General features: G+C 66.8%; 38 protein-coding genes (1 of these 38 cut by a window edge). 20 read left to right on the top strand and 18 right to left on the bottom strand.

The genetic code is table 11. The features are described from left to right. Window positions 1-194 precede the first annotated feature (194 nt). The 6 genes from cbiE (at window position 195) to P7D22_RS05725 (ending at window position 5,860) form a co-directional block, all read left to right on the top strand. On the top strand, window positions 195-1,418 hold the full coding sequence (gene cbiE, locus P7D22_RS05750; protein ID WP_319933258.1) for a precorrin-6y C5,15-methyltransferase (decarboxylating) subunit CbiE: 1,224 nt from the start codon (window positions 195-197) through the stop codon (window positions 1,416-1,418). 157 nt (window positions 1,419-1,575) lie between these two features. After that, complete coding sequence (locus tag P7D22_RS05745) at window positions 1,576-1,992, top strand: cobalamin biosynthesis protein (RefSeq protein ID WP_319933257.1); 417 nt, start codon at window positions 1,576-1,578, stop codon at window positions 1,990-1,992. Further along, entirely contained in the window at window positions 1,989-2,765 is a 777-nt protein-coding gene (gene cobM / locus P7D22_RS05740) for a precorrin-4 C(11)-methyltransferase (protein WP_319933256.1), read from the top strand. Before P7D22_RS05745 ends, cobM begins: the two co-directional genes overlap by 4 nt. A gap of 76 nt (window positions 2,766-2,841) precedes the next feature. Beyond that, window positions 2,842-3,660, top strand: coding sequence for a uroporphyrinogen-III C-methyltransferase (gene cobA / locus P7D22_RS05735; protein WP_319933255.1), 819 nt, complete (start codon window positions 2,842-2,844; stop codon window positions 3,658-3,660). Continuing rightward, complete coding sequence (locus tag P7D22_RS05730; protein ID WP_319933254.1) at window positions 3,657-4,991, top strand: cobyrinate a,c-diamide synthase; 1,335 nt, start codon at window positions 3,657-3,659, stop codon at window positions 4,989-4,991. The genes cobA and P7D22_RS05730 overlap by 4 nt, the downstream gene beginning before the upstream one ends. An 80-nt stretch (window positions 4,992-5,071) precedes the next feature. After that, a complete protein-coding gene (locus tag P7D22_RS05725; RefSeq protein ID WP_319933253.1) occupies window positions 5,072-5,860 on the top strand; it encodes a class II glutamine amidotransferase in 789 nt (262 codons plus the stop codon). A gap of 8 nt (window positions 5,861-5,868) precedes the next feature. On the opposite strand, the gene P7D22_RS05720 is transcribed toward P7D22_RS05725, so the two are convergent. After that, window positions 5,869-7,209, bottom strand: a complete 1,341-nt coding sequence (locus P7D22_RS05720) for an FAD-dependent oxidoreductase (RefSeq protein WP_319933252.1) — start codon at window positions 7,207-7,209, stop codon at window positions 5,869-5,871. 266 nt (window positions 7,210-7,475) lie between these two features. On the opposite strand from P7D22_RS05720, the gene rpmH reads away from it, so the two are divergent. The 6 genes from rpmH (at window position 7,476) to P7D22_RS05690 (ending at window position 12,273) form a co-directional block, all read left to right on the top strand. Continuing rightward, window positions 7,476-7,610 carry a 50S ribosomal protein L34 gene (gene rpmH, locus P7D22_RS05715; protein ID WP_319933251.1) on the top strand — a complete coding sequence of 45 codons (135 nt, stop codon included), beginning with the start codon at window positions 7,476-7,478 and terminating at the stop codon, window positions 7,608-7,610. 32 nt (window positions 7,611-7,642) lie between these two features. Continuing rightward, entirely contained in the window at window positions 7,643-8,053 is a 411-nt protein-coding gene (gene rnpA / locus P7D22_RS05710) for a ribonuclease P protein component (protein WP_319933250.1), read from the top strand. A 62-nt stretch (window positions 8,054-8,115) separates the two neighbouring features. Continuing rightward, complete coding sequence (gene yidC, locus P7D22_RS05705; protein WP_319933249.1) at window positions 8,116-9,918, top strand: membrane protein insertase YidC; 1,803 nt, start codon at window positions 8,116-8,118, stop codon at window positions 9,916-9,918. After that, window positions 9,915-10,568 carry a ribosome biogenesis GTP-binding protein YihA/YsxC gene (gene yihA / locus P7D22_RS05700; RefSeq protein ID WP_319933248.1) on the top strand — a complete coding sequence of 218 codons (654 nt, stop codon included), beginning with the start codon at window positions 9,915-9,917 and terminating at the stop codon, window positions 10,566-10,568. Before yidC ends, yihA begins: the two co-directional genes overlap by 4 nt. Window positions 10,569-10,591: 23 nt before the next feature. After that, window positions 10,592-11,482 (top strand): acetylglutamate kinase, encoded by an 891-nt coding sequence (gene argB / locus P7D22_RS05695; RefSeq protein ID WP_319933247.1) that lies wholly within the window; start codon window positions 10,592-10,594, stop codon window positions 11,480-11,482. Window positions 11,483-11,499: 17 nt separating this feature from the next. Beyond that, window positions 11,500-12,273: a pyrimidine 5'-nucleotidase gene (locus P7D22_RS05690; RefSeq protein WP_442916032.1), complete on the top strand. Its 774-nt coding sequence runs from the start codon at window positions 11,500-11,502 to the stop codon at window positions 12,271-12,273. A 22-nt stretch (window positions 12,274-12,295) separates the two neighbouring features. On the opposite strand, the gene dnaA is transcribed toward P7D22_RS05690, so the two are convergent. The 4 genes from dnaA to otsB form a co-directional block, all read right to left on the bottom strand. Continuing rightward, on the bottom strand, window positions 12,296-13,735 hold the full coding sequence (dnaA, locus tag P7D22_RS05685; protein ID WP_319933266.1) for a chromosomal replication initiator protein DnaA: 1,440 nt from the start codon (window positions 13,733-13,735) through the stop codon (window positions 12,296-12,298). A 128-nt stretch (window positions 13,736-13,863) separates the two neighbouring features. After that, complete coding sequence (locus tag P7D22_RS05680) at window positions 13,864-14,298, bottom strand: rhodanese-like domain-containing protein (protein ID WP_319933245.1); 435 nt, start codon at window positions 14,296-14,298, stop codon at window positions 13,864-13,866. A 578-nt stretch (window positions 14,299-14,876) separates the two neighbouring features. After that, complete coding sequence (locus P7D22_RS05675) at window positions 14,877-16,292, bottom strand: alpha,alpha-trehalose-phosphate synthase (UDP-forming) (RefSeq protein ID WP_319933244.1); 1,416 nt, start codon at window positions 16,290-16,292, stop codon at window positions 14,877-14,879. 298 nt (window positions 16,293-16,590) lie between these two features. Beyond that, window positions 16,591-17,343 (bottom strand): trehalose-phosphatase, encoded by a 753-nt coding sequence (gene otsB / locus P7D22_RS05670; protein WP_319933243.1) that lies wholly within the window; start codon window positions 17,341-17,343, stop codon window positions 16,591-16,593. A gap of 166 nt (window positions 17,344-17,509) precedes the next feature. Here otsB and P7D22_RS05665 point away from each other — a divergent pair, with 166 nt between their 5' ends. Together P7D22_RS05665 and P7D22_RS05660 are read left to right on the top strand one after the other, a co-directional pair. Beyond that, window positions 17,510-18,673: a glycosyltransferase family 4 protein gene (locus tag P7D22_RS05665; protein ID WP_319933242.1), complete on the top strand. Its 1,164-nt coding sequence runs from the start codon at window positions 17,510-17,512 to the stop codon at window positions 18,671-18,673. Window positions 18,674-18,676: 3 nt separating this feature from the next. Continuing rightward, on the top strand, window positions 18,677-20,848 hold the full coding sequence (locus P7D22_RS05660) for an amylo-alpha-1,6-glucosidase (protein WP_319933241.1): 2,172 nt from the start codon (window positions 18,677-18,679) through the stop codon (window positions 20,846-20,848). A gap of 34 nt (window positions 20,849-20,882) precedes the next feature. On the opposite strand, the gene hldE is transcribed toward P7D22_RS05660, so the two are convergent. The 3 genes from hldE to P7D22_RS05645 all read right to left on the bottom strand — a co-directional run bounded on the left by hldE (window position 20,883) and on the right by P7D22_RS05645 (window position 26,784). After that, the gene (hldE, locus tag P7D22_RS05655) at window positions 20,883-22,319 is read right to left on the bottom strand and encodes a bifunctional D-glycero-beta-D-manno-heptose-7-phosphate kinase/D-glycero-beta-D-manno-heptose 1-phosphate adenylyltransferase HldE (RefSeq protein ID WP_319933240.1); all 1,437 of its coding nucleotides are present in this window, start codon (window positions 22,317-22,319) and stop codon (window positions 20,883-20,885) included. 40 nt (window positions 22,320-22,359) lie between these two features. Beyond that, the gene (locus tag P7D22_RS05650; RefSeq protein WP_319933239.1) at window positions 22,360-25,545 is read right to left on the bottom strand and encodes an efflux RND transporter permease subunit; all 3,186 of its coding nucleotides are present in this window, start codon (window positions 25,543-25,545) and stop codon (window positions 22,360-22,362) included. A 102-nt stretch (window positions 25,546-25,647) separates the two neighbouring features. Then, window positions 25,648-26,784 (bottom strand): efflux RND transporter periplasmic adaptor subunit, encoded by a 1,137-nt coding sequence (locus P7D22_RS05645; protein WP_319933238.1) that lies wholly within the window; start codon window positions 26,782-26,784, stop codon window positions 25,648-25,650. Between the two features lie 379 nt (window positions 26,785-27,163). Between P7D22_RS05645 and P7D22_RS05640 the strand changes: the two genes are divergently transcribed. Together P7D22_RS05640 and P7D22_RS05635 are read left to right on the top strand one after the other, a co-directional pair. Then, the gene (locus P7D22_RS05640; protein ID WP_319933237.1) at window positions 27,164-28,897 is read left to right on the top strand and encodes an ABC transporter permease; all 1,734 of its coding nucleotides are present in this window, start codon (window positions 27,164-27,166) and stop codon (window positions 28,895-28,897) included. Window positions 28,898-28,907: 10 nt separating this feature from the next. Further along, window positions 28,908-30,224 (top strand): ABC transporter ATP-binding protein, encoded by a 1,317-nt coding sequence (locus tag P7D22_RS05635; RefSeq protein ID WP_319933236.1) that lies wholly within the window; start codon window positions 28,908-28,910, stop codon window positions 30,222-30,224. A 49-nt stretch (window positions 30,225-30,273) separates the two neighbouring features. On the opposite strand, the gene P7D22_RS05630 is transcribed toward P7D22_RS05635, so the two are convergent. Next, window positions 30,274-30,894 carry a hypothetical protein gene (locus P7D22_RS05630; RefSeq protein WP_319933235.1) on the bottom strand — a complete coding sequence of 207 codons (621 nt, stop codon included), beginning with the start codon at window positions 30,892-30,894 and terminating at the stop codon, window positions 30,274-30,276. Window positions 30,895-31,053: 159 nt separating this feature from the next. Continuing rightward, window positions 31,054-32,547 (bottom strand): CoA-acylating methylmalonate-semialdehyde dehydrogenase, encoded by a 1,494-nt coding sequence (locus P7D22_RS05625; RefSeq protein WP_319933234.1) that lies wholly within the window; start codon window positions 32,545-32,547, stop codon window positions 31,054-31,056. A gap of 101 nt (window positions 32,548-32,648) precedes the next feature. Between P7D22_RS05625 and P7D22_RS05620 the strand changes: the two genes are divergently transcribed. Next, complete coding sequence (locus tag P7D22_RS05620) at window positions 32,649-33,536, top strand: LysR family transcriptional regulator (RefSeq protein ID WP_319933233.1); 888 nt, start codon at window positions 32,649-32,651, stop codon at window positions 33,534-33,536. Window positions 33,537-33,539: 3 nt separating this feature from the next. Here P7D22_RS05620 and P7D22_RS05615 read toward each other — a convergent pair whose 3' ends face one another. The 4 genes from P7D22_RS05615 to P7D22_RS05600 form a co-directional block, all read right to left on the bottom strand. Then, window positions 33,540-34,304 (bottom strand): DUF2076 domain-containing protein, encoded by a 765-nt coding sequence (locus P7D22_RS05615; protein ID WP_319933232.1) that lies wholly within the window; start codon window positions 34,302-34,304, stop codon window positions 33,540-33,542. A gap of 115 nt (window positions 34,305-34,419) precedes the next feature. Further along, window positions 34,420-36,804, bottom strand: coding sequence for a tetratricopeptide repeat protein (locus tag P7D22_RS05610; RefSeq protein WP_319933231.1), 2,385 nt, complete (start codon window positions 36,802-36,804; stop codon window positions 34,420-34,422). Between the two features lie 108 nt (window positions 36,805-36,912). Further along, complete coding sequence (locus P7D22_RS05605; RefSeq protein WP_319933265.1) at window positions 36,913-38,118, bottom strand: multidrug effflux MFS transporter; 1,206 nt, start codon at window positions 38,116-38,118, stop codon at window positions 36,913-36,915. 163 nt (window positions 38,119-38,281) lie between these two features. Further along, complete coding sequence (locus tag P7D22_RS05600; protein ID WP_319933230.1) at window positions 38,282-38,839, bottom strand: dihydrofolate reductase; 558 nt, start codon at window positions 38,837-38,839, stop codon at window positions 38,282-38,284. Between the two features lie 100 nt (window positions 38,840-38,939). Between P7D22_RS05600 and thyX the strand changes: the two genes are divergently transcribed. After that, entirely contained in the window at window positions 38,940-39,875 is a 936-nt protein-coding gene (gene thyX, locus P7D22_RS05595; protein ID WP_319933229.1) for an FAD-dependent thymidylate synthase, read from the top strand. 4 nt (window positions 39,876-39,879) lie between these two features. Here thyX and P7D22_RS05590 read toward each other — a convergent pair whose 3' ends face one another. Together P7D22_RS05590 and P7D22_RS05585 are read right to left on the bottom strand one after the other, a co-directional pair. Continuing rightward, window positions 39,880-40,926, bottom strand: a complete 1,047-nt coding sequence (locus P7D22_RS05590; RefSeq protein ID WP_319933228.1) for a DMT family transporter — start codon at window positions 40,924-40,926, stop codon at window positions 39,880-39,882. Window positions 40,927-41,173: 247 nt separating this feature from the next. Continuing rightward, window positions 41,174-41,563 carry a flagellar export protein FliJ gene (locus P7D22_RS05585; protein WP_319933227.1) on the bottom strand — a complete coding sequence of 130 codons (390 nt, stop codon included), beginning with the start codon at window positions 41,561-41,563 and terminating at the stop codon, window positions 41,174-41,176. A gap of 622 nt (window positions 41,564-42,185) precedes the next feature. Here P7D22_RS05585 and ctrA point away from each other — a divergent pair. Next, window positions 42,186-42,887 (top strand): response regulator transcription factor CtrA, encoded by a 702-nt coding sequence (gene ctrA / locus P7D22_RS05580; protein ID WP_319933226.1) that lies wholly within the window; start codon window positions 42,186-42,188, stop codon window positions 42,885-42,887. 83 nt (window positions 42,888-42,970) lie between these two features. Here the strand turns inward: ctrA and P7D22_RS05575 are convergent, their stop codons facing one another. Together P7D22_RS05575 and P7D22_RS05570 are read right to left on the bottom strand one after the other, a co-directional pair. Continuing rightward, on the bottom strand, window positions 42,971-43,336 hold the full coding sequence (locus tag P7D22_RS05575) for a response regulator (RefSeq protein ID WP_319933225.1): 366 nt from the start codon (window positions 43,334-43,336) through the stop codon (window positions 42,971-42,973). A 95-nt stretch (window positions 43,337-43,431) separates the two neighbouring features. Beyond that, window positions 43,432-43,956 carry a TetR/AcrR family transcriptional regulator gene (locus P7D22_RS05570; RefSeq protein WP_319933224.1) on the bottom strand — a complete coding sequence of 175 codons (525 nt, stop codon included), beginning with the start codon at window positions 43,954-43,956 and terminating at the stop codon, window positions 43,432-43,434. A 271-nt stretch (window positions 43,957-44,227) separates the two neighbouring features. Between P7D22_RS05570 and P7D22_RS05565 the strand changes: the two genes are divergently transcribed. Next, window positions 44,228-44,533: the start of a PPK2 family polyphosphate kinase gene (locus P7D22_RS05565; protein WP_319933223.1), read on the top strand. 585 nt of this gene lie beyond the right edge of the window; 306 of the gene's 891 nt are visible here — the first part of the coding sequence; the start codon lies at window positions 44,228-44,230; the stop codon falls past the right edge of the window.

Raw genomic sequence — 44,533 nt, 5'->3', positions numbered from 1 at the left:
GACCACCAGCGCGGCCGCCTCGATGGCGGTGCGGCCGGCGAGCGACAGGGTCGGGCGCAGCTCCGTCCTATCGGCCAGCGCGGCCGCGAGCCGGCTCGCCTCGGTGGTGCCGCCGAGGATGAGAAGACGCATGCTCGATCCTATCCGAGCGGCGGGCCGGCTGTGAAGCCGGTGGTCCACGGGGGGGCTTGCGCATGAGCGACGGGGTGCATCCTTGGCTGAGCCTCGTCGGCCTCGGCGAGGACGGGCCGGATGGCCTGTCGCCCGCCGCACGCACCGCCATCGAGGCGGCCGCGCTGGTGGTCGGCGGCGCCCGGCACCTCGCCCTTGCCGGATCGCTGATCCGGGGTGAGGCGCTGTGCTGGCGTTCGCCCCTCGAATCGACGCTCCCCGACATCCTGGCCCGCCAGGGTCAGCCGATCTGTGTGCTGGCAACCGGCGACCCGTTTCACTACGGCGTCGGGGCGTTGCTGGCGCGGCACATCCCCGTTGCCGAGATGCGGTGTTGGCCGCAGCCCTCCGCCTTCAGTCTCATGGCGGCACGGCTCGGCTGGAGCCTCGAGGCATGCCGCTGCCTGTCGGTGCACGGGCGGGCGCTCGGCCGGGTGGTGCCGGCGTTGCGACAGGACGGCCGGCTGATCGCCCTGTCGTGGGACGGCGACACGCCCGCCAGGCTGGCGGCGCTGCTGGTCGAGCGGGGCTTTGGGGCGTCCCTGATCGTCGTCGGCGAGGCGCTCGGTGGCCCGGCCGAGCGACTGCGCCACACGACGGCGGCCGGCTTCGACCTCGATGGCGTGCAGGCCCTCAACACCGTGGCCTGCGCCCTTGTGGCGGAGCCGGGCGCCCGGCAAAGGCCCGCGACCCCTGGCCTGCCGGACGATTGGTTCGCCCACGACGGGCAGATCACCAAGGCGCCGATCCGGGCCATGACGCTTGCGGCCCTGGCGCCGCGCCCCGGCGAGCAACTGTGGGACGTCGGCGCCGGTTCGGGCTCGGTCGGCATCGAGTGGCTGCTGTCCGATGATGCGACGCAGGCCGTCGCGGTCGAGCGCGACGCCGGTCGCGCCGACCGCGTGGCCGCCAATGCGGCCCATTGGGGCGTCGCCGACCGTCTCACTCTGGTGCGGGGCGCGGCACCGACGGCGCTGGCCGAGCTGCCGCCGCCGGATGCGGCCTTCATCGGCGGTGGCCTCACGGAACCCGGCCTGATGGATGCCGTGCAGATGGCGCTGCCGGCCGGCGGGCGCCTCGTGGCCAATGCCGTGACGCTGGAAAGCCAGGCCCTGCTCATGGCGCTGTTCGGCCACCATGGCGGCGATCTCGTCAGCCTGGGCGTGGCGCGCGCCGAACCGGTGGGGGCCTTTCATGGCTTCCGCCCCGCCATGCCGGTGGTCCAATGGCGCTGGGTGAAGCCGTGAGACACTGTGTTCCGGGTCCGAAGCCCTCATTCCGGGGCGCCGCGGGCGAACTCGGAACCGGTGTGGTTCGGCTGGCCTCGCATGGGGCCCCCCGGTTTCGGCTTTCCGCTTGCGCTGCGGCCGGAGTGAGGATACCCGCCTCGTCACAGGCAAGCCCATGATGAGCGCCGAGGCAGAACCGTCAGGCCCACGCTTGTTCATCGGCGTGGGGTGTCGACGCGATTGCGACGCCGAGGCGATCCGAGCCGTCATCAACGCGGCCTGCGCGAACCTCGAGCTTGCTGACGCGGCCGGTCTTTTCACCGTCGAAGGCAAGCACCGGGAAGCCGGCTTGCACGAGGCCGCCCGGACGCTCGGGCTGTCGCTCGGCTTTTTGCCGGCCGATACCCTGGCCGCGATGGCCGGCCGCACCACCCATCGCTCCGCCCGGGTCCTGGCCGCGACCGGCACGCCTAGCGTCGCCGAGGCGGCGGCGCTTGCGGCGGCGGGGCCGGGCGGACGATTGCTGGTGCCGCGCTTGGCCCATGCGACGGCCACCTGCGCTGTGGCGATCCGACCCGGGGAGGGGGCATGACCATTCATTTCATCGGGGCTGGCCCCGGTGCGGCGGACCTCATCACGGTGCGGGGCCGCGACCTCCTGGCCCGCTGTCCGGTGTGCCTTTACGCCGGCTCGCTGGTGCCGGCGGCGCTGCTCGATCATTGCCCGCCCGGCGCCAGGCGAGTCGACACGGCGCCGCTGTCGCTCGATGCGATCCTCGCCTTGATGGCCGAGGCCGATGCGGCCGGCCAGGATGTGGCGCGGCTCCATTCAGGCGATCTGTCGATCTGGAGCGCCATGGCGGAACAAATGCGCCGCCTCGAGGCGCTCGGCATCCCGGTCACGATCACGCCCGGCGTACCGGCCTTTGCGGCTGCGGCCGCGACGCTCGGGCGCGAATTGACCCTGCCGGGCGTCGCCCAGTCCTTGGTGCTGACCCGCACCGGCGGCCGCGCTTCGCCGATGCCCGAGCGCGAAACCTTGGCCGGCTTCGCAGCCACGGGCGCCACCCTGGCGATCCATCTGTCGATCCACGCCCTCGAGCGCGTGGCGGCGGAGCTTGCGCCGCATTACGGCGCCGATTGTGCGGTGGCGCTGGTCTACCGCGCCTCCTGGCCGGACGAACGCGTGCTGCGCGGCACCCTGACCACCATCGTGGCGCGGCATGCCGCCGACCCGATGGAACGCACCGCCATGATCCTGGTGGGGCCCGCCCTGGCGGAGGCGTCGTTCCGCGACAGCGCCCTTTACGACCCCGACTACCGGCGGCGCTATCGCGGCGGCGCCGGGCCGTCGGAGGACGCCTGAGGCGTCGCGCAGGCTTCTCAGGCGGGCCGCACGGCCCTATGGCTGGGCCCACAACGAGCGGAAGGATGGGATTCTGGTGTCGGATGCGTTGGCGGTCATCGCCGAGCGGGTAGGGCTGACGCTGCCGACCTTTGCGCCCGGCACCGTGTGGCTGGTCGGCGCCGGGCCGGGCGATCCGGGCCTGCTGACCCTGCACGCCTTGAACGCCATCGCGGAAGCCGATGTTGTCGTCTACGACGCGCTGGTGGCCGACGAGATCCTGGCTCTTGCACGCGACGGCGCCCTGCTGGAATTCGCCGGCAAGCGCGGCGGCAAGCCTTCGCCGTCGCAACGGGACATCTCCGAACGCTTGATCGAGCTGGCCCGCGACGGCCATCGCGTGCTGCGCCTGAAGGGCGGCGACCCTTTCGTGTTCGGGCGGGGCGGCGAAGAAGCACTGGCCCTGGTGGCGGCCGCGATCCCGTTCCGGGTGGTGCCTGGCGTCACGGCCGGCATCGGCGGCCTCGCTTATGCGGCGATCCCGGCCACGACGCGCGACACCAACCACGCCGTGATCCTGGCCACCGGCCACAAGGCCTCCGACCGCGCGCGCGACCACGATTGGCGGGCGCTGGCCCGCACCGGGCTTCCGATCGTCATCTATATGGGCATGACCTTTCTGGACCGCATCGCTGCCGAGCTGATGGCGGGCGGCCTTGCGCCCGACACGCCCGTGGCCCTGGTGGCAGACGCCACCACCCGCCGGCAGCGCGTGGTGCTGACCACGCTCAGCGAAGCGCGCGCCGCCGCCGACCGGGAGCGCGTCAAGGCGCCGGCCCTTGTAGCGGTGGGCTCGATCGTGGCCCTGCAGCCGGTGCTGGCCCCCTTCGCAATTACGCTTGGGGCGGCGCCATGACGTCCGGCGTCCCCGGAATCGTCGTGGCGGGGCCCCGCTCGGGCTCCGGCAAGACCACCGTGACGCTTGGCCTGCTGCGGGCGTTCACCCGGGCCGGCGTGCGGGTCGCCGGCCTCAAATGCGGGCCGGATTACATCGATCCCGCTTTTCACGCCCGCGCCTGTGGTCGGCCAAGCCTCAACCTCGACGCCTGGGCGATGCCGCCCGGGGCGCTGGCGGGCCTCGCGGCCGAGGCCGCACAAGGCTGCGATCTGGTGATCTGCGAAGGCCTGATGGGCCTTTTCGACGGGGTGCCCGGGCTGCCCGGCCGGGCGGGCTCGACCGCCGACGTCGCGGCCGCGCTCGGCTGGCCGGTGCTGTTGGTGCATGACGTCAGCGGGCAGGCCCAAAGCGCCGCCGCCCAGATCGCCGGCTGCGCGGTTTTCGATCCGCGCATCAGCCTCGGGGGCATCATCCTGAACCGCGTCGGCAGCGCCCGGCACCATGCCCTGGTGGCGGCCGGCCTCGCCCGCACCGGCCTGGACGTGCTGGCGGCCCTGCCGAAGGCGCCCGAGCTGAGCCTGCCGGAACGCCACCTCGGCCTCGTCCAGGCTGAGGAAACCGCCGACCTCGACCGGCGCCTCGATGCCATGGCGGATTTCGTCTCCGCGCACCTGTCGCTCGACGTGGTGCGGGCGCTGGCAAAGCCCTCGGCTGCGATCGGGGCGGACCCGCTCGGAAGCCCGATCCCGCCCCCCGGCCAACGCATCGCGCTGGCCCGCGACGCGGCTTTCTCGTTCGTCTACCCGCATGTGCTCGACGGTTGGCGTCGCGCGGGTGCCGCCATCCTGCCGTTCTCACCGCTGGCCGACGAGCCGCCCCCGGAGGAGGCCGATTGCTGCTGGCTGCCGGGTGGCTATCCCGAACTGCACGGGGGCCGGATCGCCGCGGCGTCGCAATTTCTCGGTGGCCTGCGCGCCTTTGCGACGAGGCGGCCCGTGCATGGCGAGTGCGGCGGTTACATGGTGCTGGGCGAAAGCCTCGTCGATGCGGCCGGCACCGCGCATCCGATGGCCGGGCTGTTGTCGGTGCGGACGAGCTTTGCCAAGCGAAAGCTGCACCTCGGTTATCGCGATGCCGAGACGCTGCAGCCCTCGAGCCTCGGTCCTTCCGGCACGCGCCTGAAGGGGCACGAGTTCCATTATGCCAGCATCGTCGATCTCGGTGGCGACCTGCCCCTGGCCCGGGTGCAGACGGCCTATGACGAGTCGCCGACGCTGGCCGGCAGTCGGCGCGGGCCCGTCTCTGGGACGTTCTTCCATGCCCTTGTTGCGACGCAACAACTTGCCTGAGCGGCCCGGCTTTCCTTAAGGTGCCGTTAAGGTTAAGCGCCGTTAATGGACGCTTCGCTGCCGCCCGGAGCCGACCCGCCATGTGCCGCTGGATTGCCTATCAGGGTGAGCCGATCTTCCTCGACACGCTTGTGGCGGAGCCGGCCCATTCGTTGATCGCGCAGTCGCTGCACGCGGCTGAATGCAAGGCCGCCACCAACGGCGACGGGTTCGGGGTCGGCTGGTACGGTGAGCGCGACGTGCCCGGCCTTTACCGCGAAACGCGGCCGGCCTGGTCGGACGAGAACCTCCGCAATCTGTGTGCCCAGGTGAAGTCGCGCTTGTTCTTCGCCCATGTCCGGTCCTCGACCGGGCCGGCCACCGCGCGGGCCAACTGCCATCCCTTCGCGGTCGGCAACACCATGTTCATGCACAACGGCCAGATCGGCGGCTATCCGGCCGTGAAGCGCCGGCTCGAGGCGCTGATCGCCGACGATCTTTACGCCCACCGGGCCGGTTCCACCGATTCGGAGGCGCTGTTCCTCACGGCGCTGACGAACGGGCTCACGGACGATCCCATCGGCGCCGTGGCGCGGACGCTGCTCGACGTGCAGACGCTGATGCGCGCCGCCTCGGTGAGCGAGCCGTTGCGTTTCGCGGCCGCCACCACGGATGGCACCTGCATTCATGCGTTCCGTTGGGCCTCGGACGGGCGGGCGCCGTCGCTCTATTGGCGGCAGACGCCTCGCAACCTGTTGATCGTGTCCGAGCCGCTCGACGGCGAGCGGGCCCGCTGGCGAGAGGTGCCGCAGGGCTGCGCCCTTATCGCCATGCCGGGCGAACCGGTGCGGCTGGCCCCGATCGAGATGCAGCAGCGCCGCGCCGCCTGAGCCGAGGCTCAGCCGAGCCGGCGCATCACGTTCAGCGCTCGGCGCACCCAGGGCGAGGCAAGGCGCCGGCCGATCTCCTGCACCACGATGGCCCGATGCGCCTCCGACCGGGAGGGCAGGGGTGCCAGAACATCGCCGAGATCCGCCAGCGTCAGGTTGCGGGCGATCGCCAGGCTCCAGAAGCTTATCAGCTCGCGCACCTCCGAGCCCACAAGCCCGACCCACAGGATGCGGCCATGCCGATCCGTCACGACCTTCAGGCTGCCGTCGCGATCCACAGCCAGCAGGGCCCCGCCAGTCTGGCTCAGCGGCCAGCGCCAGATGCGCGCCGCCGCGGCGGCCGGCAGTCGCCCCACCGTCGCGATCTCGGGCAACGTGGCCGACACCACCGGCACGCATTCGGGGCGCAGGCGTCCCGGTACGGGCGTGAAGGCGGTCTTCAGGGCGTGGCCGGCCTGCATGATGCCTTCCGGGCTCGAGCCGGCGCCTGCGGCCCGGCCGATTGCCAGGATGGTGCGGCGGCTGGTGCGCAGCCCTGCGTCGAGCACGAGGCCCTGAGCATTTGTGGCGACGCCGGCCCGCGCGAGGTCGAGGGCCTCGAGCGCCGGGCGCCACGCCTCGGCCAGGATCAGGTGGGTCGCCTCGATCGATGTGCCGTCGGGCAGCCTCGCCTCGACGCCACCCGGGCTCGCTTCTACGCCCTGCAGTGGCCCCGGCACGATCGTGACGCCGTCCTGGCGCAGCTGCGCCAGCAGCGGCGCCGCCAGTTCGGGGTCGACATCCGGCAGCAGGGCGTCGCTCATCAGCGTTACGCGACTTCCCAACCGAGCGAGGCTCTGGGCGATCGAAAGCGCCTCCAGGCCACCGCCGACCACCAGAACCGCGCGCGGCCTTTCGCGCCACTGCCCGACATCCGCCACGGTCAGGCAAGCGCCTTGTGGGAGGCCGGCCGCAAGCCGATGCGATGGCTGGATGCCGCCAGTGGCGATGAACACACGACGCGCCCGGAGGGTCGCGTCGCCGACCTGCAGGGTGGCCGCATCGATGAAACGCGCCCTGCCGCGCAGCAGTCGGACGTTGAGGGCGCCGAATCGGGCATGGCTGCGGTCGGGGGCCGCCGCCGCGAGCGCCTGCGCCAAGCCGGTCCAGGCGGCGGCGTGACGGGCCGGATCGGCGGCGGCACGGGCCAGCATCGCCAGCGTCAGGTCGGGGTTGCGATACCCGCTCTGGTCGCCGTCGTCGACCAGGACGCAGGACAGGCCCAAGGCCACCGCACCCAGGCAGGCCGCGAGCCCGGCCTCGCTGGCCCCGATCACGCAAAGGTCAGGGCGGTCTTGAGTGCTCGACACGGGCCGCGCCCTCCGGCATGCCATGAAACAAGCCCGGCCCTTAGCCCAGCGCACCGCCGCTGGCAAAACGCTGTGTCCCGAGTGTGCCTCGACACGCTCGCCTCGTTGACTTCCCGACACCTTTCGCCCATAAGCCGCCCATCGTGCTCCCCGGGTGCCGAAGGGCCTTGCTGGGAGACTTTCGTCGTGGCCGGCTCGTCCGTTGCCACAAGGCATGAAGATCGAGTGGCCGCATCGGATGCGGCCGGCGGAACCGGAGCAGACACGTGAAGCGCACCTTCCAACCCAGCAAGATCGTGCGCAAGCGCCGCCATGGTTTCCGCGCCCGTATGGCCACCGTGGGTGGCCGCCGCGTCGTGGCGGCACGGCGCGCCCGCGGCCGCAAGCGCCTGTCGGCCTAAGTCGAGCCGCGCGCGGCGGGGGACGGCCGGCTATGGATCATGCCGGCTCGTCCGATGGTCCGTCCCGCGAGCCGCCGCTGCGCTTGAAGAAGCGGAGCGAGTTCTTGCATGTGGCCGGGGGGCGCAAAAGCCACTCGGCCTTGTTCACGATCCAGGCACGTCTTCAGGCGGAACCGGCGGCGTCGCGCGTCGGCCTGACGGTGACCAAGAAGGTCGGCAATGCCGTCGAGCGCAATCGGATCAAGCGCCGGTTGCGTGACGTGCTGCGGCGCGACGGCGGGATCAGCTTCCAGCCCGGCCATGATTATGTCGTGGTGGCGCGGCGTCCGCTGCTCGATGCAGCCTTTTCCGACATCGGCACGGGATTTCGCCTGACGGCCGCCAAGGCCCATGCAAAACCGGGCGGCGGTCGGACCAACGACCGCAACCGGACCCGGCCGTGATTGCGCCATCTGCCTGCCCTAACGGTCGCTTCGCGGCCGTGACCCCATCTCGCAGTGTATGAATGACCGACGATAACAAGAACCTGTATCTGGCCATCGCCCTGTCGATCTTGTTCATCGTCGGCTGGAATTTCTTTTACGGCCTGCCGAAGCTGCATCAGCCGCGTGAAGCGGCTCAGCAGGCCCAGGTGGCGGCCAATGGGGCGCAACCGCCCGGCACCACCGTCAACCCGATCGCCCCCTCGGGCGCCGCCACCACGCCGGCGGGTGTCGCCACCACGGCCGCCGTCGACCGCAGCCGCCAGGATGTGCTGAAGGACAGCCCGCGCGTGGCGCTCGAGACGCCGAGCCTCGCGGGCTCGATCAACCTCAAAGGCGGCCGCATCGACGACGTGTCGCTGAAGGATTACCGCGAGACCGTCGCACCCGACAGCCCGATCATCGACCTGTTGTCGCCGTCCGGCTCGCCGCACCCTTTCTATGTCGAAACGGGATTCGTGGGTCAGCCGGGCGCTACGACACCGATGCCGAATGCCAACACGGTCTGGACGGCCGACAAGGCGAAGCTGACGCCGGCAGAGCCCGTGACCCTAACCTACGACAACGGCCAGGGTCTGGTGTTCCGCCGCACGTTGGCGGTCGATGACAAATACATGTTCACGGTGGCCGACAGCGTCGAGAACAAGACCGCTGCGCCCGTGACGCTGTTCCCCTACGGGCTCGTGTCGCGGCACGGCAAGCCGGTCACCTCCGGCTATGCGGTGCTGCACGAGGGACTGATCGGCGTCGTGGGCGACAGCGGCGTGCAGGAGATCAAGTACGACGCCATCGCCAAGGAGGCGAACGGCACCAAGCTGATGGACGGCACCGGCGGCTGGATCGGGTTCACGGACAAATATTGGGCGGCCGCCGTCGTGCCCGACCAGTCCCAGCCCTACAAGGGCCGGTTCTCGGTGACGGGCCAGGATGAGCCCAAGAACTACCAGACCGACATCCTGGACGATGCCAAGACCGTGGCTCCCGGCGCCATCGGCACCGTGACGTCCCGCGTCTTCGCCGGCGCCAAGGAGGTCAACACCATCAACGCATACCAGTCCAATCTCGGTATTAAGAAGTTCGACCTGCTGATCGACTGGGGCTGGTTCTATTTCATCACCAAGCCTCTGTTCAGCGTCATCGACTATTTCTTCAAGCTGACGGGCAACTTCGGCATCGCCATCCTGATCACGACGATCCTGCTGAAGGGCATCTTCTTCCCGCTCGCCAACAAATCCTACATGTCGATGGCGAAGATGAAGAAGGTGCAGCCGCAGATGGCGGCCATCAAGGAGCGCTTTCCCGACGATCGGGCCAAGCAGCAGCAGGCCACGATGGAGCTCTATAAGTCCGAGAAGATCAATCCGGTCTCGGGCTGCTTGCCGATGCTGATCCAGATCCCGATCTTCTTCTCGCTCTACAAGGTGATCTTCATCACCATCGAGATGCGTCAGGCCCCGTTCTTCGGCTGGATCAGGGATCTGTCGGCGCCCGACCCCACGAGCATCTTCAATCTGTTCGGCCTGATCCCGTTCACGCCGCCCCATATCCTGGCGATCGGGGCTTGGCCGATCATCATGGGCTTCACGATGTTCTTGCAGATGAAGATGCAGCCGGAGCCGCCGGACCCCGTGCAGAAGACCATGTTCAACTGGATGCCGGTGATCTTCACCTACACCCTGTCTGCCTTCCCGTCGGGTCTCGTGATCTATTACAGCTGGAACAACCTGCTGACCGTGTTGCAGCAGTTGCTGATCGCGAAGCGGGCCGGCGCCAAGATCGAGCTGTGGGACAACCTTGGCGGCCTGTTCCGCAAGAAGCCCGCGTGACCGAGGCTGTTACGGCGGACGACATCGAGGTCGGGCGAAAACTGTTCGCCCAACCCTGCGATTTTTTGTGGGGCGCCGATAATGCGGCCGCCCTGCCGCCCATGAGCTTGCCCGAGATCGCCTTTGCGGGGCGTTCCAACGTCGGCAAATCGTCCCTCGTCAACGCGTTGACGGGCCGCAAGGCGCTGGCCCGAACCTCGATCACGCCGGGCCGCACCCAGCAGCTGAACTTCTTCTCCCTCGGCGGCAAGCTGCAACTCGTCGACATGCCGGGCTATGGCTATGCGGCGGTCGGCAAGGAGAAGGTCATCCACTGGACCAAGCTTCAGCAAGATTTTCTGCGCGGCCGGGCGACCTTGTTGCGCGTGTTTCTGCTGATCGATGCCCGGCATGGCCTGAAGCCGATCGACCATGAAACGATGGACGTGTTCGACCGTTCCGCCATCTCGTTCGCGGTGGTGCTGACCAAGGGCGACGCCGTCAAGGCGGCGGGACGCGACGCCGTGGTGACGCAGGTCGGGGCCGATCTGAAGCGGCATCCAGCCGCCTTCCCGACCGTGACGCTGACCTCGGCCGCGGAGTCCATGGGCATTGCTGAGATGCGTGGCGGTATCGTGCAGTTGATGCGCGAGCGCGGTACGACGGCGTAACGGACACCACGGGAGCGCAGGCCATGAGCGGATCGACGATCGCCACTGCCCAGCAACAGGCCGAAACCCTGATGCAGGCGCTGCCCCACATGCTGCGCTACGACGAGGCGACGGTCGTGGTGAAATATGGCGGCCATGCCATGGGGGACGAGACCGTCGCCCGAGAGTTCGCGCGCGACATGGTTTTGTTGGAGCAATCGGGCGTGAACCCGGTGGTGGTGCATGGCGGCGGCCCGCAGATCGGCGCCATGCTGAAGAAGCTCGGCATCGCGTCGCAGTTTTCCGGCGGCCTTCGGGTGACCGACAAGGCGACGGTCGAGATCGTCGAGATGGTGCTATGCGGCTCCATCAACAAGCAGATTGTCGGCTTCATCAATGCCGAGGGTGGGCACGCGATCGGGCTCTGCGGCAAGGACGGCAATATGGTGACGGCCGCCAAGCTGGAGCGCCGCGCCGAATCGATCGACGGCGAGCCCGAGGTCGACCTCGGCTTCGTGGGCGAGCCCGCCAAGGTGGACACCACCGTGCTCGACCAGGTGCTCGGCCGCGACCTCATCCCGGTTCTGGCGCCCGTCGCCCAGGGAGCCGACGGTGAAACCTACAACGTCAACGCCGACACCTTTGCGGGTGCCATCGCGGGGGCGCTCGGGGCCAAGCGGTTGTTGTTTCTCACCGACGTGCCGGGCGTGCTCGACAAAAACAAGCAGCTCATCAAGGAGCTCAGGGTGGATCAGATCCGCGGCCTCATCGCGGACGGCACCATCACGGGCGGGATGATCCCCAAGGTCGAGACCTGCATCTATGCGCTGGAGCAGGGTGTCGAGGGCGTCGTCATCCTGGACGGTAAGATGCCGCATGCGGTGCTGGTGGAACTGCTGACCGACCATGGTGCCGGCACGCTGATCACGCGGTGAGTCCGTCGCCGACCACCATGGGGGCGCTACTCGGATCCGTCGCCGCCGTGCCGACCGAGACCGAGCTGACGCGACTTGGCGCCAGCTTCGCCGGGGTGGACACATGGGTGTTCGACCTCGACAACACGCTGTACCCGGCCGGCAGCACCATCTGGCCGGCCGTAGACATCCGCATCACTCTTTATCTGGCCAACCTGTTCGGCCTCGACGGCCTGTCGGCTCGAGCTCTACAGAAATATTACTACCAGCGCTACGGCACGACGCTGCGCGGTTTGATGGAGGAGCAGGCGGGATCGGCCGATGTGTTCCTCGATTTCGTGCACGACATCGACCGGACAGGCTTGGCCCCGAACCCGGAGCTCGGTCGCGCCCTGACGGCGCTGCCCGGGCGCAAGCTGATCTTCACCAACGGTTCGCGCGATCATGCGATGCGCACCACGGAGCAGCTTGGCTTCCCGGACGTCTTCGAGGACATCTTCGATATCGTGGCGGCCGAGCTGGTGCCGAAACCCGAAGCGGCCGTCTACGACCGGTTCCTGGCTCGCCATGCGGTCGATCCGGTCCGGGCCGTGATGGTCGAGGATCTCGCCCGCAACCTCGTAGTGCCGCACGCGCTGGGTATGCGGACCGTGCTGGTGTCGCCACGCGGCCGTGACCATCGGGAACGCTGGGAGGCCGAAGGGATCGGCGCGCCCCATGTGGACTTCGTCACCGACGATCTCGCCGGCTTCCTGAGGGCGGTCACCCTTGCGCGCTTTAGCGACGTGGCCGAGAACGACCGGACGGCCTGAACGGCCGTCCGTCATTGACGCCTCAATCCTGCAACAGGCGCTTGAACAGCTCGAGCTCCTCGGCCAGCGTCGTTTCGGCCGCGCACAGGTTCTCGATCTTGCGCACCGCATGCAGCACGGTTGTGTGGTCGCGCCCCCCGAAGCGACGGCCGATCTCGGGAAGCGAGCGCGGCGTCAGGGCTTTGGAGAGATACATGGCGATCTGGCGCGGCCGCACCACGGTCGCGGTGCGACGGGACGACAGAATGTCGGCGCGGCTGACGTTGTAGTGGCTGGCCACCAGCTTCTGGATGTCCTCGATCTTGACGCGCTTCGGTTCGCGCGTGCGGATCAGATCCCGGATGGCGGTTTCTGCCGTTTCGACCGTATGGGGCCGGGCCGACAGGGTCGCATGGGCCATCAACCGATTGACGGCCCCGTCGAGGTCGCGACCGTTGGTGGTGATGACGCTCGCCACATAGGCCATCACGGTGGGGCTGAGCTCGAAGCCCGGCTGGATCACCTGGGCCACCGCGACGCGTGCTTCGACGATGCGCTGGCGCAAGGCCTCGTCGAGCGACTCGATCTCGACGCAGAGCCCGCCCGCTAGGCGTGAACGCACCCGCTCTTCGAGCGCCTCGAGTTCGCCCGGCGGCCTGTCGGCCGCGATCACCACCTGCCGGCCGTCGTCGATCAGCGCATTCAGGGTGTGGCAGAACTCCGTCTGAATCGACTTGCCCTGCAGGAACTGCACGTCGTCGATGATCAGCACGTCGATGGCCCGCAGGCGCTCCTTGAACGCGATGGCGGTCTGGGCCTTCAGCGATGCCACGAAGCCATACATGAACTTCTCGGCCGTGAGATAGATCACCCGCCGGCCCGAATCCGTCACGGCCTGGGCGGTTGCCTGCAGCAGGTGGGTCTTGCCCAGGCCTACGGCCGCATGGATGTAGAGCGGCGAATACAGCAGCGGCTCACCGGCCTTGGCTTCGGCGACCCGCTGGGCCGCCACCTGGGCCAATTGGTTCGATCGGCCCACCAGGAAGGTCGAGAAGCTCAAGCGGCGGTCGAGCGGCGAACCGCCGAGCCCATCGGCCGGCGTGGCGGCGTCCTTGTCGGCAGGGCGGGGCGCCTTGCGGTTGTCCTGCACGGCGACGTCGGTCGCTCGCAGGACGTCTTCGCGCTCGCTGCCCGAGGTACGGGCTTCATCGGCTACAGCGCGAGGCGCCGCCGCGGCACGGCTCGCCGACCGCAGCGCAATGGCGAGATGCGTCACCTCGGGGAACTCGGCCGTCAGGACGCCGAGCAGTCGGTCGAGATAATGCGACTGGATCCAGGTCTTCAGAAACGTGGTGGGGACCGACAGGTTGGCCCGCCCATCGACGATGCTGATGAGTTCCAGGCGAGCGAACCAAGCATTGTAGACGGCATCGCCGACGCTGGCGCGAAGACGGCGGCAGGCATCGGCCCAGCCTTCCGCCATGGAGGGAGCGGCGGGAGCCTGCAGGGTTCCGGCGTCGGCCGGTCCGCGAAAGGAAGCGTCCGGGCGCGTGATCTGGCGAGCGGTCATGGGCCTATCGATGGGTCGGAGAAGAGCGGACAGCGGGTCGGTCAATTCTGCGCCCACGGCAGCCGCAACGCCTTCCACCCCGCCACCGAGCCTCGGTGGTGATCGCTGTCCGGCGGACCCTCGAATCCACCCGAAACATTGTAGCAGCGCGAATGTCCGGCGGCCGCCATCGTGGCGGCTGCCGCTTGGCTTCTGGCGCCCGACCGGCAAAGAAACAGCAAGGGCGCATCGGCGGGCAGGTTGTCCTGCTTCAAGGCGTCTTCGAGCATGCGAACGAAACCGGTGTTCACCTGCATGGTCGGATAGGATTGCCATTCGAGGAGCACAGGGTCCCGGCCGAAGGCGGACAGGTCGGGGATGCCGACGAACTGCCACTCGGGCTGCGTCCTGACGTCGATCAGCACCGCGTTCGGCTCAGACTGCAGCAGCTTGAAGGCCTCTTCGGGCGACACGTCGCCTGCATAATTCGTTGTCATAGCGCCTGCCTCGTCATTCCGCTCGATCACCGATAGTCGAAGAGCGTTAAAGAAACCGCCGGAACAGGTCTGGCCGTCAATAAGTCCGGGTATTCAGACACAATTACTAATATAAGCCGATACAGAAAACGTTATTGCTCCAGAACTACTTGGAGGCCAACGCTAACAACAAAAATATATCTGTGAAATCGACACGCTTGCGACTGACTGTCGACCCTTAGACGTTACACAGGGCTCCAAGACTCTGCAACCGACTCAGCGCAAGATTCGGATCGGCGCGGATGGAGGCGTTATGCCCAGGTTTCGGTGGCGAACCCGTCAGAATGGCTAAGTGCGTGAAATGCGGCGCTGATTCGGCCGAGTCATGGCGTCGCAGATCGGCCTGCGACTCGGTGTCTGAACCGGAGCGCCAAAGGCCGGTTTGCGAGAGTCAAGGTGCTGACAAACTTCCGGTTTTGGCCTTTTGCCGATAAACGCATGAATCCGCAGCGCATTTCCTGCGCGGGCCCGAACCGGGCGGATATAAAATCCATGTTGCGGCAAAATGACGGTCCAGTGACGCCGGGCCGCCACGCCGTTCAGCTGAACAGCGACCGGATCTGCGCCATGAAGGGCGGCTTCTTCGACTCGGCCAAGCGCCCGAGGAAGCTTTCGACCCAGTGGGCGATGTCGTGCTTCTCGATGCGGGCGAACATGGCCGTATGACGGCTTTTGCGTTCGTCGCGCGGCATCATCAGGGCGGTCTTCATGGCAGCCGCCATGCCTTCCGTTTCGTGCGGATTGACCATGACGGCGCCGTCGAGTTCTGCTGCGGCTCCGGCGAACTGCGACAGGATGAGCACCCCTGGGTCTTCCTTATCCTGTGCCGCGACATATTCCTTGGCCACAAGGTTCATGCCGTCGCGGAGCGGCGTCACGAGTGCGGCGGCGGCCTCCCGGAACACACCCGCCAGATCCGATCGCCCGTAGGATCGGTTGATGTAGCGGATCGGCGTCCAGGCGGCTTCGCCGAAGCGGCCGTTGACGTCGCCAACCAGCTCGTTCACGGCGCGGCTCATATCCCCATATTCCGGGATCTCGGCCCGGCTTTTCGGGGTCACCTGCAAAAACACCACGCGGTTGCGCCACGTCGGCTCGGTTTCCAAGAAATGATCGAAGCCCTCGATCCGGTGGACGATGCCCTTCGAATAATCCAGGCGATCCACGCCGATGAACATCTGCCGCCCGGACAACGAGTCCCGCAGCTCGCGCAGGAACTCCGATTTGGTCGCCGTCTCGGCTTCGGCGGCATAGTCGGCCGTTTCTATGCCGACCGGAAAGGTGCCGATGCGGGTGACGCGCCCGTCGTGCTGGTAGGAGCTTCCGTCGCGTGCCATGTGGGCGCCCGAGATCTGCAGGTAGCGCGCATAATTGTCGCGATCGTTGTCGGTCTGAAACCCGATCAGGTCGTAATGGCTCATCACGCCGAGGCTCTGCTCCTGGCGCGGGATGGTGAAGAGCAGGTCCGGCGGCGGGCAGGGGATGTGCAGGAAGAAGCCGAGCGGGTTCTGGTGGCCGCGCGAGCGAAGCTCCCGCGCCAGGGGGATCAGGTGGTAATCGTGCACCCAGACGAGGTCGTCGGGCTGCAGGATCTTCGACAGCTTATCGGCGAAGAGCCCGTTGACCCTGAGGTATCCCGACAAGTCCGAGCGGCTGAACTCCGCCAGATCGACGCGGTAATGCAGGATCGGCCACAGCACCCGGTTGGCGAAGCCGTTGTAATATTCCTGGTGGTCGGCCGAGGCGAGGTCGGTCACCACATAGGTGATCCCGTCCCGCTCGACGACGGCCGGTTCGGTGTTCGGGTTGTCATCGATCTTGCCGCTCCAGCCGAACCACACGCCTGGGCGGTCCTTGAAGGCGGCCTTGACGGCGACCGCCAGGCCACCGGGTGGCGGCGGCTTGCCGGGCTCCGGTACGGTTACGCGGTTCGAAACGATCACAAGTCGAGACAAGGGGCGTCCTTTCGCTCTCGTGACCGCCGCGTTGCGGCCGGCATCAGGTTATAGACCAGACGCCCGGAAGACGCCGCGCCTTTCTTCGACGGGATCGTATCGCCTCGAGCCGACGGACCTGGGGGCTCGTTCCCGATGGAGCACCCGTGAACCGGACCGGGAACGCCGACGCGAGCCTTTGGCCCACCGGCGGTCATCCGATCCCCAAGGACGGCAAATGCGCGTTCCTGCTTCAGCTCGCTGTCTGTCATCCTGGTGGCTTAGGCCCTGATTCGCCCCCTGGCTGTCAACACGGCCCTTAGGATGGCAGGGGTTTGGCCAAGCTTTGCGACAGGCTGGAAAGCCATGTTCGGACCGCCTCAGGGTCGGCGAAATGGCCGGACGTGCCATCCCGCGCCGTGGTCACCGAATAGGCAAGGCCGCCATGGGCGATCGCCCGGTCGAAGCCCGGCAGATCGGTCACGTCGTCGCCGACGAAGATCGGGCGCCGCCCCTCGAACGGGGCACGGCTCATGAAGCGATCGACCGCGGTGCCCTTGTCGAAACCGGCGTGCTTGACCTCGAACACCATGTGGCCCGGGAGGATGCGGCACCCCTCCGCGTCCGGCTCGTGCAGCAGCGCCTCGATCTCGTGTCGCAACACCGCTCCGAGCGCCGGCGCCGCCCTGTAGTGGATCGCGACCGAGAAGCCCTTATCCTCCACGAGGGTGCCCGGGTGGCGCCCAGCGGTGGCCTGCAACGCTGCGATGAGCGTCGGTGCGAGGCGAAACGTCGATGCGGCTTCGACCGGCTCGGTCGGATAAAATCGCATCTCGGCGCCGTGCACCCCGCTTGTGGCAAGGCGCAGCGGGGCGAAGATCGCATCGAGGTCCGCAATCGACCGCCCACTGACCAGAGCGATCGCGCCATCGAGCTTCTTGTCGAGGCTCGACAGGGCGAGGTTGAGCTCTGGTGGCACCCGGACGCCATCCGGTACGGCCGCAATATCCAGCAGGGTGCCGTCGACATCCAGAAACAAGGCGACGGGTTCGACGGGGATTTTCGGAAGCAAGAACAAACCTGTCTGGATGAGACGCATCATGTGGCGCCGGAAACCTAGGCCTGAACGCGGTGTCGGCAAGGCTCAGCTCAAGCGATTGTCATCCAAAGCTGGAACAAGTCAGAACACCGCACGTTTTTTTCCTGCTAGCCTTGTGCCGCATCGTTCGGAGTTCAGTATGAAGATCGCGCAGATCGCCCCTTTGATGGAAAGCGTCCCGCCTAGGTTGTACGGCGGCACGGAACGCATCGTTTCCTGGCTGACCGAGGAACTGGTGGCCCAGGGCCATGATGTGACGCTTTTCGCCAGCGGCGACAGCGTGACCGGCGCAACCCTTGTGCCCTGCACCACGGAGGCGATCCGCCTCTCGGAAACGATGAAGGAGTATATGCCCTATTACACCATGATGGTGGATCGGGTATCCCGCCTGTCGCGCGCCTTCGATATCGTGCATTTCCACATCGACATGTTCCAGTTTCCGCTGTTCCGCGGCATGGAGCACAAGACGATGACCACCCTGCATGGTCGGCAGGACATGCCCGATCTCTATCCCTTCTATCGCGCCTTTCCGAAGATGCCCCTCGTATCAATTTCGGACTCGCAGCGGTTGCCGGTTCCGGACGCCAACTTCGCCGGCACGGTTCTGCACGGGCTTCCCGCCAATCTGCATCAGGCGAACTTGAACCCGGCTGATGGCGGCTATCTGGCGTTTCTCGGCCGCATCTCTCCCGAGAAGCGTCCCGACCGTGCCATCAAGCTGGCTCGTTCCGTCGGCATGCCGCTGAAGATCGCGGCCAAGGTCGACAAGGTCGATACGGAATATTTCGACCAGATCATCAAGCCGCTTCTCAATGAAGGCAGCGACGTCGAATTCGTCGGCGAGGTGGATGAGCGCGGCAAGACCAAGTTCCTCGGCAACGCCAGGGCCCTGTTGTTCCCGATCGATTGGCCGGAGCCCTTTGGCTTGGTAATGATCGAGGCCATGGCCTGCGGCACCCCGGTGCTGGCCTTCAACCACGGCTCGGTGCCCGAAGTCATCGACGACGGTATCACCGGTCGCATCGTCGGATCGATGGAGGAGGCGGTCGCAGCCTTGCCGTCCGTGCTGGCGCTCGATCGTCGGGCGGTCCGGGCGCGCTTCGACGAGCGGTTCACGGCAGCCCGCATGGCCCGCGATTACGTGAAGCTGTACCAGAAGCAGATCGATATGGGCGAAGGCGCCCATGCGGGCGAGCGGGGGCGGATCGAGGCGGAACGGTCGATCTCCTCGATCATGCCGTTGTCGGATTTGTCGACCGGACGGACGCTCCTCACCGGCGAGACAAAGCCGCGGGTTAGCTGAACCATGCTTGATCAGGCCAATGGGGCATCCGAGCAGGGTGCCTTCTACATTCAGGCGACGGGGCCGTCTTCGCGGCCACGTCACACCTTGAAGCAGGGGAACACCTTTGCGGTTTGCGACAGCCACGGCGACGTCGGCGCTTCGCCGGGCGGCCCCGATGGCCTGTTCAACAACGACACGCGTTTTCTGTCGCGCCTTGAGCTACTGATCAACGGCACGCAGCCGTTGCTGCTCGGGTCGCGCATCCGCGACGACAATATCTCGTTGTCGGTCGATCTGACGAATGCCGACATTTATCAGGCCGGTCAGATCGCCTTGTCGCGCGACACGATCCACATCGTGCGGACCCTATATCTATGGGGTGACGTGGCGCACCAGCGCATTCATGTCAGCAACTACGGCGGCGCCCCTGTGGCGTTCAGCATTTCGCTGACGTTCGACTGCGACTTCCTCGACCTGTTCGAGGCGCGTGGCATGAAGCGCGAACGGCGTGGCACCGTGGCGCCGCCGACCGTCGAGGGGCCGCGCGTGCGCGTCGCCTATGCGGGGCTCGATACGACGCCACGCAGCACGATTCTGGCTTTTGAGCCGACGCCCGATCGCCTCGCCGCGCATGAGGCGACCTATCAGTTGCAGCTCGAGGGTGGCGGATCGACTACCTTGTTTCTGTCCACCGAGTGCCATGGCCTCGACCAGCCGCAGCCGGAGACCTTCTTCAAGGGCTTCATGAAGGCCAATCGGGCCGAAAAAGCCGCGACCCGCGATATCGTCACGGTCGAAACCTCGAACGACATCTTCAACGAGGTGATGGATCGCTCGTCGGCCGATCTCGCGATGCTGATCACCCAGACGGCCCAGGGGCCTTACCCCTATGCGGGAACGCCCTGGTATTCGACGACCTTTGGCCGGGACGGTATCATCACGGCCATGCAGATGCTGTGGATCGACCCGCGGGTCGCCAAGGGCGTGCTGCAGCGGTTGGCGCATTACCAGGCCGATGCTTTCGATGGCCCTTCGGATGCGGAACCCGGCAAGGTGCTGCATGAAATGCGCGGCGGCGAAATGGCGGCGCTCCGCGAGGTGCCGTTCGGGCTTTATTACGGCACCATTGACGCCACCCCGTTGTTCATCGTGCTGGCCGGACAATATCTGCAGCGCACCGGGGACGAAGACGCCATCCGCCAACTCTGGCCTGCCATCACGCGCGCCTTGCTCTGGATGGACGAGTCGGGTGATCGCGACGGCGACGGATTTCTGGAATATTTTCGGGCCACCGACGCCGGCCTGCAGAACCAGGGCTGGAAAGATTCCTTCGATTCCGTGTTCCATGCCGACGGCACGCTGGCCGAGGGGCCGATCGCACTGGTCGAGGTGCAGGGCTATGCCTATGCGGCCAAGCGGATGGCGGCGCTTTGTGCGTCCCGGCTCGGCATGCACGAGCAGGCGATCGAGCTCGATCGGCAGGCTGCCGCCCTGGCCGACGCCTTCGAACAGCAATTCTGGTGCGAGGAGATCGGCACCTATGCGGTGGCGCTCGATGGCCGGAAGCAGCCGTGCCGGGTGCGCACCTCCAATGCCGGCCAGGTATTGTGGAGCGGCATCGCACGGCCCGGCCGGGCCCGCATCGTGGCCGACGGCCTTGTGGCGCCGAACTTCTTTTCCGGATTCGGTATCCGGACCGTGCCGATCGGCGAGCCGCGCTACAATCCGATGTCGTATCACAACGGCTCCATCTGGCCGCACGACAACAGCTTGATTGCGCTTGGCATGGCCCGGTATGGCCTGCTCGACCATGTCGAGCGGGTGTTCGAGGGCTTGTTTGCCACGGCGACCTATATGGACCTGCGTCGCCTGCCGGAACTGTTCTGCGGCTTCCGCCGTCGGCGCGGTGCGGCGCCGACCCTTTATCCCGTTGCCTGCTCGCCGCAGGCCTGGGCGGCCGGCACCCCGTTCATGCTGCTGCAGGCGATGCTGGGGCTCGAATTCGATCCGGTGACGCGGTCCATTCATTTCAACAATCCGAAGCTGCCAAGCTCCTTGGATGAATTGACCATTTGCAACCTTGGGTTTGCCGAAGCCCAGGTGGATGTCACCCTGAGGCGCGTCGGCGAGCATGTGGCGCTGCGGGTCATCCGCAGCGTCGGCAGCATCCAGGTGTCGATGAACCTGTCCTGATCCGATGGGACGCGTTTCGCGACAGCGAGGCGCGTCAGCCGTTCGGGCGCGAGCGGGCCACGATGGCACTCGTCGACTGGTCGTCGACGAGGTCGATCAATGCGACGCTGCCACCGCGCTGCTTGACGAAATCGGCGCCGACCACCTGATCCTCGCGGTAGTCCGCACCCTTCACCAGCAGGTCGGGCTCGAGCGCACGGATCAGCTCGTAGGGCGTATCCTCATCGAACAGCACCACCGCGTCGACGCAACCGAGCGCCGCCATCACGGTGGTCCGGGCATCCTGGCCCTGAACCGGACGGGTCGGGCCCTTCAGCCGACGCACCGACGCATCCGTGTTGAGCCCGACCACCAGCCGGTCACAGCGCGACGCGGCCTCGCGGAGCAACCTGACGTGGCCCGGATGGAGAATGTCGAAGCAGCCGTTGGTGAACCCGACCCGATGGCCTTGCTGGCGCCAGACCGCACGCAACCGGACGGCTTCGGCGCGGCTGATCGCTTCGCTGGCCGCAGTCGGCTCGGCCCGCAGCGCCTGCGTGAGTTCGCCGATGCTCAGGGTCGCGGTGCCGTGCTTCGTCACCACCAGCCCTGCGGCCACATTGGCGAGGCTGACGGCCTCCCCGAGGTCGAGCCCGGCCGCGAGACTGGCGGCCAGCACCGCCACCACGGTATCGCCCGCACCCGACACGTCGAAGACTTCACGCGCCTGCGCCGGAACGTGCAAGACGGGCCGATCCGGTGCCACCAGGCTCATGCCGCGTTCCGAACGCGTCACCAGGATGGCGGCGCCTGTGGCCGCCATGGCGTAGCGCGCCGCCGCTTCCACCTCGGTGTCGCTGTTGCAGGGAAGGCCGGTGGCCTGTTCGAGTTCGGAGCGGTTCGGCGTGATCAGCGTGGCGCCGCGATAGGGTGTCCAGTCCGGCCGCTTCGGATCGACGATCACCGGGCAGCCTTGAGCGATGCTTCGTGCCACGACCGCACCGATGATGTCGGGCGTGAGCGTGCCCTTGCGATAATCGGACAACACCACGACGCCTGACCCTGGCTGCAGCGCCTCGAAGCGATCGAGCAGCATGGTCTGCGCGGTCGCGTCGAGGTCGCGCGCATCTTCCCGGTCGAGGCGGAGCAGTTGCTGCCCGTGGCTGACGAAGCGCGTCTTCAGCGTGGTCGGCCGTGCCGGGTCGGCCACCAGGGCGGACATCAGTGTTTCGCTCCAGCCTGCCAGCACGGCGGCGAGATCGGCGGCCGTCGCATCGGCGCCGGTGACGCCGAGCAAGCGCACGCTGCCGCCGAGCGCCGCAATGTTAGCCGCCACATTGGCGGCACCTCCCGGCACGTCCTGCTGCCGATCCCAGGCCAGCACGGGGACCGGCGCCTCGGGCGACAAACGGCCGGCATGGCCGTGGATGTAGCGGTCGAGCATCACGTCGCCGACCACCAGCACCGTGCCGCGGCCCGCGAAGGTCAGCATGGGGGCGTCACGACCAAGATGGTTTGTTCGGCGGAGGATGTCATGCGGTCGCGGCCGGCGGCGGGGCGGCGCGCCGGAACAGCCGGCCCGTCGCGATCTGGATGCGGCGGATCACAACATAGAACACCGGCGTGAGGAACAGGCCGAAGGCGGTCGCCCCGATCATGCCGAACATCACCGCGGTGCCGAGCGCCTGGCGCATCTCGGCACCCGGTCCCGTCGCCAAAGCGAGCGGCACCACGCCGAGGATGAAGGCGAAGGCCGTCATCAGGATCGGCCGGAGCCGCAGGCGGCAGGCTTCGACGGCGGCATCCACGGGCCCCCGCCCATCCTGGCCTTCGAGCTGATGCGCGAATTCGACGATCAGGATGGCGTTCTTGGCCGCAAGGCCGATCAACACGATCAGGCCGATCTGGGTCAGGATGTTGTTGTCGAAGCCGCGCAGCTGTACGCCGGCGAGCGCGGCCGCGACGCCGGTCGGCACCACGAGCAGGATCGACAGTGGCAGCGCCCAGGATTCGTATTGCGCGGCCAGCACCAGGAACACCAGCACGATGCCGAGCCCGAACACGTAGATGGCCGTATTGCCGGCGGCCCGCTCCTGATAGGCGATGTCGGTCCAGGCATAGGCCATGCCGTCCGGCAACGCCTTGGTGGTGATGTCCTGCATGGCATCGAGCGCCTGTCCGGTCGACACGCCGGCGGCGGCGTCACCCTGGATCGGCACGGAATAATACAGGTTGTAGCGCTGCACGATCTGGGGCCCCGCGATGGTGCGGATGTTGGCCAGCGATCCCATCGGCACCAGCGCCCCGGTCGAGGAGCGGACCTTCAGCCGGGCGATGTCGTCGGGCTCCTGCCGCCACGGCGCATCGGATTGCACGCGCACCTGATAGATGCGGCCGAACAGGTTGAAGTCGTTGACGTATGAGCCGCCGAGATTGACCTGAAGGGTCGAGAACACGTTGGACAGCGGCACGTTCAGCATCTGCGCCTTGGTGCGATCGATGTCGAGGAACAGCTGCGGCGTGTCGCTACCGAAGGTCGTGAACACCCGGCTGAGACTCGGGCTCCGATTGGCCTGGCCGATGATGGTGCCGGCCGTTTCCAGCAACGCGTTGATGTCCGAGCTCTGCTGATTCTGCAGCTGCAACTTGAAGCCGCCACCGTTGCCGAGGCCGCGGACGGGCGGCGGCGGAATGGCGATGATGCGGGCTTCCTGGATCGGAGCCGTCTTCTTCAGCACGTCGGCCAGGATGGCATTGGCCGGGCGGTGCGCCTTGGTGCGGTCCGCGAAGGGCTTCAGCGTCAGGAACATCACGGCGCCGTTCGTGGTGTTGGTGAAGGTGGCGCCGTCGAAGCCCGAGATGATGACCGCATTGGCGACGCCGTCGACCTCGCCGGCCCGCCGTGCCGCTTCGCGCACCACCGCGGTGGTCCGCTCGAGCCCCGCGCCGGATGGCAGCTGCACCACCACGATGAGGTAGCCCTGATCCTGCAGCGGAATGAAGCCGGTCGGCGTCGTCTTGCCGAGGTAGAGCACAGCCGCGATGACGCCTGCATAAACGATCAGCATGGCGCCGAGGCCGATCACACCGCCCGTCAGGCCTCGCACGACGCGCGAATACCCATGCGCGGTCCGATCGAAGCCGTTGTTGAACTTTTCTGCGAGCCACGAGCCGAAGCGCGCCAGAAAGAAACGCTTGTGGCCGTGATCTTCCCGGTGCGGCTTCAGCAGAAGCTTGCAGAGGGCCGGTGACAACGTCAGCGAATTGATCATCGAAATGATGGTGGAGGCCGCGATCGTCAGCGCGAACTGCCGATAGAACTGCCCCGATATGCCGGGGATGAAGGCCGTCGGCACGAACACCGCGGTGAGCACCAAGGCGATCGCCACCACGGCGCCGCCGACCTCGTCCATGGTCTTATGGGCGGCCTCGCCGGGCGTCATGCCTTCGGCGATGTTGCGCTCGACGTTCTCCACAACCACGATGGCGTCGTCCACCACGATGCCGATGGCCAGCACGAGGCCGAACAGCGTCAGATTGTTGAGCGAGAAGCCGAGCACCTTCATCACCGCGAAGGTGCCGATCAGCGACACCGGGATCGCCACAACCGGGATCACGGCGGTGCGCCAGCTCTGCAGGAACACGATCACCACGATGATGACGAGGATCAGGGCCTCGTAGAGCGTCTTATAGACCTCGTGCACCGACTCGCCGATGAACTCGGTCGGATTATAGGCGATTTTGAATTCGACCCCCTTGGGAAAGTTCTTGGCCAGCCGCTTCATCACGGCCTGCACCTGGTCGGCAGCGTCGAGGGCATTGGTGCCTGGGCGCTGGAACACGCCGATGCCGACGGCCGGCTGTGCATTGAGGAACGACTGGGTGACGTAGTCCTTTTGTCCGAGCTCCACCCGGGCGATATCCTCGATCCGCACCAGGCGGCCGTTCGACGTCTTCACGACGACGCGCTTGAATTCGTTGATGTCCTTGAAGCGCCCTTGCGTCTGCACCACCAGCTGGAATGCCGTATCCTTGGGCGAGGGCGGCGACCCGAGCGCACCCGAGGCCACCTGCACGTTCTGTTCCTCGAGCGCGCCCGTCACATCCGTGGTCGAAAGGCCGTAGGCGGCGAGCTTGTCCGGGTCCATCCACACACGCAGCGCATATTCGTTGCCGCCGAAGATGGTGATGTCGCCGACGCCGTCGAGGCGCAGCAGCTCGTCGCGGATGTTCAGGTAAATGTAGTTCGACAGGTAGTTCTGGTCGTAGCTGTTGTCGGGCGACAGCATGTGCACGACCATCATCAGGTCGGGCGAGGACTTGCGCACTGTGACGCCGAGGTTGCGCACGTCGGCCGGGAGGCGCGGCTGGGCCACCGACAGGCGATTCTGCACCAGCACGTTGGCGATATCGAGGTTGGTGCCGAGCTTGAACGTGACGGTCAGCTGCATGTTGCCGTCGTTGGTCGACAACGACGACATGTAGAGCATGTTGTCGACGCCGTTGATCTCCTGCTCGATCGGCGTCGCGAGCGTGGCCGCTACGGTCTCGGCATTGGCGCCCGGGTAGGAGGCCCGCACCACGACGGTCGGCGGGACGATGTCGGGATATTGGGCGACCGGCAGCGTGATGTAGGCGACGTAGCCGAGGATCAGCAGCACGATGGACGTGACGGACGCGAAGATCGGCCGGTCGACAAAGAAATGGGCGAAACGCATCAGGATCTCCGATGCCGGCCAAGAGGGTCCGGCAGGGCGGGAGGACGCCGGAGGGTCCGGCGTCGTGCGATCTGAGCCGCCCGCGAGGCGGGCGGCGCGCCGTCAGCTGCGGCTTTGCGGCAAAACCTTCAGGTCCGGCGCGACCTTGACGCCCGGGCGCACCCGGGTCAGGCCGTTGATCACCAGCGTCTCGCTGCCGTCGAGGCCGGTCCGCACGATGCGGTAGCCGTCGATCTTGCCGCCGATCCGCACGTCGCGCGGTTGCACGACGTTGTCGGCGCCCACCACATAGACGATGCGCTTGTCCTGGTTGGCCGCGACCGCCTCGTCAGGGATCAGGATGCCCTGGTAGGGCTTCGAGGCCGGCATGCTGATGACGCCGAACAGCCCTGGCTTGATGAGCAGGTCGTGATTTTCCATCGTGGCGCGCAGCAGCACGGTTCCGGTGGCGTTGTCGACGCTGTTGTCGACGAAGTCGAGGACGCCCTTGTGGGTCGGCTTGTCTTCGCCCGTCAGGGCCACCAGCACCTCCGGTGGCGCATCCGCCAGCGTTCGGCCGAGGCCAATCCCGAGGTCCTTCTCGTATTCGAGGAACGACCGCTCATCCACCGTGAAGGAAAAGTAGATCGGGTCGAGCGACACGATGGTGGTCAGCTCCGTCTGGTCGGCCACCACGATGTTGCCTTCGGTGACGAGCCGCTGGCTGATCTTTCCTGCCACCGGTGCTCTCACCTCGGTGAAGTCGAGGTTGAGCTCCGCCTGCGTGACGGCGGCCTTGGCGCTATCGAGATCCGCCTGGGCGGTCTGGGCCGTCTGCCGGCGCTGATCGGTGGCTTGCTCGGTGATGTTGCCCGACCGGGTCAGATCCTGGGCGCGTTGCAGGTCGGTCTGCGAGAACGAAACGCGCGCCTGGGCCGACGTCTCCGCGGCACGCGACTGGTCGAGGGTCGCCTTATAGGGGCGCTGGTCGATGACGAAGAGCACGTCCCCCTTCTTCACGAAGGCACCGTCCTGGAAATTGATCTTGGTCAGATAACCCGTCACCCGGGCCCGCACCTCGACAAAGTCGACGGCGTTGAAGCGCCCCGTGTAGTCATCGTGTTCGATCACCTGCTTGACCACCGGCTTCGCCACCGTGACGGCGGGCGGGGCCTGCTGGGCTTGGGCCAGGGCTGGCGACAGTCCGAGCGCCGGTTGCGCCAAAGCGACCCCAAGCGCGATCAATCGACGAAAAACCATCACTCTTGTCCTTGAGGCCGGCAAGAAGCCTCGTCGTACCGTGTCGCGTCGCACGGGCAGAAGCAGCCTGGCACCGTGCCCGGTCGATGGCTCGAGGCCACCACCAGACTGTCGGCATCATCCAGACGACGTCATGGCGCACCGGTCGTGGACCGACGCCGCCGATGTTTTGACCGAGACGGGAGTTCGGGTCAACATGGCTCACCGCATGGCTGCGTGCCTCCGGCCTGCGCTGCTGTCTGCGCTGCGGCGCCCCAGGCCCGTCCGGCATCGCCGTCTTGCGAATGTCATGGAAATGGAACATTCGTAGCCGCGGCCCAGCTCGAACGTCGCCGCTCCCCGCCGTTTGTCCCCTCGTCCCATCGCGCGCCGGAGTTCCATGGCGACCAAATTCGTGACCTTCGCGTCCATCGGACGACGCGGCCTGCCGAACCAATGGGACATCATCGCGCTGTCGCTGATCTTCGGGCTGTTCGTGCTCGTGGTGCATGGATCGCAGGGCATGCTGGCGCCTTTGCCGGTCGCCACCGCCCATCCGATCGACCTCAGCTATTGGGCGCTGCCCTATTACGCGTTGCGCACCACGCTGCGGATGTTCGCCGCGATGGCGGCCTCGCTCCTGTTCACGCTGACGTACGCGACCGTGGCGGCCAAGAGCCGGCGGGCCGAGATGGTGTTGATCCCGCTGCTCGACGTGTTGCAGTCGGTGCCGATCCTCGGCTTCCTGAGCTTCACGGTGACGTTCTTCCTGGGCCTGTTCCCCGGCAGCCAGCTCGGGGCCGAATGCGCCGCGATCTTCGCCATCTTCACGAGCCAGGCCTGGAACATGGCGTTCTCGTTCTATCAGTCGCTGCGCACGGTGCCGCGCGACTTGAACGAGGTGACGGAAAGTTTCCGGTTGTCCGCATGGCAGCGGTTCTGGCAGCTCGAAGCTCCCTTCGCGGTTCCGGGGCTGATGTGGAACGCCATGATGTCGATGTCGGGCGGCTGGTTCTTCGTGGTGGCGTCGGAGGCCATCTCGGTCGGCGACACCACCATCAAGCTGCCAGGCATCGGGTCCTATCTGGCGGTGGCGATCGACCAGCGTCGCATCGACTGCGTGCTGGCGGCCGTCCTGGCCGTGCTGGTCGTCATCGTGCTCTACGATCAATTGATCTTCCGCCCGCTGGTGGCCTTTGCGGACAAGTTCAAGGTCGAGCTGTCGGCATCCCAGAAGGGCGACACGCCCTGGGTGCTGGTCTTGTACCAGCGCACCGCCTGGCTGCGCCGCATCACCGACCCACTGCGCGAAGCCTTCGAGTGGTTCACCAGCCTGCGCATCGACCTGCCGAGCTTCGGCGGCAACCGCATGGCCTCCCCGATCCTGTCGCGCCTCGTCGACATCGCCTGGTTCATGCTGGTCGGCGCCCTGACGCTGTATTGCCTGTACGAGATCGTGGAGTTCGTGGCCGCCACCCTGACGTGGCATGACCTGGCCGCCGCCTGCGGTCTGACGCTGCTGACGATGTTGCGCGTGGTCGTGCTGCTGGCACTGGCGACGGTGTTCTGGGTGCCGATCGGCGTCTGGGTGGGGTTGCGCCCCAAACTGGCCGAGAAGGTGCAGCCGCTGGCTCAGTTCCTCGCCGCCTTTCCGGCCAACGTGCTGTTTCCCATCGCGGTGATCGGCATCCTGCGGTTCCACCTCGATGCCGACATCTGGCTGTCGTTCCTGGTGATCTTCGGCACGCAATGGTACATCGTCTTCAACGTCATCGCCGGTGCCACCGCCTATCCGAACGACCTGAAGGAGGCTGCTGCCAACTTCCGCATCCGTGGCTGGGCCTGGTGGCGCAACGTCATCCTGCCGGGCATCTTTCCGTATTACGTCACCGGCGCTCTGACGGCCTCGGGTGGCTCGTGGAACGCCGCCATCGTGGCGGAATACGTCAAGTGGGGCGACGACAAGGTCGCGGCGCACGGCATCGGCGCCTATATCGCCCAGGCGACGGATGCCGGCGACTTTCCGCGCATCGTGCTCGGCGTCGCGGTCATGTCGGTCTTCGTGATCCTGTTCAACCGGCTCCTGTGGCGGCCGCTGTTCGGCTTCGCGGAACGCCGCCTGCGCATCAACTGAGGCACATGCCATGCTCGACACCGTAAGGGGGCCGCTGCTCGAGGTCCGCAACGTCACCCAGCGCTACCGCGGTGGCCACCATGCCGACGAAGGCCCGCCCGTGCTCGAGGGCATGTCGACGGTGCTGAACGAGGGCGAGATTGTCGGCCTGCTGGGGCGTTCGGGCTGTGGAAAGTCGACGCTGCTGCGCATCGTTTCCGGCCTGATCCGACCCTCGAGCGGCGAGGTGTTCTACCAGGGCGAGAAGCTCGAAGGGCCGGCCGATGGCGTCGCCATGGTGTTCCAGAGCTTCGCGCTGTTTCCCTGGTTGTCGGTGCTCGAAAACGTCGAGATCGGCTTGAAGGCGCTGCGGGTGCCGGCCGAGGAAGCGCGGCAGCGCGCCCTGCAGGCCATCGACCTGATCGGGCTCGACGGCTTCGAATCCGCTTATCCGAAGGAATTGTCGGGAGGTATGCGCCAGCGCGTCGGCTTTGCGCGTGCGCTGGTGGTGCATCCCAACATCCTCCTGATGGACGAGCCCTTCTCGGCGCTCGACGTGTTGACGGCGGAAACGCTGCGCAGCGACCTCGTCGAGCTTTGGACCGAAGGGCGCCTGCCCATCAAGACGGTGTTGATGGTGACCCACAACATCGAAGAGGCGGTGCTGATGTGCGACCGCATCCTGGTGTTGTCGTCCCATCCCGGTCGCATCGCGTCCGAAATCAAGGTGACGCTGCCGCATCCGCGCGACCGCCTGAACCCGCAGTTCCGGCAGCTCGTCGACGACATCTATGCCCTGATGACGCGCCGCAGCGCGTCCCGCCAGCCGGGTCGCGACGGGCTGTTCCCGGGGTCGGGCGTCGGCATGGTGTTGCCGCGCGTGTCCACCAATTCCATCGCGGGCCTGCTCGAGGAGGTGGCGGCGGCCCCCTACAACGGCAAGGCCGATCTGCCGCACCTGGCCGACTCGCTGCAGCTCGAGATCGACGAGCTGTTCCCCATCGCCGAAACCCTGCAGCTGTTGCGCTTCGCCGAGCTCGAGGAAGGCGACATCAAGCTGACCGGCGCCGGCCGCCGCTTCGCCGACATGGAGGTCGATCAGCGCAAGCGACTCTTTGGCGACCACCTGATCGCTTATGTGCCGCTGGCGGCCCGCATCAAGCGCGTGCTGGATGAGCGCCCGACTCATACGGCGCCGGCGTCGCGGTTCCGCGAAGAGCTCGAAGACTACATGTCCGAGGACTACGCCGAGCGCACCCTGCGCACCGCCATCATGTGGTGCCGCTACGGCGAACTCTTCGCCTATGACGAGGACGCCCAGGCGTTCAGCATGGAAAACCCAGAATAGTTCAGCGCCAGCGAGGGCGAAGCGGAGGTCGCTTCGCCCTCGCTGGATTTTAAGGCGTCGGGGCCACGTTTGCCGGTGGGAGAGCCAGGGCCGGCAAAGGGCGGCGTGCCTCGGCCAGGGTGGCGCCGTCCGGTACCGCCATCGAGAAGGTGATGAGCGTCGGAGCCGCCGTCATCTCGAGCTTCAGGTCGGGCCACAACAGGCGGTCGCTGGTGCCGCTGGGATTGGTTGCGCGGCGCTTGAACCCGACGCCCATCTGCTGCATGGCGTCCTGCACCAGCAGCTTGCCGGTGTCGCCGCAGGCCGCCGCGCTGCCGGCCGCCACGCTGCAGACCGCGGCCCCGTCGAGCGCCACGAGGCGCCTCAACTGGTCGGCGAAACGATCGCGGTTGGCTACGGTCAAACTGACGTAGAATTCCTGAAAACGGTCGCCCGGGCCGCAGGCCAGCGAACCCGTGAGAGCACTCGTGGTCCAATTGGCATGGCTGCCGCCCTCCGTGGTCGAACGGCTGTCCTTGAAGTCCGGCGCTTCGCTGCCGAGGTCGGCGGCATCGACCAGCGCTTCGCCGAGGCGATCCTTGAAGGTTTTGCAGGTGAGGGGATCGGCCACGACCATCGATCCCATGCCGAGCAGGGCCACGCCCGCGAGAACCAATTGGCGTGCTGTCATGCCCTGCCGCTCCGATATGATGCCGTGACCCTAACGGCTTCGACGGCTGCCGTCTCCCTGGTGCGGACACGGGTGCCATGCCGGGGCGCTCATCCCTCGCAATACGAAAAAGCCGGCCTGTCGGCCGGCTCCTTGCTCACTGTGACGATGTGATCCGCCTCACATCGTCGGCATCGAGAACTCGGCGCCTTCCTTGACGCCGGACGGCCAGCGCGCCGTCACAGTCTTGGTCTTGGTGTAGAACCGCACCGCATCGGGCCCGTGCTGGTTCAGGTCGCCGAAGGCCGAGCGCTTCCACCCTCCGAAGCTGTAATAAGCCAGAGGCGTCGGGATCGGCACGTTGACCCCTACCATGCCGACCTGGACGCGGCTGACGAAATCGCGCGCGGCATCGCCGTCGCGGGTGAAGATCGCGGTGCCGTTGCCATATTCATGGTCGTTGCAGAGGGCGAGGCCTTCCTCGTAGGTTTTGGCCCGCACCACGGCCAGAACCGGGCCGAAAATCTCCTCCTTGTAGATCCGCATGTCCTTGGTGACGTTGTCGAACAGGCAGGAGCCGACGTAGAAGCCCTTCTCGTAGCCTTGCATTTTAAAGCCGCGGCCATCCACCACGAGGTCGGCGCCTTCCCCGATGCCGATGTCGCAATATTGATGCACGCGGTCGACCGCCGCTTGAGTGACGAGGGGACCATAATCGGCCGAGGGATCGGTCGACAGGCCGATGCGCAGCGCCTCCACCCGGGGGATGAGCTTCTCCATCAGGGCGTCGGCGGCCGCCTGACCCACCGGCACCGCCACCGAGATCGCCATGCAGCGCTGACCGGCCGAGCCGTAGCCGGCGCCGATCAGCGCATCGACGGTCTTGTCCATGTCGGCATCCGGCATGATGACCATGTGGTTCTTGGCGCCGCCGAAGGCATGCACGCGTTTGCCGTTCGCGGCACCGCGGGCGTAGATGTATTCTGCGATGGGTGTCGAGCCGACGAAACCGATCGCCTTCACGTCGGGGTTGTCCAGCAGCGCGTCGACCGCGACCTTGTCGCCGTTGACGACATTGAGCACGCCCGCCGGGGCGCCGGCCTCGAGCATCAGTTCGGCCAGTCGCATCGGCACGCCCGGGTCGCGCTCTGACGGCTTCAGCACAAAGGAATTGCCGCAGGCGATCGAGGGCGCGAATTTCCACATCGGGATCATGGCCGGGAAATTGAACGGCGTGATGCCGGCCGTGACGCCCAGCGGCTGGCGCATCGAATAGGCGTCGATGCCGGGGCCGGCGCCGTCGGTGAACTCGCCCTTGAGCAGGTGCGGCACCCCGCAGGCGAATTCCACCACCTCGTAGCCGCGCTGGATGTCGCCGAGCGCGTCGGGCACGGTCTTGCCGTGTTCGCGCGCCAGCAGCTCGGCGAGCGCCTTCTGGTTGTCGAGCACGAGCTGCAGGAACCGCATCATCACGCGGGCACGGCGCTGCGGGTTGACGGCGCCCCACTCGCGCTGCGCCTTGGCGGAATTCGCGACGGCGGCATCCACCTCCTCGGCGCTCGCCAGGGCCACGCGCCCCGACACTTCGCCCGTCATGGGGGTGAACACGTCGGCGAAGCGGCCGGACGTGCCGGCCACATGCTGGCCACCGATGAAATGTCCGTATTGGGTCACGCGCGCCCTCCCAGAGTTTCTTGACGTTTCGCACCTAGCCGGGAATGTTTTTGCACAGCAAGTCGCGCTTCCGCGCAACCGATGTGCAGGAATGGGCTTCGATGGATTGGGACAACCTGCGCGTCTTCCTGGCGGCGGCCCGGGCCGGCCAGTTCGTGGCCGCGGCCCGGCAGCTGAAGGTGGACCACGCGACCGTCAACCGGCGCATCACGGCGCTCGAGCGCGCCCTCAACGCACGCTTGTTCGACCGGCGCACCACCGGCATCGGGTTGACGGCCGCCGGCCAGCGCCTGATGGCGGCCGCCGAGGCGATGGAAACCAACCTGTTGCAGGCCCAGGCGGTGCTGGCCGACACGGATGTGGAATTATCCGGCACCGTTCGCATCGGGGCGCCCGACGGGTTCTCGACCTATTACCTGGCCCCCGCCTGCGCGCGTTTCGCCGAACGGCACCCCGGCATCACCGTGCAGCTGGTGCCAAGCCCCCAGGTGGTGCCCCTGGCGAAGCGCGAGGTCGATCTCGCGATCGTGCTGGATAAGCCGGAGGCCGGACGCCTGGTCACGCGCAAGCTGACCGATTATTCGATCGGCATGTTCGCGTCCGCGGATTACCTCGCGCGCCACGGGATGCCGATGCTGGTCGAGGATCTCGCCCAGCATCGACTGATCGGCTATGTCGAAGAATACGCCTATGCGTCGGCGCTCGATTATGCTCGGGAGCTATTTGCCGGGCAGCCGACGCGATTTCAATGCGCCAGTGCCATTGGGCAGCTCGAAGCCGTGCGAGCCGGACTTGGCATCGGGGTGGTGCATCACTTCATCGCCAGGCGACACGCGGAGCTGCGGCCTGTTTTGGCCGAACGCCAAGCTTCGCGCGCCTACTGGATCGTCGAACACGAGGACACGCGCGGCCTCGGTCGCATCAGAGCCCTGCACGACTTCATCGTGGAAGCCGTGCAGGGCGATCGGAACGCCTTTGTTCAGTCGTAACGGTCAAACGTTGTAGCTGTCGTCCCCGCCACCGCCGCCGCTATTATCGAAGCCGCCGTCGTCGCTGAAGTCGGCGGAATTGTCGAAGCCGCCCTGGTCACCGCCATTCCCCGGACCGTCGCCTTCGTAATAGTTGTTGACGATGGTCTCGCCGCCGCCACCGCCGAAGCCACCCCCCATACCGCCCATCCCGGAGGCGATGCCGAACGGGTTGTGGGAGCCCTGGAACAAGCCTGACACGGCGTTGCCCAGCAGGGCGCCGCCGGCGACGCCGGCCGCCATGCCAAGAGCGCCCTTCAGGAAGCCACCGCCGCCGCCTGCCGCCTGCGGGGCACCACCCCATGGGCCGCCCTGAGGCTGGGCATATTGGGGTTGCGCATATTGCGGCTGGTTCGGCGCGTATTGGCCTTGCGGCGGATAAGCCGGCGGGGCTGACCGGGGCGGCTGTTGCTGCGATGCGCCGCCCCCGAAGATCGATCGACCGATGCCGCCGAGGAAGCTTTCGCCACCGCCGCCGCCCTGCGACTGCCCCTGGCCGCTTTCGAGGCTCTGCACCTTGGCCTCAAGCTGCTGCAGCCGCTCGTTCGCGGCCTTCAGGGCTTGTTCCTGGACGATCACGGTCTGGGACAGGAGATAGGGGGCATAGGGCTGCTGCCGCACCGCATCGCTGATGAAGCTTTCCGCATCGCGATCGCGTTGCTGGCCGGTGCCGGCGGTGCGGATGCGGTCGAACAGGCCCGAAAGCAACTGGCGTTCGTCGGGGGTCATGGATGGTCTCCCTGAAAGCTGGGCTGCGCCCGGTGCGCAGAATATGGGGCGTGGCCACAGGCCTCCAAGATGCCCGACTGGGACGCTGATGAAACTCCGGTCATGCAAGCTTCGTTCATTCGGTCAGCAAACGCGCCGCCTCGTCATGTCCGGGGAACGGTTGGCTGAGCGCGGCCCGCACGGCCGACTTGCCGGCCTGCCGCTCGCCGAGCGCGATCAGCACGGCGCCGTAATGGTAGCGAAGCTGCGGGTTCGGCGAGGCGTCGGCCTTGGCACGCATGAGCAGGCCCTTGGCGGCGGAAAAGTCGCCCAGGCGGTAGTCGAGCCAGGCGAGCGTGTCGAGCACCGCCCCATTGTTGGCGTCGGCGAAGCGCTGCAGGGGCTGGCGCGCTTGCTTCAGGGCCGCCCCATCGGTGGGACGCAGGTCGGCCAGGACGCTGGCATAGTTGTTTGCCGCCACGACCGATCGGGGATTGCTCTTCAAGGCGTCGCTGTAGCTCGCCAGGGCGGCATCCCGGTCATTGGCGATGTCCTGCAGCGAGCCTCGAGTGAGCAGCAGCGGCTCGGCCGGGGCGCCGGCCGCGAGGCCCCCGTTGAGCGTCGCGACGGCTTGGCCGAGGTTGTCGCGCTGCAGGTCGGCCGTCGCCAGATAGCCGCCGGCCTCCTTGGGCGCCGCCGCGATGGCGGCCGCAGCGGCTGCCATCGCCTGATCTGCTTGGCCGAGGCTGCGGCGAAGCGCCGACACCACAAGGTCGGCCGCGGCGGCATCGCTGCCGTCGAGCTTCGCCGCCAGCGATGCCAGGGTGGCGACGGCGGCTTCGCCCTGCTTGGCCGCCGTCGCGCTGCGCCCATAGGCCTGCAGCGCGTCGCGGTCGAGCGGCCGCCCGGGCGCGGGATCGAGAAGCTTGCCGTAAGCCGCCATGGCGAGGTCCGGCTGGTTCTTGGCCTCGAGCAGCTCGGCGCTCAGCAGCGCCGACACTCGGTCGGCCTTCGGCAGGCGGCGCAGACCATCGATCACAGCCTGCGCTCCGGCCCAGTCCTTGGCTTGCTCGGCCAGGCGCACCGCCGCGATCCGGGCCTCGATGGCGTCAGGATTGCGGGCGATGAAGTCGGCCAAGGCCGCCTTCGCGGCATCGGGCTTGCCGGCCTTCAGCCCAAGGTCGGCCAGCCGCTGCGCCGCCACGAAATTCGCCGGTTCGAAATAAGCGACCTTCTTCAGCGCATCGGTTGCCTTGTCGAAGTCGCCCTGCTGGACATAGGCATCGCTCAGCAGCGAAAATGCGAGGCTGCTGCGCGGCTGACGGCCCGCGACCGCCAGCAGGTCGGGGATCGCGCGGGCGGCCTCGTCGGCCCGCAGCGCCAGCGTGGCCCGCATCAACAACGCGTCGTCCTGGTCGGGTTTGGCGGTCAGGACGGCTTCCAGCAGCTTGCGAGCGTCTTCCGTCTCACCCCGGTCGAGATCGAGCCGTGCGAGGGCCAGCTGCGCCGCTTGGCGGCCGGGTCCGTCGGCCAGGCGCGTCACCGCCGTGGCCAGCGTGCTTGCGGCCTCGTCGGTGTGACCGGCGCGCTGCATCTGGTCTGCCCGCAGCAGATCGAAGCCGCTGTCCTGCGGATGGGCCGCGATGGCGGCCAGCAATTCGCGATCGACCGACGCGGCATCGCGGTGGCGGGCCAGGAAGCTCAGCAGCGCGAGCCGCATGTCGGTTTTGTCGGGCGCCAGCGCGACGCCGTCGCGCAAAACGTGCTCGCCGTCGTCGGTCCGGCCGGCTCCGGCCTCGAGTTCCGCCAGGGCGAGACGGTTCTGGGGCGAGGCGGGGTCTCGGGCCACCATATCGGCGTAAAGAGCGATGGCGTCGTCCGGCTTGTTCTGCCCAGCCAAGGCCGCGGCCTTCAGGCGGATGAGGGTCGGATCGTCCGGATGGGTCTTGAGGCCGGTCGCCAGAAGCTCGGAAGCCTTGTCGATGTTCTTGGCCATGAGGGCATCCGTGGCCAGCACGGCGCTCGCCATGGCATGGCCGGGGGCACGGCCAAGCGCAGCCTGGGCATCGGCCCTTGCCTTGTCGGCGCTACCCTGGCGCTGCTCTGCCAAGGCGCGGAGCGCCAGCACGTCGGGGTCGTTCGGATGGGAACCGAGACTGCTGTTGATCCGGCCCAGGGCGGCGTCGATCTGCTTGGCGTCGATCAGGATCTGGGCGACCTTGAGCTGTGCCTTCAGGCTGTTGGCGTCCGGCACCGCGGCTCGCGCATATTCCTCGAAAGCAGCCTTCTTGTCGCCGAGGCCCTCCTGGATTTCGCCCGCGAGGTAATGGGCGTCGCCGCTGCGAGGATCGCCTTTCAGGGCGGATTGCACCGCCTTCAAGGCGGCGGGAAAATCCTTGGCCTCATAGGCCACCTGGGCTGCCTTGAGCTGGGCGGCGGCCTCGGCCGGCGACACCTTCTCCTTGCATCCGGTCAGGGCCAGCAGCGACACCATCGTGACCAGGAGAGGGCGCCGATCCATGGCTTCGATCCGAATTCGCAACACGATCCCGCAACTAGGCAATCGTTTTCCGGCGGGATGCAAGCCTCCTTCAGCGGGTCGGTTGACGCTTCGCCAACGCCCAGGGTCTCACATGGCCCTGTGCTGGGCGGCCCGGCGGAACAGCCGACCCCGCTCGGCGTAAAGCACCAGGATGAGCCCCAGGACGCCATAGCTGAGGAAGCCGATCTCGAGCGGCAGGGTCGTGCCGTCGAAATGCTGGCCGACCAGGAAGCCGAGGGCGGCACCGCCGACCGTGGTGACGAAGCCCTGCACCGACGATGCGGTGCCAGCCACATGGCCGAGCGGCTCCATCGCGAGCGCCCCGAAGTTGGACGCGACGAGCCCGAAGCAGAACATCGTCAGGGCCTGCAGCACCGCAAAGCTGACGAGCGACTCGAGGCCGCTCACCACCACCACCACATGGACGCCCGCCACCGCGATGAAGCCCAGCAGGGCCGCATGCGACACCCCGCGCGTGCCGACGCGCCCGACCACGCGCGAGTTCAACAGCGACGCCATGGCCATGAATAAGGCGATGCCGGCGAACAACACCGTGAACAGCCGCGGCGCCCCGAAGGTCGTGACGAAGATCTGCTGGGCCGAGTTGATGAAGCCGAACAGCCCACCCATGATGAACATCATGGCCAGCATGTAGCCGACCGCCGGCCGCGACGTGAGGCTGATGCGGAAGGCCGACACGATGCGGCCCGGCGCGATCGGCAGCCTGTCTTCTTCGTGCAGCGTTTCAGGCAGCCGGAACGCGACCCATAGCGTCACCCCGATGCCGAAGATCGCCAGCGCCGCGAAGATGCCCCGCCACGGCAGAACCAGCATGATGATCTGCCCGATCGAAGGCGCCAGGATCGGCACCGCGAGGAACACGATGAAGGCGAGGGACATCACCCGGGCCATCTGATTGCCCGAATAGGAATCACGCACGATCGACACCACCAGGACCCGGGTGGCGGCCGAGCCGATCCCCTGAAAGGCGCGGGCGATCAGCAAGGTCTGGAACGACCAGGCCGTGGCGGCCAGCAGGCTCGTGGCCGAATAAATGAGCAGGCCGACGATCAGCACCGGCCGACGGCCGAAGCGGTCCGACAGCGGCCCGTAAACGATCTGGGCGACGCCGAACGACAGAAGGTAGGCCGTGACGATCCATTGCTGTTGGTTGCCGGCCGGGATGCCAAGCGACGTCGCGATGGCGGGCAACGCCGGCAGCATGGAGTCGATCGCCAGGGCGTTGATGGCCATCAAGGCGGCCACCAGCGACACGAATTGCCCGAACCCCATGCCGGGATGAGGCACGGACCGCGAACCGGCAAGCGTGGGCATAGCGATTTCGGTCATGGGCTTCGATCGTGGCGATCGGTTCGCAGGGGCGCTGCTGCAAACCGCAGGAATGATGAACAGGCCGTAATGTGCGAATGTGGTGTTGATCGGGCGTCAGGCGCCCTTATCCGACGCCTGGCCGGCGCCGCTCCCAACGGGTGAAGCGGTAGGCATGCTGGTCGTCGGGACCTTGGGTGACGGGGCCGGTTTCGGCCCGCCACCAAAGCGCGGTGTCGATCGGCGGGAAGCGAGCATCCCCATCGGGCGTGGCATCGACCTCGGTGATGAGCAGCCGGGACGCCAAGCCGATCGTGGCCGCGTAAACGGCGCCGCCGCCGATCACCATGACGGCGGCGCTGTTCAGAAGTGCGCTCTGCCGGTCCGTGGCGGCAATCGCTTCCGGCAGGCTTCGCGCCACCGCGACCCCGGGTGCCGCGAACCCGTCGCGGCTGGTCAGCACGGTCGACAAGCGTCCCGGCAGGGGACGGCCGATCGCCTCGAAGGTTTTGCGGCCCATCAGCAGGGCATGGCCCAGGGTGATAACGCGGAACTGCGCCAAGTCGCCGGGCAGGTGCCATGGCATGGTGCCGTCACGGCCGATGATGCGGTTGCGCGCCACGGCGGCTACGAGGACAAGCGGGCGGGGCAGGGGCGGCGCCGACGCGGCGGCGGCCGGGTTCATGTCGGGCATCCCGGCGGGGCCTCGACTCGGGCGGCCTTCTTCATCTATGCCGCGAAGCGGGCGCGACGCTGCGGGGCGGGCGCCAATGCGGGAGATCGATATGGAACAGGCGAAGGGGCTGGGCGAGGCCGCAGAGGCCGATATCGCGGCCCTCCGGGCCGACCGCTACGAGACGCGGCGCGCCACGGTGCCGGCGCTGGAAGCGATGTTGTTCACAGCGCAACCGGTGCTCGACCACGGCTTCGTGCGGGTGATCGACTATATGGGCGACGATGCCGCCGTGGTGCAGGCGGCCCGCGTGTCCTACGGTCGCGGCACCAAGAAGACCAGCGAAGACCGCGGGCTGATCCGCTACCTGATGCGGCACTGGCATTCGACGCCCTTCGAGATGTGCTCGATCAAGCTGCACGTGAAGCTGCCCATCTTCGTGGCCCGCCAATGGATTCGCCATCGCACCTCCAGCGTCAACGAATATTCGGCCCGGTATTCCGTGCTCGACCAGGAGTTCTACATCCCGGAGCCGGAACAGCTGGCGGCGCAATCGGCGACCAATCGCCAGGGCCGTGACAGCGTTTTGCAGGGCCAGGAGGCCGCCGACGTGCTCGACCTCTTGCGCGAGGATGCCGGCCGCAACTACCGCGATTACCTGTGGATGCTGAACGACGGCGAGGCCGAGCCTGGCCGCAAGGGCCTCGCCCGCGAACTCGCCCGCATGAACCTGACGCTCAACACCTACACCCAGTGGTATTGGAAGACCGACCTCCACAACCTGTTCAATTTTCTACGCCTGCGGGCCGATGCTCATGCGCAATACGAGATCCGGATTTATGCCGAGGCGATCCTGGCCATGACGGAACGCTGGGTGCCGTTGTCGCACGAAGCGTTTCTGGATTACCGCCTGGGTTCGCTTAGCCTCAGCCGCATGGGGCTCGACGTCGTCAAGCGGATGCTGGCCGGTGAGGCTGTGACCGAGTCCGCCAGCGGTCTGCCACCCCGGGAATGGCGCGAGCTGATGGCCAGCCTCGGCCGCGACTGAAACGTCAGGCGGCGCGGGCGCGCTGCGCCGGGTCGATGCGGGCCAACTCGCTCCGCACCCGCGACCAGCGCCGACGGGGGCCACGGGCCTGCAAGGCGGCCGCACAGCCGCTGCCGATCACCACGGTCGAGCCCAGCAGCATGGCGGCGCCCGGCACGGTGCCGAACGCCAGCCAGCCGGTGCCGGTCGCCCACAGGATCTGGGCATAGCTGAACGGCGCCAGCAGCGATGCCGGGGCGCACCGATAGGCCACGACCTGCAGGATGGAGGCCGCCGCCGCAAGCGCGCCCATGACGGCCGCGAGGCCGAGCGTGTAGGCGTCGAGCGGCGTCCACACCGGGATCACGGCGATCGACATGGCCACGAAGCCCACGATGGCCGAATAGGCCACGGTGGTTTCGACACGCTCGCTGCGTCCTACCCGGGTAGCGATCACGGTGCAGGCCGAGAACAGGCTTGAACACAACGGCAGCAGGGTCGCGGCCCTGAAGGCGCCGGGGCTCGGCTGCACGATGATGAGGATGCCGACGAAGCCGACCGCCGCCGTCATCCAGCGAGCCCAGCCGACACGTTCCTTCAGGATCAGCGCCGCCAGCCCAGTGACGATCAAGGGCGCGCAGAAGCCGATCGCCGTCGCGTCCGCAACCGGCAGAAACATGAACCCCACGAGCGCCAGTGCGGTGGCGGTGGCGCTCGTCAGCCCCCGTGCCAGCTGCGTGAAGGGGCGCGCCGTGCGGAGCAGCCCGGGCCGGCGCACCAGGGCGGGCGCAATGGCGATCAACAGCACGACATAGCGCATCCACGCCACCTGAAGCCCGGACTGGGTTTCGGCGAGGGTCTTGGACAGCATGTCGGACAGTGGGAACAACAGCGTGCTGAGCATCAGCGCGCCGAGGCCGAGCGCCGTGCGGTCTGCGGGGTTCGCGGTCAGCCGCGGCGATAAAGACGCATCGCCGGTCGGGCGTGGGGCAAGCCGTGGCTTCGGCGTTTCGGCGCTCGTGGCACGCCCCTCACCGGAGAACGCACGGGTAACGGCAAGCGGGGACGCCACGGCAGGGCCTTGAACAACGGAGCAGGATGCGCGTGACGCTGCGGAAACAAGCTCAACAGGGTGTTAACGCTCAGCCGCAGCATGCCTGACCTGCATCGGGTGCAGCCGGCGCTGAGTCCAGCTTGCGGGTTGGTCGCCCGGTTCTGAGGCGTTGAACGCCCATTGTCGACGCGGGCCGATGGCGACGCGGAAGCAGCCCGCCCCCGGGGAGGCTAGGCTGCTTGCGATCCTTGGGGGCGGTCGTGGTTCAGGCGCTGGCGAGACCGAAGGGGAAGTCCGGGGCGAGTTTCGGAGCCCGCTCCGTCACCTTCTCGCGGCCTTCGAGCGATTCGGCTTTCTGGCAATCTTCCAACGCCACATCGAGATTGGTGCGCGCCTCGATGACCTGATCCTTCAATTCGCCTGCCGAGCGCTTGAGGTTGTCGCGGCGGGTCGCGGCAGCCCTGGCATAGGTCGGATAGGCGAAGTGCGCCGGGTCGGAGATGCCCGACCGGCTTTCCTCCGTGGCGATCTCCCGATCGAGGTCGCTGGCCATGCGGTGGAAATCCGCGATCATGGCCTCGATCTGCTGGACCCGCCGGCGCCGTTCCTCAACCTGAAAGCGTTTCAACCGGACGATGTGATCCCGCGACTTCATACGCATAACTCCAAGACGCGACTGAAAACAAAGAGGAAACCCGAAGATCTCCGATGATCCCGCGAGACCTTTGGAGCTTCGCCGAAGCAGGTTGCTTCTTCCTTACGGCGGACGGTAGGAATGCTGGCATTCAGCCTGCGAATCATCCTCCGGCGTGGGTTGGTGGAGGTTGTGGCGTTTCGGTCACAGTGTGGCGCGGTGGCTGATGATCGTCGCCGGCGGTTCGGCATCGGTGATGCAAGACGGGGACAGACAGGCCGGCGAACGGAAACGTAAACCCTCCGTTTACTTCTCTGGTTAAGATTGCCGTTCGGTAAGGAATTGGGTGGATCGTTGTGATGCAGCGGATGGGCGGCGATTGGAACGAACGAGGGGTCAGCCTGCTGGCGTGCCTTGCTTCGCCGCGCTGCACGATGTCCCGCGACGGTCGTGCAAATGGCGCCGTGGCGGCAACCGAGCCGAGCCTCGTCCGCGACGCATGCGGATTTGTTAACCAGTTTCGTTTAGCTCTCAGTCAGGGATCTTGCGCGGCTTCAACCGCCGCGCGACGTCGCGCCGCCGGGGCGTCGCCGTGGATTCATGACTTCCACAACACCACCCGGGCCTCTGGCGGGGATCTTACATGCGCGTTCTACTGATCGAAGACGACAGCGCCACCGCGCAAAGCATTGAGCTCATGCTGAAAAGCGAGAGTTTCAATGTGTACACGACCGATCTCGGCGAAGAGGGGATCGATCTCGGCAAGCTCTACGATTACGACATCATCCTGCTCGACCTGAACTTGCCCGACATGTCGGGCTATGAGGTGCTCCGCACCCTGCGGGTCGCCAAGGTGAAGACGCCGATCCTCATCCTGTCCGGTCTGGCCGGCATCGAGGACAAGGTGAAGGGTCTCGGGTTCGGAGCCGACGATTACCTGACGAAGCCGTTCCACAAGGACGAGCTGGTGGCCCGCATCCACGCCATCGTGCGTCGGTCGAAGGGCCACGCCCAATCGGTGATCACCACCGGCGACCTGATCGTGAACCTCGATCAGAAGACCGTCGAGGTGGCCGGGTCACGCGTTCACCTGACCGGCAAGGAATACCAGATGCTGGAGCTGTTGTCCTTGCGCAAGGGCACGACGCTCACCAAGGAAATGTTCCTGAACCACCTTTACGGCGGCATGGACGAGCCGGAGCTGAAGATCATCGACGTCTTCATCTGCAAGCTGCGGAAGAAGCTCGCCAATGCCAGCCATGGCCGCAATTTCATCGAGACCGTTTGGGGCCGTGGCTACGTGCTGCGCGAGCCGAACGAGGCCGAGGAGCGTATCACCGCCTGAGCGGGGATGCGCCGAGGCTTCCTAGCCTTGCGACATGCGAAGCCAAGGCGCCTTCCTGAGGCGCCTTTTTTCTTGCGTTGGTCTCAGATGACGCCGAGGTCGCTGCACTTGGCCTGCACGACGGCCTGATCGAACGGCTTCATCAAGAACGCATTTGCGCCGGCGTGGCGGGCCCTGGCCATGTGGGCGACGTCGTTTTCGGTGGTGCAGAGCACGACCTTCGGCTCCCCGCCGGTGGGGAGGCGCCGCAACTCGCGCAGGAATCCGAAACCGTCGAGCACCGGCATGTTCCAGTCCAGCAGGATCAGGTCCGGCATACGGGCGGTGCAGCTGTCGAGCGCTGCCTGCCCGTCCACGGCCTCGCTCACCTCGAGCTGCATCTTTTCGAAGATGCGCCGCGCCACTTTGCGGATCACGGGCGAGTCGTCGACAACGAGGACGTGTGTCATAGGCACCGACAAGAGTGTGCGCCGGCGATGCGGCCTGCGCTTACCTTGCGTCATCAGTGCTGAACATCCACTGAATCCCAGCGTGGAAGCCGGGCTCACTCGGCCGGGCAGGCCCTTCCGGTCACGAAGGTCTCGTAAACGAAATCAATGCGGTTCTGCAGGGCATCCTGCGGATCGCTCGACAGGGCAGACTGATGGCGCAAACTGTCACCCAGGATACGGCACATGCCCCAGATCGCCAGCTCGGACAGAGAGGCATCGGGGACACGCCATTGCTTGTCGTTCAACAGGTCGCGCACCAGCTCCGTGATGGTCGAGCGGAAGCACGCGACGGCCAGCCGATCTTCCCCATCGAGCGTGTCGCCGTCTTTGCCGTTCAACATCGCGTCGACCAGAAAGGCGTTGTCGCAACTCAACTCGATCAACAGTTGAATGACGGCCTTCATTTTGCCCGCCGAGTCCTGCCTCGAGGCAAAGATCAGATCAAAGCGACTCTTGTAGACGCTGACCAAGGGTTTGGTGACGGCGTCGAGCAGGCTCCTCTTGTCCTTGAAATAATATGAGATCAGCGCCGGGGTCACGCCGCAGCCGTGGGCGATCTCGGTACGGGTGACGCTCATCTCTCGATGAGACTGTAGGTAGATGCGGGTCGCTTCGATGAGTCTGTCACGCCCGTTAAGACCACTGCTTCTTGGCGGCCGACCCTGCGTCCGCTTGGTCATCGACATGGATGCACCCTGGAACATTAAGTTTATTGTTTGTACAACCAGTGGGTTAATCTGGCAAGACTGTTTCGTGTTTGTTCTTGCAGCGTGGTGAATGATGTTGAGACCCGCGTATGGTGGGTCGACACACGGGACCGGCACCCCTGCCACCCCAAACGAGAGACCCATGTCGGATTTGGAAACCCTGCTGGCGGAAAGCCTCGACCGGTACCGAGTTTCAGGAAAACAGCCGCTCGACCTCGATCGCCGAGCCACCCGAGAGGCGCGGGCCGCGGCCTACGACAAGCTGTCCGGGCAGCACCAGTTGCGGCGCGCGAGCGCCCGGATCGCAGACCTGCAGCAGCGCCTTTATGCCGAGCGCAGCCGATCCGTCCTGCTGGTTCTGCAGGCCATGGATGCCGGCGGCAAGGACGGGACGATCCGGCACGTCTTCGCGGGCGTCGATCCGCAAGGGCTGAGCATCGTCGCCTTC

The sequence above is a fragment of the Lichenihabitans sp. Uapishka_5 genome, assembly GCF_033947565.1.
GTDB lineage: Bacteria > Pseudomonadota > Alphaproteobacteria > Rhizobiales > Beijerinckiaceae > Lichenihabitans.
This window is presented reverse-complemented; position numbering and strand designations above follow the sequence as displayed.

Excerpts from the sequence above, each read along its gene's own strand:
- P7D22_RS05605 (WP_319933265.1), bottom strand. The coding sequence starts at position 38,118 with ATGGGGTTCGGGCAATTCGTGTCGCTGGTGGCCGCCTTGATGGCCATC.
- P7D22_RS05730 (WP_319933254.1), top strand. The coding sequence starts at position 3,657 with ATGACGTCCGGCGTCCCCGGAATCGTCGTGGCGGGGCCCCGCTCGGGC.
- P7D22_RS05725 (WP_319933253.1), top strand. The coding sequence starts at position 5,072 with ATGTGCCGCTGGATTGCCTATCAGGGTGAGCCGATCTTCCTCGACACG.
- P7D22_RS05615 (WP_319933232.1), bottom strand. The coding sequence starts at position 34,304 with ATGACCCCCGACGAACGCCAGTTGCTTTCGGGCCTGTTCGACCGCATC.
- cobM (WP_319933256.1), top strand. The coding sequence starts at position 1,989 with ATGACCATTCATTTCATCGGGGCTGGCCCCGGTGCGGCGGACCTCATC.
- P7D22_RS05660 (WP_319933241.1), top strand. The coding sequence starts at position 18,677 with ATGCTTGATCAGGCCAATGGGGCATCCGAGCAGGGTGCCTTCTACATT.
- P7D22_RS05585 (WP_319933227.1), bottom strand. The coding sequence starts at position 41,563 with ATGAAGTCGCGGGATCACATCGTCCGGTTGAAACGCTTTCAGGTTGAG.
- cbiE (WP_319933258.1), top strand. The coding sequence starts at position 195 with ATGAGCGACGGGGTGCATCCTTGGCTGAGCCTCGTCGGCCTCGGCGAG.
- argB (WP_319933247.1), top strand. The coding sequence starts at position 10,592 with ATGAGCGGATCGACGATCGCCACTGCCCAGCAACAGGCCGAAACCCTG.
- P7D22_RS05665 (WP_319933242.1), top strand. The coding sequence starts at position 17,510 with ATGAAGATCGCGCAGATCGCCCCTTTGATGGAAAGCGTCCCGCCTAGG.
- P7D22_RS05600 (WP_319933230.1), bottom strand. The coding sequence starts at position 38,839 with ATGAACCCGGCCGCCGCCGCGTCGGCGCCGCCCCTGCCCCGCCCGCTT.
- hldE (WP_319933240.1), bottom strand. The coding sequence starts at position 22,319 with ATGCTGACCTTCGCGGGCCGCGGCACGGTGCTGGTGGTCGGCGACGTG.
- P7D22_RS05690 (WP_442916032.1), top strand. The coding sequence starts at position 11,500 with ATGGGGGCGCTACTCGGATCCGTCGCCGCCGTGCCGACCGAGACCGAG.
- P7D22_RS05570 (WP_319933224.1), bottom strand. The coding sequence starts at position 43,956 with ATGAGCGTCACCCGTACCGAGATCGCCCACGGCTGCGGCGTGACCCCG.
- P7D22_RS05620 (WP_319933233.1), top strand. The coding sequence starts at position 32,649 with ATGGATTGGGACAACCTGCGCGTCTTCCTGGCGGCGGCCCGGGCCGGC.
- P7D22_RS05640 (WP_319933237.1), top strand. The coding sequence starts at position 27,164 with ATGGCGACCAAATTCGTGACCTTCGCGTCCATCGGACGACGCGGCCTG.
- P7D22_RS05645 (WP_319933238.1), bottom strand. The coding sequence starts at position 26,784 with ATGGTTTTTCGTCGATTGATCGCGCTTGGGGTCGCTTTGGCGCAACCG.
- rnpA (WP_319933250.1), top strand. The coding sequence starts at position 7,643 with ATGGATCATGCCGGCTCGTCCGATGGTCCGTCCCGCGAGCCGCCGCTG.
- dnaA (WP_319933266.1), bottom strand. The coding sequence starts at position 13,735 with ATGGCGGAAGGCTGGGCCGATGCCTGCCGCCGTCTTCGCGCCAGCGTC.
- P7D22_RS05650 (WP_319933239.1), bottom strand. The coding sequence starts at position 25,545 with ATGCGTTTCGCCCATTTCTTTGTCGACCGGCCGATCTTCGCGTCCGTC.
- yidC (WP_319933249.1), top strand. The coding sequence starts at position 8,116 with ATGACCGACGATAACAAGAACCTGTATCTGGCCATCGCCCTGTCGATC.
- ctrA (WP_319933226.1), top strand. The coding sequence starts at position 42,186 with ATGCGCGTTCTACTGATCGAAGACGACAGCGCCACCGCGCAAAGCATT.
- P7D22_RS05610 (WP_319933231.1), bottom strand. The coding sequence starts at position 36,804 with ATGGATCGGCGCCCTCTCCTGGTCACGATGGTGTCGCTGCTGGCCCTG.
- P7D22_RS05745 (WP_319933257.1), top strand. The coding sequence starts at position 1,576 with ATGATGAGCGCCGAGGCAGAACCGTCAGGCCCACGCTTGTTCATCGGC.
- P7D22_RS05630 (WP_319933235.1), bottom strand. The coding sequence starts at position 30,894 with ATGACAGCACGCCAATTGGTTCTCGCGGGCGTGGCCCTGCTCGGCATG.
- P7D22_RS05680 (WP_319933245.1), bottom strand. The coding sequence starts at position 14,298 with ATGACAACGAATTATGCAGGCGACGTGTCGCCCGAAGAGGCCTTCAAG.
- P7D22_RS05575 (WP_319933225.1), bottom strand. The coding sequence starts at position 43,336 with ATGACACACGTCCTCGTTGTCGACGACTCGCCCGTGATCCGCAAAGTG.
- thyX (WP_319933229.1), top strand. The coding sequence starts at position 38,940 with ATGGAACAGGCGAAGGGGCTGGGCGAGGCCGCAGAGGCCGATATCGCG.
- P7D22_RS05635 (WP_319933236.1), top strand. The coding sequence starts at position 28,908 with ATGCTCGACACCGTAAGGGGGCCGCTGCTCGAGGTCCGCAACGTCACC.